This window comes from Amycolatopsis vastitatis, assembly GCF_002234595.1.
GTDB classification, from domain to species: domain Bacteria; phylum Actinomycetota; class Actinomycetes; order Mycobacteriales; family Pseudonocardiaceae; genus Amycolatopsis; species Amycolatopsis vastitatis.
Window position 1 is genome coordinate 1 of sequence record NZ_NMUL01000021.1, and the last position, 57,671, is coordinate 57,671.

The following is a 57,671-nucleotide window of genomic DNA, read 5'->3' on the forward strand; positions in this document are numbered from 1 at the left end:
CGTCCGCGGCCTGCTGTTCGAGCCACTCTCCCGCGACGACGTCAAGACCCTCGCCGGCCTGCTGGCGCCGGTGCGAGACCACATGCGCTCGACGCCACCCCGCTCGGCGGCGCCCCGCCGCGGCGCGAAGGGACGATGAGGACCGCATAGGCCTGAAACCCACCGAGAGGACATCCCTTGACCACCATCGCCATCGTCGGAGCGGGACGCGGCCTCGGCGCGTCGGTCGCGCGCCGCTTCGGCACCGCCGGGTTCGCGATCGCCCTGATCTCCCGGAGCCAGGAACGCGTCGGCCGGCTCGCCGCCGAACTCACCGCGGACGGTTTCGCCGCACGCGGCTACGCCGCCGACGTCCGTGACGGTGCAGCCCTGGCCGCCGCACTCGACCGCGCCGGCCAGGAGCTGGGCACGATCGAGGTGCTCGAGTACAGCCCGCTACCGCAGAAGGAGTTCCTGCGGCCGTTGCTGGAGACGACAGCCGCGGACCTCGCCGGCGCGCTGGAGTTCTCCGTGTACGGGCCGGTGACGGCGGTCCACCAGGTGCTGCCGGGCATGCGTGCCCTGGGCCGGGGCACGGTGCTCTTCGTCAACGGCGGCAGCGGCGCGCGCCCCAACCCCAAGGTGGCGGGCACCTCGATCGCCTTCGCCGGGGAGGGAGCGTTTGCGGCGATGTTGCACGAGGCGCTCGCGTCCGAGAACATCCACGTCGGCCAGCTCATCGTCCCCGGCGCGATCACGCGTGGCCACGCCGGGAAGGACCCCGACGTCCTGGCCTCGCGGCTCTGGGAGATGCACACGGAACGCGGCGGTTTCCGGGTCTTCGCCGAAGAGATGGGCTGAGCCCATGGCACGAATCCTGGTCACCGGCGCCACCCAGGGCCTGGGACGCATCACCGCCGAAGAGCTTCTCGCGGGCGGCCACCACGTCGTCGCCCACGGGCGGGGCACCGGGCGGCTGGACGACCTGGCCGCCCGCGGCGCCGACGTGGTCATCGGTGATCTCGCCGACCTCGAGCAGACACGGGACATCGCCGAGCAGGTCAACGACCTCGGCCTACTGGACGCCGTGATCCACAACGCCGGTGTCATGACCGGCCCGACGATCCTCGCCGTCAACGTGGTCGCGCCCTACCTGCTCACCGCCCTCATCGACCCGCCCGCACGCCTGGTCTACCTCAGCAGCGGCATGCACCGCGGGGGCCGGGCCGAGCTGACCGGCCTCGACTGGTCAGGGACCCGCCCCACAGCGTCCTATTCGGACAGCAAGCTGATGGTGACCGCGCTCGCCGCCGCCGTCGCCCGCCGGTGGCCGCGGGTGCGCAGCAACGCCGTCGACCCCGGCTGGGTCCCGACCCGGATGGGTGGCGCGGGCGCCCCCGACGATCTGCGCGAAGGGGCGCTGACGCAGGTGTGGCTCGCCACCAGCGACGATCCGGAAGCGCTCAGAAGCGGCGGCTACTGGCACCACCGGCGGCACGACGACCGGCATCCGGCGGCCGCCGACGAGGACTTCCAGGACCGGCTCCTCGACGCCCTCGCCGAGCACACCGGCGTCCGGCTCACCTGAACGTCGCACCGTCGTCCGGCTCCCGACAGGCGGACCTCTTCGTTCTCGGCCACGGCCGGGTCGTCGGCAGTGCCCGCGCTCCCGGCCCGCACGGTCGCGAGGTGTCCTTCGAACTCTTGGCACAGCCGCTCGGCTACCTGCGGATCGGTGCAGGGTTCGGTGGCGAGCTGTGGCATCGCCGCTATGGCCTCTTCCGTGGCGGTGGTTTCGGCGAGGTTCTGCTCCTCGTCGACCGAGGCCTCCGGGGCAGCTTCGCCCAGCGGACCGCGGCCGGCTGTTATCGGGCGAGGAATTCGAGGGCCTTGGCGACGAACCGGTCGTGGAACTGGAAGATGCCGCCGTGGCCGGCGTCGGGGTAGATCACCAGTTCGCTGTCCGGCAGCCGCCGGGCCAGGTCGTGCGTGTTCTTCGTCGGCACCATCCGGTCGTGGTCCCCGTTGGCGACCAGCACGGGCTGGTGGATGACGGAGAGGTCGGACGGCTTTTCCAGGCCCCAGCGGTGGATGGCCTTGAGCTGGGCGACGTAGGCCCTCGGCGCGATCGACTTGTCGCGGTTGTTCTTGCGTTCCTTCAACCGGGCCAGGAACTCCTTGCCCGCCCGCTTCCCGTTCGCCGTCCGGGTGAAGAACAGGAACTGTTTCGGGTCCTGCAGCGTCAGCAGCGCCCGGACGGTGTCGAGGTTCGAAATCCTGGTGACGTTCTTGATGCCCTCTCCCCCGGCGGGGCCGGTGCCGGCGATGATCAGCTTGCGGACCAGGTCCGGTTCGGTCTGGGCGATCACCTGGGCGATCATGCCGCCCATCGAGAAGCCGAGGAGGTCGACCTTCGTCAGGCCGAGGGCACGGATGAAGGTGACGGCGTCGGCCGCCATCGCCTGGATCGACTTCGGGGTGGTGCCGGTGGACGCGCCGACGCCGCGGTTGTCGAAGGCGATGACCCGGTGGTGCGCGGCGATGCCGTCGACGACGCGCGGGTCCCAGTTGTCCAGGACCGCGGCCAGGTGGGTCAGGAAGACGACCGGGACCCCGGTCTTGGGGCCGAGCTCGCGGTAGGCGAAGTCGACGCCGCCGGCGGAGACGGTGCGGGTCGGCGCGTCCTGATAGGACGATGTGACGTCTTGCTTGCTGTTCATGGTTTTGTCCTTGGTGTTCAGTGGCCGAGGAAGAGGTTCACCTGGGCGGCGAACTCGTCGATGTGCTGGAACAGGAAGGCGTGCCCGGCGTCGCTGTAGAGGACCAGGGTGGAGTCGGGGACCTGCTCGACCGCCTTGTAGGAACCGATGGCCGGGATCATCACGTCGTGGATCCCGTTGGCGTACAGGACGGGCCGGCCGATCGCCTGCAGCTGGGCCTTGAGCTGGTCCCATTCCACGGCCAGCAACCGCGCCACGGCGGCGAGCTGTCCCTGGGCGGCTTCCTCGGTGACCGCGGGACCGCCTGCCTCCAGGCGCTTGGCGACCTTCCCGAGGTGGTCGAGGCCGGCGGCGCGGGCCGGGCCGGTTTCCGGGTAGAAGAGGTAGAGCAGGTCTTCGGCGTCCGCGTTCGGCTTGGCCATGATGGACAGCACGCGCTCCCCCATCTCCGGGGTACCGGGCGCGACACCCGGCCCGCTGCTGCCCGCGACGACGATCTTGCGCACCAGACCGGGCCGGCGGAGCGCGACCAGCTGCGCCACGATGCCGCCGAGCGACCAGCCGAGCAGGTCGACCTGCCCCAGCCCGAGGGCCTCGACGAACTCGATCGCGCCGTCGGCGAACCCTTCCGCGGTGTCGCGCGGCTCGCCGCCGGTGTACCCGATGCCGACGTTGTCGAACAGGATCACGTCGCGGTCCGCGGCGAGCCGGTCGACGAACTCCGGGTCCCACCAGTCGATGGTGCCGCGGAACCGCATCAGCAGGACCAGCGGCACGCCACCCCGCGGACCGGTGCGGCGATAGGTGAAGACCGCGGAAGGACCCGCGGCGGTGTGGTTCTCGAGGGTGTCAGCCGGGTACGTCGTCATGCTTCATATTATGACCATAATTCTATGAGCGGTGCAAGCACCCCTCCCCGAGCGGGCGATGCGGCCGACCCGGCGGTCAGCCCTCGGACGCGGCGTTCAGCACGGTCAGCGCGTTGCGGACACCCTGCTCCAGGATGTCGTCCGACAGCTGCCGGTCGGCCAGGGCGCGAGCGAGCTGCAGGGTCCCGACCATCAGGGCGTAGATACCGAGAGTCTTGGTGCGCGCCGACGGCGGGTCATGCGGCGCCAGACGGGCGGCGATGTCGTCGATCACAGCCAGCACACTGCCGGTGTAGGTCTCCTTCGTCGGATCCGCGCAGCGGCTGATCTCGTCCAGGAGCGCCGCGGACGGGCAGCCCTCTTCGGGGTTGTCGCGGTGTTCGGGCGAGAGGTACGTCCGCACCATCCGCTCGACGCCGTCGCGGCCGGCCGGGAACGAGGCGAGCCACTCGCGCTGGCCGCGCAGCTGCTCGGAGACCACGGTGGCGACCAGGTCCTCTTTGGACTCGAAGTGGGCGTAGAACGCACCGTTCGTCAGGCCCGCGTCCTTCATGAGCGTGGCGACCCCGGAACCGTCGATCCCGTCGCGCTTGAGCCGGCGCCCGGCCGTCTCGATGATCCGCTGCCGCGTCGCCTGCTTGTGCTCTTTCGCGTACCGGACCACACGCGCCTCCACTCGATGCCCTCATGTTAGTACGATCATAATCCAAGTTCGGCCACACCCTTGCATCCGAGCCCGCCCAGACATATTGTAGTATGATCATAATCTAAAGGTGGGTGGCTGAGATGAAGGCGTTCGTCGTCGATCGCTACGGCAAGAACGGCAACACACTGCGGGCCGGCGACGTGCCGGAGCCCGCCGTCGGCGAGCACGACGTGCTGGTCCAGGTGCACGCCGCCGGGGTCAACGCCCTGGACTCGAAGATCAGGGACGGGGAGTTCAAGCTCTTCCTCCCCTACCGTCCGCCGTTCGTCCTGGGCGACGACGTCGCCGGGGTCGTGGTCCGCGCCGGCGCCCGCGTGCGCGAGTTCAAGCCCGGCGACGAGGTCTACGCGCGCCCGGACAAGGACCGGATCGGCACCTTCGCCGAGTTCATCGCCGTCCACGAAGACGACCTGGCCCTGAAGCCGAAGCGCCTCACGATGGAAGAAGCCGCTTCCCTGCCGCTGGTCGGCTTGACCGCCTGGCAGGCACTGATCGAACTCGCCCACCTGCGAAAGGGACAGAAGGTCTTCATCCAGGCCGGTTCCGGTGGCGTGGGGACGTTCGCGATCCAGCTGGCGAAGCACCTCGGCGCGACCGTCGCCACGACCACGAGCACCGCCAACGTCGACCTGGTCGAGCGCCTCGGCGCGGACATCGTGATCGACTACCGCAAGGACGACTTCGAAGCCATCCTGCACGACTACGACGTGGTCCTGCACAGCCTCGACAGCGAGGCGCTCAAGAAGTCCCTGCGGATCCTGAAGCCCGGCGGCAAGCTCATCTCCCTCTCCGGCCCGCCCGACCCGGACTTCGCCAGGGAGATGGGAAAGCCGTGGATCCTGCGCCCGGCAACGCGCGTGCTGAGCCACGGAATCCGGACGGCGGCCAAACGCCGTCACGTGGACTACTCGTTCCTCTTCATGCGAGCCGGCGGGGCCCAGCTCCGCGAGATCACCTCCCTCGTCGACGCCGGGGTCATCGAGCCGGTCGTCGACCGCGTCTTCCCCTTCGACGCCACCAACGAGGCCATGGCCTACGTCGACAAAGGACGCGCCAAAGGCAAGGTCGTCGTCACGGTGCGCCGGAGCTAAGGGCCGTGCTCTCCGGCGATTGCCCGGTACACGGGCCGGAGCAGCTCGGCGACGTCTTCGCCGCCGACCGTGATCGCGAACGGCGGGGCCTGGTCCAGGAGCGCGTCGAACGACGTTCGCGGCGCGGGCAACGGTGCCGCGCCGCCCAGGCCCGGGGCCTGACCGCAGTCGAAGAAGGTGTCCATGACGTCGGTCAGGGCCGGAGACCTGTCGTCGGGATCGAGCGGCTCGGCGGAGATGAGCCGGTTCTTCAGCTCCTCGAGCAGAGTTTCACGGTTCCGGCCGCGCAGAGCGAGGACGGTGAACGGATCGTCGGCGACCCGCGCCACGAGCGCGGAGAACACGGCGTTCAGGTGGCCGCACGGCACCTCGGCGGCCGGGCAGGTGCAGTCCAGTGACACCTCCCGCGCCGACGACGGGAACAAGGGCAGCCGGACCGCCTTGAAGATCTCTTCGACGTCCCGGGGCAGCTCGCCGCCGAGCAGCAGGACCGTGGACGACGCTTTCGCGGCGAGGGCATGGGTGATCGCCGCCCAGTCCGTTTTCCCGAACGCCGTCAGCCCGATCCTCACCTGGTGAGGGCGGCCGTCCTGCACCGTCGCGTCGACGCGCCCGGCGCCGACCGCCAAGGACACGACACTCCCCTGGCCCTTCGCGGGCAGGAGGACGCCGATCGCCGTCAACGCCCGGACGAACCGGGCCGGCCACCAAGGGAGTGGCTCAGTCATCGATCGCTTCCTCTCCCAGGGTGAGCACCCCGCGCAGGGCGTCCGTGGACAGTTCGGTGAGCCAGCCGTCGCCCTCGCCGACGACCATGCCCGCGAGCGCGCGTTTCTTGGCGATCAGGCTGTCGATGCGTTCCTCGATGGTGCCCGGGCAGACGAACTTCCGGACCTGGACGGTGCGTCCCTGCCCGATCCGGAAGGCCCGGTCGGTGGCCTGGTTTTCCACGGCCGGGTTCCACCAGCGGTCCAGGTGCAGGACCTGGCTGGCGGCGGTCAGCGTGAGCCCGGAGCCGCCGGCCTTGAGCGAGAGCAGGAGGATCCGCGGCCCGTCGTCGGCCTGGAAGCGTTCCACGATCGCGTCTCGCGACCCTTTGGCCAGGCCACCGTGCAAAAACGCCACTTCGGCGCCGAGCCGCTCCGACAGATGGGGCACGAGCATGTGGCCGAATTCGGTGTACTGCGTGAAGCACAGGACGCGATCGCCCGACGCCAGGATTTCCGTCAGCACTTCTTCGAGGCGGACGACCTTGCCGGAGCGGCGCCCGATCGGGGAGCCGTCGTGCAGCAGGTGCGCGGGGTGGTTGCAGACCTGCTTGAGTTTCGTGATCGCGGCGAGGATGTTGCCGCGGCGCTTGATGCCCTGGCTGTTCTCGATCTTCTTCATCATTTCGTCGACGATCGCGCAGTACAGCGTGCCCTGTTCGCGGGTGAGCCGGTATTCCTGCCGGATTTCGATCTTTTCCGGGAGCTCGGGGACGATCGAGGGGTCCGTCTTCACCCGGCGCAGCAGGTACGGCTGGGTGAGCCGGCGCAGCGCGGCGGCCGTGGCGGTGTCGCCGCCGCGCTCGATCGGGGCCGCGAACCGTTGCCGGAACTCGAACCTGCTGCCGAGCAGCCCGGGGTTGAGCAGGTCCAGCACCGACCACAGGTCCGCCAGCCGGTTTTCCACCGGGGTGCCGGTCAGCGCGAGCCGGTGCCCGGCCGTGAACCGCCGCACCGCCTTGGCCGTCGCGGTGTCGGCGTTCTTGATGGCGTGCGCTTCGTCGAGCACCAGGCGCCGCCAGGTGAACGCCTCGAGCTCGTCGGCGTCACGGGCGGCGGTGGCGTAGGTCGTGACGACGAGGTCGGCCGCCGCGACCTGCCCGGCGAGCACGTCCCCGTGCGCGCGGGCGCTGCCGTGGTGGGCGTGGACACGCAGGCCCGGGGCGAAGTTCGCCGCCTCCCGCTGCCACATGCCGACCAGCGACATCGGGCACAGCACCAGCGTCGGACGGCGATCACCGTCCGCCCGCTCGACGGCCTCGAGCGCCAGCGTCTGGACGGTCTTGCCGAGGCCCATGTCGTCGGCCAGGCACGCACCGAGCCCCAGCGCCGCCATGAACGCCAGCCAGGCGACCCCCCGCTGCTGGTAGGGGCGCAGCGTGGCCCGGAACGACGGCGGCAGCTCGACCGTCCGCAGGGCCCGGTCGACCCGCCCGGCCAGGACGTCCCCGACCCAGCCGTCGGCGCTGACGTCGGTGACCGGGAGCGGCGTCTCCCGCGCGAGGTGGACGAGCTCCAGCAGTTCGGCCGCGGTGGGGCGGTCGCCGGACCGGTGCGGGTCGCGGCGCAGGAACTCGAGACCGGCGCGGAGCCGGTCGGCGTCGACGCTGATCCACCTCCCCCGCAGCCGCACCAGCGGCGTTTTCGCCGCGACGAGCATGGCCAGTTCCTCCGCGCCGATCTCGTCGTCGCCGACCGCGATCGACCAGCGGAACCCGCCCAGCTCGTCGCGGCCCACCCGGCTGCGGGCGACGACCTGCTCGGCGGGCGTACTGCGGACGGACAGGCGTAGCCCGAGCCGGCGCCTGCCGTCCCAGGTGGCCGGAAGCTGCACTTCGAACCCGGCCTCGACCAGCCGGGTCGCGCCCGAGGTGAGGAACCGTTCGGCTTCCTCGACGGTCAGGTCGTACTCGGACGGCTGGGTCCTGCGCAACGCCGGTGCCAGCATCGGTTCCACCAGCGCGGCCCGGCCCAGCTCGGCGACGAACAGCCCCTTCGGGTCCCGGACCAGCCCGTTCGCCCGGCCCGACCAGATCTGCCCCGCCGACAGCAGCAAGCTCGGATCGGCCGTCGCCCGCAGAAGGAACTGCAGCTGCCACTTGGTGCCGTTGCCGGTCAGGTCGTCGGGATCGTCCTCGGCCGGCTGACGCAGCGTGCCGACCTCGGCCAGCCGGAAACACGCCCGGCCGTCGACGATGTCGGTATCGGCGACCTCGTCCCACTTCGCGACGGCGTCGGCCAGGACACCGAGCTCACCCAGCGGCAGCTCGACGCGGGGAATGCCGCCCTGCAAAGCGGACAGCCACACCCCGGCCGCGGCCCGGCCCCCGCCCAGGTCGACGGGCGGGTCCGCCCGCGCCAGCCGGTCCCGGACCGCCGCGTCGACCAAGGCATGAAGGGCGTCGGTGACGAGCGCGCGCGGCGAGGCCCCGGTGAGCGGCGCGATCTGCTCGGCCCGCCCGACCGGCGGCATGGCCGCGACCAGCGCGTCGAACGCGACGAAATCCACGCCCTGGAGCACCGGTCGCCACCGCGCCTCCGCCGCATCGCCCTGGCGGACCAGCGTCGGCAGCACCCGTCCACGCCGCACCAGCTCCGCGGCCAGGCGGGCCACCGCCCGCAGGTAGGTCACCGAAGAGCCGTAGGTGGCCGAGTCGTCGAGGTCGTCCAGCTCGGTCGCGTCCACGACCAGCGCGGGCACCGACCACGGCCGCAGCGACGGCGCCGGGCCACGCCGCTTGCCGCCCGCCGCCGCCTCGGAGGAGGCGAGCGGCCGGTTCGCCCGCGACGGCAGCAGCAACGTCGCCGAGGTGGGCTTTCCGGGATGCAGCGCGGTCAGGTCCGCGCTGGAGACCGCGAACGGATGCGGAAGCGCGATGTGCGCCGAACGGCTCGACGTACCGGCCGGGCCTCGATCGTGCTCCGCCCAGAGCAGCAGACCCCGGCCGGGAGACCACAGAGCGTGCACCAAGGGCAAGGTCTGGGGCTCCTTCGTCCGGTCCGGGGGTTCCCCCCAGATCGTCGCACGGCAGGCGTCGGGGTCGCCGCCCGAGACCCGGCGAGCGCCCCCCGCGGCTCTTTACACAGCGGATGCGGCTGCTTACCCTTTCGCTCTGGAAGCGCTCCCAGACGCGAGGAGGCGGCGTGCGCACTTCGACGACGAAGGCGGCGGCCCGGGCGGTCGTGGCGCTGCTCGTGCTCGGCCTGACGCTGGCGGTTCCGGGGCTGTCCGCGGGCGCCGCACCCGCCGGAAAGTTCAACTACGCCGAGGCGCTGCAGAAAGCCGTCTGGTTCTACGACGCCCAGCGCTCCGGCGTGCTGCCCGCCGACAACCGTGTCTCCTGGCGGGGCCCGTCCGCCCTCGACGACGGCAAGGACGCCGGCCTGGATCTCACCGGTGGCTTCTACGACGCCGGTGACCACGTCAAGTTCGGGCTGCCGTTCGAGTTCAGCATGACCATGCTCGCCTGGGGCGCCCTTGAGAACCGCACCGCTTACCAGAATTCCGGCCAGTGGCAGTACCTGCTGTCGAACCTGCGCTGGGGTGACGACTGGCTGGTCAAGGCGCACCCGCAGCCCGACGTGCTCTACGGCCAGGTCGGCAAGGGCGACGACGACCACAAGTGGTGGGGCCCGGCCGAGACGATGGCCATGGCGCGGCCCGCCTACCGCATCGACGACTCCTGCCCCGGTTCGGACCTCGCCGGTGAAGCCGCCGCGCAGCTGGCCGCGAGTTCGATGGTGTTCCAGACCGGCGACCCCGCCTACTCGGCCACTCTGCTCACCCACGCCAAGCAGCTGTACTCGTTCGCCGACAAGCACCGGGGCGTCTACTCCGACTGCATCACCGACGCCCAGAGCTTCTACAAGTCCTGGAGCGGCTACCAGGACGAGCTGGTGTGGGGCGCGATCTGGCTCTACAAGGCCACCGGTGACACGAGCTACCTGACCAAGGCCCGCGCCGAGTACGAAAAGCTGTCCACCGAACCGCAGACCACCACCCGCTCCTACCGCTGGACGCTGGCCTGGGACGACAAGTCCTACGGCGCCTACGTCCTGCTCGCCCAGCTCACCCACGACCCCGAGTACGTCGCCGACGCCAACCGCTGGCTGGACTGGTGGACCACCGGCGTCAACGGCCAGCACGTGCCCTACTCCCCCGGCGGCCAGGCCGTGCTCGACCAGTGGGGCTCACTGCGCTACGCGGCGAACACCGCGTTCGTGGCGCTCACCTACGCGGACTGGTTGCGCGCCGACGATCCCGTCCGCGCCACCACCTACCACGACTTCGGTGTGCGCCAGATCAACTACGCGCTCGGCGACAACCCGCGCGGCGCGAGCTTCGAGGCCGGGTTCGGCGTCAACCCGCCCCGCAACCCGCACCACCGCACCGCGCACGGCTCCTGGGCCGACAACATCAACGAACCGGCGCAGAGCCGGCACGTCCTGTACGGCGCGCTCGTCGGCGGTCCCACTTCGGCCAACGACGCGTACACCGACGACCGCACCAACTACACGATGAACGAGGTGGCACTCGACTACAACGCCGGCTTCACCAGCGCGCTGGCCCGCCTCTACGGCGAGTACGGCGGCACCCCGCTCGCCGCCTTCCCCCCGAAGGAAACCCCGGACGGCCCGGAGATCCTCGCGCAGGGCGCGCTCAACCAGCCAGACGGCGGCACGTTCACCGAGGTGAAGGCGTATGTGATCAACAAGTCGGCGTGGCCGGCGCGCACGTTCACCGGCTCGCTGCGCTACTACTTCACGCTCGACGGCGGCACCACGCCCGGCCAGATCTCGGTCAGCTCGGCGTACAACCAGTGCGACGCGCCGGCCGTGCACCAGTTCTCCGGCCCGACCTACTACGTCGAGGTCCGGTGTTCCGGCGGCGTCGCCCCTGGCGGCCAGTCCCGCTACCGCAAGGAGGTGCAGCTCCGGATCACCAGCACCGGAACCTGGGACCCCGGCAACGACTGGTCGCACACCGGCCTCGCGCCGAGCGGGACCGCGCCCGTGGACGCCCCGCGGCTGGTGCTCGCGCAGGGCTCCGCGGTGGTGTGGGGCAGCCAGCCAGTACCGTCCACAGGGGACACCACCCCGCCGACGGCACCCACCGGGGTCACCGCCACCGCCGGCAGCACCACCGTCGGTCTCACCTGGACCGCCGCCACCGACGACGTCGGCGTCGCCGGGTACGACGTGCTGAACGCGGCCGGCGCGACCATCGGCAGCACCACGGGCACCAGCTACCAGGTCACCGGCCTCACCCCCGGCACCGCGTACACGTTCTCGGTGCGCGCCCGGGACGCCGCCGGCAACCAGTCCCCGGCCGGCAGCCCGGTGTCGGTCACCACCACTACCGGCGGCGGCAACCCGGGCACACTCGCCGTGCAGCAGCGCCTCGGCAGCGGCGCCACCGAAACCCAGATCCGCACCAGCCTCCAGATCGTCAACCGGGGCAGCACGCCGGTCGCGCTGAACAGCGTCACCGCGCGCTACTGGTTCACCGGTGACGCCACGAACCCGGGCTACCAGATCTGGTGCGACTACGCGGTTCTCGGCTGCGGCAACGTCACCCTGCGCGTGGTGAAGCTCAGTACGCCTCGCCCGGGGGCCGACGCCTACGTCGAGGTCGCCTTCGGCGGCGGCACCCTCGCCGCGGGCGCGAACACCGGCGAAGTCCAGATCCGGGTGGCCAAGGCCGACTGGTCCCCGTTCAACCAGGCCGACGACTACAGCTACCGCACGGCGGCGTCGTTCACCGATCTCGCCACCGCCACCGCCTACCGGTCCGGAGCCCTCGCCTGGGGTACCGAACCTTGATCAGCGCCGGCGGAGATGAAAGTTTCATGGCCCGGCCCACCGTTTGTGTTAGCGTTCACATCTCTGTCACCGTCCGGCTCGCCGTCAATGCTGATGGGGGTTCCGTTGTCGCACGCACCTTCTTCCGCCGTCACACCGCCACGCCGCCTCAGTCCTCTGTGGACGGTCTGCGTGCTGGTCGCCGCCCTCTTCTCCCTCGCGACGCCGTCGAGCGCCGCCCCGGCGGCGGCGGCGCCGATCACCAAGCCGCCGATGGGGTGGAACTCCTGGAACTCCTTCGCCGGGGCGATCGACCACACCGCCATCGAGCAGCAGGCGGACGCGATCGTGTCCTCCGGCATGAAGGACGCGGGCTACGAGTACGTCAACATCGACGACGGCTGGTGGACGGGCGCCCGGGACGCGGGCGGCAACATCACCGTCGACACCGCCAAGTGGCCCGGCGGGATGTCCGCCATCACCGCCTACATCCACAGCAAGGGCCTGAAAGCGGGCATCTACACCGACGCCGGCCGCAACGGCTGCGGGTACTACTACCCGACCGGGCACCCCGCCTACCCCGGCACCGGCGCCGAAGGCCACTACGACCAGGACTTCCTCCAGTTCTCCCGCTGGGGCTTCGACTACGTGAAGGTCGACTGGTGCGGCGGCCAGGCCGAGAAGCTCGACGCGCGTGCCTCCTACACCGCGATCAGCGACGCCATCACGCGCGCCACCGCCCAGACCGGGCGCCCGATGGTGTTCTCCGTCTGCGAATGGGGCAGCAACCAGCCGTGGAACTGGGCGCCGGGGATCGCCAACCTCTGGCGGACCAGCGGCGACATCATCTACTGGGGCGAGAAGCCCTCGATGTCACGCATGCTGGCCAACTTCGACGCCGCCCAGCACGCGAACGCCCAGAGCCCCGGCCACTACAACGACCCCGACATGCTCATCGCCGGGCTGTCCGGCTTCTCCGACGCGCAGAACCGCACCCACCTGAGCCTGTGGGCGATCTCGGGTGCCCCGCTGATCGCGGGCAACAAGCCCAGCTCCATGACCGCCGCCACCCGCGCCGCGCTGACCAACCGCGAGATGATCGCCATCGACCAGGACCCGCTCGGGCGGCAAGGGACGAAGGTCGCCGAGGACGCTTCGGGACTCCAGGTGCACCAGAAGGTGTTGTCCGGCACCGGCCGCCGGGCCGTCGTGCTGCTCAACCGCACCGGCTCGGCCGCGACCATCACCGCCCGGTGGTCGTCGCTCGGCCTGACCGGCTCCGCCGCCGTGCGCGACGTGTGGGCCGGCGCCGACCGCGGGACCTTCGCCTCGAGCTACGCCACGTCGGTCCCGGCCGGGGAGGCGGTCCTGCTCACGGTCACCGGAGGCGACGGCACGCCGCCGTCCGGCGGGGCGATCACCGGCAAGCAGTCCGGCCGCTGCCTCGACGTGCCGAACGGGACCTCGGCGAACGGCACCCAGCTGCAGCTGCAGGACTGCCAGGGCACGCCCGGCCAGACCTGGACCCGCACGGCGAGCCGCCAGCTGACGGTCTACGGCACCAAGTGCCTCGACGCGTCCAACCAGGGCACGGCGAACGGGACACCGGTGGTCATCTGGGACTGCAACGGCCAGGCCAACCAGCAGTGGACGGTCAACGCGAACGGCTCGATCTCGGGTCTCCAGTCGAACCTCTGCCTGGACGCGAGCGGCCAGGGAACCGCGAACGGCACCAAGGTGATCCTCTGGTCGTGCAACGGCCAGGCGAACCAGCAGTGGACGGTGCCCGCGGCGTGAGGCGCGGGTGCCCGGGCGGTCAGTGCTGGGCGAACTGCCGGTTCGTCGGCTGGACGACGTCGGCCTCGACCGGCAGCGGGTCGAGGACCAGCCGTTCGCCGTAGATGTCGGTGACCGCGACGGCCCCGCCGCACCCGGCGCCGTTCTCGGACAGGAAGTAGTTGTAGTCGGTGCGCTGCAGCTGCTTCCAGGCGCCGCCCGCGCGGACTTCCAGCCGGACCACCGGGTTGCGGTGGTCGATCACCTGGATGCCGCACCAGTACTGGGACGATCCGGTCTTGTAGCGGAGGGAGATCCGCTTCGCCGTGGGCGGGTTCACCAGCTTCCAGGTGACCGGGATCTCCCCGAGGTTGCGCGCCCCGAGGCGGTCGAACGCCTTCGGGTTCAGGTCCAGCTGCCCGACCCGGCACGGCGCCGGGCACAGGTTGGTGATCCGCACCGTCACGCTCGCGCCGCCGGCCGCCTGGACCTGGACGTAGGCCCCGCACGCCCGGGAGCCCTCGAAGTCGGCGACGTTCATCGCCGCGTTCAGCGGGTCCGGGCTCGCGTCGTACCCGCACGCGCCGGTGCCGTCCGTGTCGTAGAAGGTGGCCACCCCGGAGCGGGTGACCCCCGGCTTGATCTTCCCGGCGAGCGGCGCGTTGCCCGAGGAGGCCACCGGAGCGGCCGCGGACGTCGAAGGCGCGACGCCGGAAGAGGCGGTGGTCGTCGTCGCGGGGGCGGGCGAACTCGACGGCGTGCTCACGGGCGGGGCGGTGACGGCCGCCCCGGTCGCGGAGGCGCCGGCCGGCGCGTTCGCCGCTTCGGCGGCGTCCGTCCCGTTCGCCCGGGTGACGACCAAGGCGACGACCGCCGCGGTCACCACGGACAACGCCACCACCGACACGATGACCCGGCGTCTGGGCACCGCACCTCCCGAACCGCGACCTGGTTGAATGGTCCACAGTAGACAGGCTGTCGGAGGCGCGTCAACGACGGCCCGGCGGAGTTGTGTGAGCGTTAACATACCCACCGTGACATGCCAGTTCCGGAACGAGCCGACCGACCGGGCAGCACTGCCGTCCGCACTGTCCACAATGGACCTCTGCGGCACTGGACCAGACCACTGAAAGCACTGGTCCGGGCAACGAAAGGGCAGTATCGAGGGCCGTCCATACCCACCCGGGCCGCCGGATATTGACCCCACCGGAACGCGTACCTACGGTCCGGTCACCGTTTCCGGCGGAAGCGGGCGGATCCGCCCCGAAATCCGCCCGTTCCGAGGAGGTGCCATGCTGTCGAGGCGTACCTTCGTCACCGCGGGCCTGGTGGCCGCGGCGAGCACGCCGTTGTGGTCCGCCGCCACCGCGCCGCGCGCGCGAGCGGCCGCGGCCCTGCCGTTGACGCTGAAGAACAATTCGGGCAGCGGCACCGTCTACGCCTACATCAGCGGTTCGGACACCTCGGGCCGGCCCGGGTTCGTCACCGCCGACGGCCGGTTCCAGGCGCTGCCCAACCCGTCTTCGCCGGTGACGCCGATCCCCGACTACGCCATCCCGCTCGGCGGCTCGGGCTCCCAGCGGACCGTGACGCTGACCGACTACCTCATCGGCGGCCGGGTGTGGTTCTCGGTGGACAAGAAGATCCAGTTCTTCGTCAACCCCGGGCCGGGGCTCGTGCAGCCCGGCTTCACCAGCTCGGACCCGAACTGGCAGACGAACTGGACGTTCTGCGAGTTCACCTACAACAGCGCGAACCTCTACGCGAACATCAGCTACGTCGACATGGTGGCGCTGCCGGTGTCGATGGCCACCACGGGCGCGGCGGGCTCGCAGTCGGTCAGCCCGCTGCCGGACGGCGCCCTCGGGAACATCGCGGACGGGCTGCGCGCGCAGCACAACGCCGACGGTGCGCCGTGGGACCGGCTGGTCGTCACCGACTCGTCCGGCAAGGTGGTGCGGGTGCTCGCGCCGGGCCACTCCCCCGTCGACTTCGGCGGCTACTGGACGAACTACCTCAACGCCGTCTGGGACCACTACCGCTCGACGCCGCTGACGATCAACGGGCAGGGCGCGATCGGCTCCTACACCGGCACGGTCAGCGGGGACGCGATCGTGTTCGCCGGCCTGAACACCAACGGCGTGCCGTTCACCAAGCCGAGCGCGGTGGACATCTTCGGCTGCGCGAGCGGACCGCTGTACAACTCCGGCGGCGACGCGCGCGGCGCGATCGCCGCCCGGCTGGCCGCCGCGCTGAACCGCAGCAGCCTGCTGGTGGCGGGCGGGAACAACCAGCCCGACGGCGTCGCCCCCGCCCAGTACTACAAGGACGCCACCACCAACCACTACGCCCGCCTGGTCCACCAGTACGCGTCGATCGGCTACGCCTTCCCGTACGACGACGTGGGCCCGACCGGTGCCCAGCCCGTCGACGGCCACCTCCAGGACCCGGCCCCGACGTCCTGGACGGTCTCGCTGGGCCCGGGCGCGGGCGGTGGCACGCCGCCACCCGGTTCCGGCGGCACGAGCGCGTTCTCGACGATCCAGGCGGAGGCCTACAACGACCAGAGCGGCACCCAGAACGAGTCGTGCGGCGACACGGGCGGCGGGGTGGACGTCGGCTGGATCGCGAACGGCGACTGGCTGAAGTACGCCCGCGTCGACTTCGGGACGGGCTCACCGAACCAGTTCGTCGCCCGCCTCGCCTCCGGCGCGCCCGCCGGGGTCAGCGGCGCGATCAAGGCGCGCCTGGACAGCGTGTCGGGCCCGGTCGTCGCCGAGATCGACTTCGCGAACAACGGTGGCTGGCAGCAGTGGCAGACGGTGCCGGCCAACATCGTCGCCCCGGCCACCGGCGTGCACGACCTCTACCTGACGTTCTCCGGAAGCTCGTCGGACTTCGTGAACATCAACTGGTTCACCTTCACCCGCTAGCCGGGCGGTCCGCGGGCCTCGCCGGCCGGGCGCGGCATGATGGCGGCCATGCCGCACCGCGTCCTGCTCGCCGACGACGACCGCGCGATCCGTGAGTCGCTGGTCAGAGCCCTCGACCTCGAGGGCTACCACGTCACCGAGGTGGCCGACGGCGTCGGCGCGCTGGCCACGGCCCGGCGCGACCAGTTCGACGTGCTGATCCTCGACGTCATGATGCCCGGCGTCGACGGCCTCGGCGTGTGCCGGGTGCTGCGCGCCGAAGGCGACCCCACGCCGATCCTCATGCTCACCGCCCGGGTCGAGACCCCCGACCGGGTGGCCGGGCTGGACGCCGGGGCCGACGACTACCTGCCCAAGCCGTTCGAACTCGACGAGCTCCTCGCTCGGCTGCGGGCCCTGCTGCGCCGCACCTCACCCGACCCCGAGGCGCGGCGCACGGTCCGCCTCGGGGAGCTCGCGGTCGACCCGGCGGCGCGGCGGGTGTGGTGGCAGGGCACCGAGATCACGCTGTCGAAGACCGAGTTCGACCTGCTGGAACTGCTCGTGCGCAACGCCGGGATCGTGCTCGACCGGGCCACGATCCACCAGCGGATCTGGGGCTACGAGTTCGCCGCGGACTCCAAGAACCTCGCCGTCTACATCGGCTACCTGCGCCGCAAGCTGGAGCAGGCCGGAGCGACCGGTCTGATCCACACCGTACGCGGCGTGGGCTACTCCGTGCGGCCCTCTGTGCGGCAGGCGCGGCCGTCGTGAACCTGCGCAGCAAGCTCGCGATCGCCTTCGCCGCCGTCGGTGCGGCGGTGGCGATCCTCGTCGGCGTCTTCAGCTACCAGGCCGCTTCCCAGCGCATCGACGCCGAACTCGACCGGTCGCTGCTCACGACCTCGGCGGAAGTCGCGGCCGGGGCGACGCAGGTGCTCGCGCCGAGCCCGGTCACCCGTGGCCCCGATGACGACGACCACGACGAGGCCCAGCCCATGGTGGCCCAGGCGATCGCCCCGGACGGCAGCACCCGGCCGCTCGGCGGCCGCCCGGTGCGCCTCCCCGTCGACGGCGCCGACCGGGCGCTGGCCGCGACCGGCGCGCTCGCCGACCACCGCTACACGAACTTCACCGCCGGGCGCGACGACTACCGGGTCATCACCGTGGCTCTCGGGCCCGGGCGCGGCGCCGTCCAGCTCGGCATCGACGTCGACGAATCCCGGCACGTCCTGAAGGGACTGGCCGCCCGCATCACCGGCGTCAGCGCGCTCGTGCTGGCCGTCGCGGCCCTGGCCGGCTGGCTGCTGGCCCGGCAGATCACCCGGCGGCTGGTCCGGCTCACCGAAGTGACCGAGCAGGTCAGCGACGGCCGCCTCGACGACGTCACCGTGCCCACCGGCGGCCGCGACGAGGCCGGGCGGCTCGCGACGTCGTTCGACCGGATGCTGGGCAGGCTCGCCGACGCCCGCGCGGACCAGGAGCGGCTCGTCCAGGACGCCGCCCACGAGCTGCGGACACCCCTGACCAGCCTCCGCACCAACGCCAGCGTCCTGCGCCGGTTCGCCGAGCTCAGCCCGGAGTCCCGGGCCCGCCTGCTCGACGACGTCGACGGGGAGACCCGCGAGCTGACCCACCTGGTCGACGAGCTCGTCGAACTGGCCACCCGCCGCTACGAGGCCGAGGAGCCGGCGCCGCTGGAGCTGGGCGAGATCGTCGAACGCGCCGCCGAGCGCGTCCGGCGGCGGTCGGGGCGCGCCATCACCGTCGAGACCGGCGCGTCCGCGCTGACCGGCCAGGCGAAGGCGCTCGAGCGCGCGGTGACGAACCTGCTCGAAAACGCCGTCAAGTTCGCGCCCGACGGCCCGATCGAAGCCGTCGTGCGCGACGGCCGCGTGGAGGTCCTCGACCGCGGCCCCGGCCTCGGCGCCGACGCGCCCCGGGTGTTCGACCGCTTCCACCGCGCCGACGGCGCCCGCGGCCTGCCGGGTTCCGGGCTCGGGCTGGCCATCGTGCGGGAAATCGCGCTCGCCCACGGCGGATCCGTGTTCGCCGGGCCGCGCCCGGGCGGCGGCGCCGTGATCGGGTTCACCGTCGGTGCCGATCTTCTCTTACCGAACTCTCACCCTGGTCACGTCGACGGCTAACCGGGTTCCGGAAGGGTGGATTCCACAGCGATCACCCCGAGGAGCCCGATGTCCGCCCCCGTCGCCACCCGCCGCGTCGCCGCGCCCGCGGTCCGCGCTTGGTGGTGCGACGCCGCCGGGCTGACGGCCTGGCTGAGCGTGCTGTTCGTCGTCGCGCTCTGGGTGTCCGGCCGCGGCCTGCAGGACCTCGGCTCCGACTTCTTCACCTCGGCCGGGCGGCTCACCGGGCTGCTGTCGGCCGACCTCCTGCTGCTGCAGGTGCTGCTCATGGCGCGGATCCCCTGGGTCGAACGCAGTTACGGCCAGGACGAGCTGGCCCGGCGGCACCGGATCACCGGCTTCACGTCGATCGCGCTGCTGGCCGCGCACCTGGTGCTCATCACCCTCGGCTACGCGGCGGCCGACCGCTCCGGCGTCCTGGCCGAGGCCTGGGCACTGGTGACGACCTACCCGGGCATGCTCCTGGCGGCCGCCGGGACGGCCGCGCTGGGCATGGTCGCCGTGACGTCGGTCCGCGCGGCCCGGCGGCGGCTGCGCTACGAGTCCTGGCACCTGCTGCACCTCTACGCCTACCTCGGCGCCGGTCTCGCCCTGCCGCACCAGCTGTGGACGGGCGCCGACTTCACGGCCTCACCGGTCGCGACCGCGTTCTGGTGGACCGCCTACGCCGCCGCGGCCGGCGCCGTGCTCGTGTTCCGCGTCGGACGGCCGGTGTGGCTCAACGCGCGGCACCGGCTCGTCGTCGAGCAGGTCGTGCCCGAAACCCCGGGGGTGGTTTCGGTGTACCTGCGCGGCCGGGACCTCGACCGGCTTCCGGTGGCGGCGGGCCAGTTCTTCGTGTGGCGGTTCGCCGCCGGGCCCGGCTGGACGCGCGGCAAGCCGTTCTCGGTCTCGGCCGCCCCGGACGGGCACCGGCTGCGGATCACGGCCAAGGACCTCGGACCGGGCAGCCGGCGCCTCGCCACCCTGCGGCCCGGCACCCCCGCGTTCTTCGAAGGCCCGTACGGCCGGTTGACCGCGACTGTCCGCAAAGGACAGAAGGTCGCGATGTTCGCGTCGGGGATCGGGATCACGCCGCTGCGCGCGCTGCTCGACGAACTCCCCTACCGTCCCGGTGAGGCGGTGCTGTTCCACCGCGCCGGCCGATCGGCCGACCTGGTGTTCCGCCACGAACTCGAAGAGCTCGCCGCCCGCCGCGGCGTCCGGATCCACTACCTGCTCGGCCGCCGCTCGCGCGATCGCACGTCCTGGCTGCCCGCCGGGTACGCCCCGGTGCCCGACGAGCAGGTGCTGCGCCACCTGGTGCCCGACATCGCCGGCCACGACGTCTACGTCTGCGGCCCGGACGCCTGGACCGCGGCCGTGCTCGACAGCGCGCACCGCGCCGGCGTCCCCGCCGACCGCGTCCACTTCGAACGGTTCGCCTGGTAGGAAAGGACTTCCGATGCGCAGGATCGCCATCGCCGCCGCGGCAACCGTCTCCGTCGTCGTGCTGCTGTTCAGCTACCGCACCAGCACGGACTCCACCCCCGTGGCCACGAGCGGCCCGGCCGAGCCGTCCGGCACCGCGTCCGGGACTTCCGCCGGCGGCGACGGGACGTTCACCGGCGACGCCGCCGACACCCGCTACGGGCCGGTCCAGGTCCGGATCACCGTCGCGGGCGGCCGGATCACCGACGCCCAGGCCGTCGAATACCCCCGGGAAAGCGGCCGCGACGTCCGGATCAACTCCACCGCGGTGCCGGAGCTGAACCAGGAGACGCTGCAGGCCCAGAGCGCTCAGATCGACACGATCAGCGGCGCCACCTACACCTCCGAGGGCTACCAGCAGTCGCTGCAGTCGGCGATCGACCAGGCCCACCGGTGACCACCGCCCACCCTCTGCAAAGGACACCATGACGACCGTCAACGGCCTGCCCGCCCACATCCTGCTCGTGCACGCGATCGTCGTGCTGCTGCCTCTTTCGGCTCTGCTCCTGGTGCTCACCGCCCTGTGGCCGGCCGCGCGGGCCAGGCTCGCCGGGCCGAACGCGATCCTGGCGGTCCTGGTCGTGGTCCTCGTCCCGATCACCACCGACGCCGGTGAATGGCTCGAACGGCAGGTTGCGCGGACACCGCTGGTGCGCACCCACACCGAACTCGGCGACACCGCGATCTGGGTGGCGATCCCGGTGGCCGTGCTGGCCCTGCTGGTGTGGTGGCGGCAGCGGGAGACCGGCGCGGAATCCCGCCGCACGTACCTCGGACCGGCGTCGAAGGCGGTCACGGTGGCGCTCGCGGTGCTGTCCATCGCAGCCGCGGGGGCGGCGGTCTTCGACATCTACCGCATCGGCGACTCCGGCGCCGAGGCCACCTGGCAGGGGCAGTTCGGCACCGCGCCGACCGCGGGCCGCTGAGCTACCGTGGTTTTGAGCCCGGTCGCCCTGGGAGGTGCCATGACCGCCGATCCGCGATGGGAGCCCGTCGAGACGTTCGAACCCGCCGGACGGACGCCCGGTCCGGTCGACCTCGCCGACGCGGCCGCGCGCGCGGCCGGGATCGGGGCCCGGCGGCTGCGGTCGCGGTCCGGGGAACGCGCGATCCTGGTGCCCGCCGAATCCTTGGCCACGGCCGGGGTGTCCCCGGCGGTGCGGCACGTGCTGTTCATCGACCCGGTTGGGAGCGAAGTGGTCGCCGGGTTGCTCGACGCCGTCGGCGAACCGGCGGCGGCCGTGCGGGTCGCGGTGCCCGAGGGCGCGGCCCCGGCCGGCCTCACCGCCGACACGGGCCGGGTCGAGGTCGGGGTTTCCTTTCCGCTCCACCGGATCGACGGCACCGCCCGGCCGCGGATCGCGCCGGGCCCTCGGGTCGGCGAGAGCCCGGACGTGACCGCGGCGCGGGCGAAGTGGTTCGGCACCCGGCACTGACCTCAGTCGACCGGCAGCCGCCAGATGCTGCGTCCGTAGGTGGCGGCGGTGAGCGTGCGGTCGTGTTCGTGGTAGACGAGGTCGACGACCGTGACGTTCGGCAGGTCGCCGGTCAGGTTCGTCCAGGTCGCGCCCTCGTCGTCGGACCGGAAGACGCCGGCGTCGCCGCAGACGTAGATCCGGTCCGGGTGCGCCGACGGCAGGGCCATGGACAGCACCGGCGCGTCCGGCAGGCCGCCACCGTCGACGTCGGCCCAGGTCAGCCCGCCGTCGGCGGAGCGGAAGACGTGCCGGTTGCCGAAGTTGGCGACCGTCGCGTAGACGACGTCCGCGTTGTCGGCGCGGCTGCCGACCCGGGTGACGGTCAGGCCGGGGAGCACCGTGCTCGCCAGGTTCCCGCTCCACGTGGCGCCGCCGTCGGTGCTGCGGAACACGCCGCCGTTCTCCGTGCCGACGTAGATCCGCCTGCTGTCCGCCCTGGCGATGTCGATCGTGCTGATGTCGCTGCCGTCGAGCACCGCGGACACCGGGTCCCAGGTGTCGCCGTCGTCGGTGGTCCGCCACACCCGGTTCGACCCGGTGAACAGGGTCGTGGGGGTGGCGGGATCCATCGCCACGAACACCATCCACGGCTTGGCCGCGTCGTCCTCCGGCGGTGACACCCGCTTCCAGCCGTCGCTCGAGCGGTGCCGGAACACGAGCATGTGCTGCGCCGTGGTGAACAGGTGGCCGGGGTCGGCGTGGTCGATCACCACCCAGCCGCCGTCGCCGCCGCTGAGCTCGAAGTACGTGCCCGCCGTGCCGTCGAGCGTGGCGAGGGTGCCGTTGTCCTGGGCGCCGCCGGCGATGAAGTCGCCGGTTTCCGCGGCCACCTCCACGTCGTAGAACATGTTGGTGGCCAGGCCGTCGCTGCGGTTCTCCCAGGTGGTCCCGCCGTCCGTGCTGGCGTCCATGCCGCCGTCGTTGAGGTCGTAGACCAGACCGGGGCGGCCGGCCGGCATGGCCAGCGCGTGGTGGTCGGCGTGCGCGTACCGCGGGGTCCCCCGGTCGTCGTCCCAGTGGGTCACCTGCTCCCAGTGCCCGCCGGCATCGGTCGTCCGGTGCAGGTCGACGCCACCGCACAGCACCCAGTCGGCGTTCTCGGGGTGGACGACGATGGTGTTGCCGTAGGACATCTGCCGCTCGTCCGCGAAGTGCGGGCCGCCGACGGCCTTCCAGCCGTCGCCGGCGTCGTCGCTGCGGTACACGTCGAGCACCTTGCCGCTGCTTTCGACCAGGGCGTAGACGACGTCGGGGGCGGACGGTGCGAGGGCGAGCGACGTGCGCCCGATGAGGTCCGGGTCGGGCAGGCCGCCGGCGAGGTGCTCCCAGCTGCTTCCGCCGTCGCGTGACCGCCAGATCCCGGTGGGTGAGCCGTTCGCCGCGATCGTCACGAAGATCCACCCGGGATGCTCCGGGTGGAAGCGCACCGCGTGGCACCAGTACCGCGCGGGCCCGACCAGCGGCTGACGCGTCCAGGTCAGGCCGCTGTCGGTCGAGACGAACAGTCCGCCGGCCTCGCCCGGCACGTGGCTGACGCCGCCGGCGAGCAGGTGCGTGGAGTCGAACGGGTCGACGGCCAGCGCGCCGATCCGCCTCGGCAGGCCGGTGGTTTCCGAGGGCGCGAACAGCTCCCAGGTGTCCCCGGCGTCGAGCGACCGCAGCACCCCGACACCGGCGTGCGAGTCGGCCGAGAGGTTCGCCTCGCCGGTGCCGCAGTAGAGGACGTCGGGGTTTCCCGGGTCGATCGCGAGCGAGCCGACGTTCAGCGACGGCTCGCTGTGCCACAGGGACTCCCAGCTCCCGCCGCCGTCGGCACTGCGCCAGACACCGCCGCCGGCCGCGCCCGCCCACACCCGGTCCGGGTCGCTCGGGTGGCACACGACGCAGGTCATCCGGCCCCCGATGTTGGACGGCCCGACCGGCGCCCACCGCTCTCCCCCGGGCGCCGGAGCGGCGGCGTCCGCCCGGGCCCGCACCAGCAGCTCGACGGGTGCCTCCCGGCGCGGCCAGGCTTCGCGCGCCTGGAACCAGGCACTCCGGGCTTTGTGTGTCGTCACCGAATCCGGGCCGGTCGACGGAAAATCACGTTTGCGCGGCCGATCCGGATCCGACGCGGAAATCCTCACCTTTTCACTGACCATGACCGGACCCGCCGTTCCCGAATCGCAGCGGATCGGGACGGCGCAACCGCCACCACAGCCGGACCGCGTCCACAGAAGACACCACGGCCACGGCCGCCGACCCCACCACCAGGAACGCCTCGGCCGAACCGTCGCCGACGTCCGGCGACACGCCGAAAATCTCCTCGATCCAGTCGGGCCAGGACAAGGTCAGCACCAGCAACACGGCGGAAACCACCGCGAGAACTCCGGAAAACCACCTGCGCAACGTCATCACGGCCCCTTTCCTGGGTGGCGGTCAAGCTGTAAGTCGCCCAGAGAACGGATGCCGTAACAACGCCGCTGATACGAATCAGGCGCGTCTCGTCTTGTTTCTTTTCGATCGCGTCCACCGGTCTCCCGGCCGCGCTACCCCGGCGTCGACCCGGGTAGCGCGGCCGGACCCCCATTCGAGCCGGTCAGCGGAAGACGTTCGACGCACCCGGGCACACGCTCAGCCAGTGGCCGGTGTCAATGAAGAGGTCGTTGTCGCCCGTGTGGTGAGCGAGCTGGTGAAGGTTGCTGACGTCCTGGAACATCACGTGACCCGTGATCGGGCCGACCCGGCCGTCGACGCCGACCCCCTTCCGCCCCTGGTAGGTCTTCACGGCGCGCTCAGTGTTGCCGCCGAAGTCCGAATCCTCCCCGTTCGGGCCGACGCTGATCCCGTTGTAGGTGTGCACGACGTGCTGGACACACCACACCGCTTGTCCGTGGTCCCCCCGCACGACGTCCGCGAACGCGGCCGTGGCGGAGACCGCCAGCATCCCGGCCGCGAGGACCCCGATCGTCGCTCCCCGTCCGACCTGCCTCAACTGCATGAAGCTCCCCTTTCTCGCAGTGGCACCGGAAGATTGCCGGCGTCCAGCTTCCGCCGGGGTGCCGGACGCCGGGGCGAATCCGACCGAACCCGAACGCCGGGCCACGCGTCTGCGTCCGCGAAGGACGCGGGGAGGACGGCCGGGTGACGAGCCGGGGTGTCCTTCCCGCAACGACGACGTGGGGACGGGCAACATGGTCGAGCCGGCGAGAAACGGGCATCCCGTGGTCACGTTCACCGCACCACCCGCCCCGGGAGCGGCCACCACCCTCGACGACCTCGTCGACCGGTTGCGGTTGCTGAAGTCCTGGGCCGGTTCCCCGTCCTACGAGACCATCAAAGAGCGCGTCAACCGGGAGTGGACCGCGATGGGCCGGCCGGCGAGCGAGCTGGCCGGCAAGACCACCGTCGTGGACCTCTTCCGGCCCGGCCGTCGCCGGGTGAACGCCGACCTGGTCGTGGCGGTGGTCCGGGCGCTGCATCCGGACGAGGACTACGTGGCTCAATGGCACCGGACGCTCCGGGTCATCGGCGGGGAAAGCACGGCGGCCGCCCAGGTCCGGGTCCAGGACGCCCTGCCGCAGGACATGGCCGGGTTCACCGGCCGCGCCGCCGAGCTCGAGGAGCTCGGCCGGCTCCTGGACGACCGGGACGGTCGCGCGGTGGTGATCTCCGCGATCGAGGGCATGGCCGGCGTCGGCAAGACCCTGCTCGCCGTCCACGCCGGCCATCTGCTCCACGAACGACAACCGTTCGACCGGGTGCTGTTCGCCAACCTGCGCGGCTTCCACCCCGACCCCGCCCAGCCACCCGCCTCCCCGGCCGCCGTCCTCGACGGCTTCCTGCGCCTGCTCGGCGTACCCGGGCAGCAGGTCCCGCCGGACCTCGACGGCCGCCGTACGCTGTACCGCCGCCGGCTCACCGGCATCCGTGCCCTGGTCGTGCTGGACAACGCCGCGGACGCCGGGCAGGTCCGGCCGCTGATCCCCGGCTCCCCCGGCTGCGTCACGCTGGTCACCAGCCGGCGCAGCCTCGCCGAGCTGCACCCGGCGGTCCACCTCGAAGTGGACGTGTTCGCCCCCGCCGAGGCCATCCGGTTCCTGCGCCGGGCCGCACCCCACGTCCCGGCCGGCGGCGACGCCCACGCCGCCACCCGGATCGCCGAGCGCTGCGGCCACCTGCCGCTGGCCCTCGGGCTCGTCGCCGGGCACATGCGCGCCAAACCCGGCTGGACGCTGACCGACCACGCCGACTGGCTCGACGAACGTCACCGGGACCGGCGCCTGGACACCGGCGTCGAACTCGCCCTGCACCTGTCCTACCGGCACCTGCCGCCCGACCGGCAGCGCCTGCTGCGGCTGCTGGCCCTGCACCCGGCCCAGGACGTCGAGGCCTACGCGGCCGCGGCCCTGGCCGGCCTCGACCTCGGCACCGCCCGCGCCCACCTGCGCCACCTGCGCGACGAGCACCTGCTGCAGGAGGTCACACCCGGCCGGTACACCTTCCACGACCTGGTGCGCGCCCACGCCACCACCCGTGCCCACGACGAAGACCGCCCAGCCGACCGCCGCGCCGCGCTCACCCGCCTCTTCGACCACTACCTCGCCGCCACCACCGCGGCCATGAACACCCTGCACCCCGCGCAGGCACACCAGCGCCCGCGGGTGTCCCCGGCCGCCACCCCGGTCCCGCCGCTGAGCGACCCGGACGACGCCCGCGCCTGGCTGGACGCCGAACGCCCTGCCCTGGTCGCCGTCTCCGCCCACACCGCCGCCCACGGCTGGCCGGCGCACACCATCCGGCTCTCCCGCGTGCTGCACCGCTACCTGCAGGGCGGGCACCACGCCGACGCCGTGGCCGTGCACGGCCACGCCCACGAGGCCGCCCGCCAGACCGGCGACCCGGCCGAGCGGGCGCACGCGCTGACCGACCTCGGCGTCGCCCACTGGCGGCTGGGCAGGCACGAGCAGGCGACCGAGTACCTCCGGCAGGCCATGGACCTGTTCCGCCGGACCACCGACGCGGCAGGCCAGGCCCGCACGCTCAACAGCCTCGGCATCATCGCGGACCTCTCCGGGCACTGCCAGGCCGCCGTCGAGCACTACACGAAGGCGTTGACCCTGCTCCGCCGGACCGGCGACCGGGACAGCGAAGCCCGCACGCTGACCAACCTCAGCATCGTCGAGGGGCGGCTCGGCCGCCATCGGGAGGCGACGAGCCACTGCACCCAGGCCCTCGTCCTGGCTCGGCGGATCGGCGACCGGGACAGCGAGGCCCACGCGCTGAACAACCTCGGCGACGCCGAACTCCGGTCGGGCCGGTCCCTGCCGGCGGGCCGCCACCTGCGGCAGGCGCTGGCCCTCTTCCGGCAGCTCGGCAACCGCAGCGGCGAAGCCTGGACGCTGGACCTGCTCGGCACGTTCCACCTGCGCCGCGGCAAGCTCGCCGAAGCCGCCGATTGCCACCGGCGGGCCCTGGCGATCTTCCGCGACACCGGCGACCGGGACGGCGAGGCGTCGGCGCTCAACAGCCGTGGCGAAGCCGCGAACACCACCGGCCACCCCGCCGACGCGCTCACCCACCACACGGCCGCCCTCGCGATCGCCACCGAGATCGACGCGAATGAACAGCAGTCCCGCGCCCACACCGGCCTCGGCCGCGCCCACCACGCCCTCGGCCGGCCGGACCAGGCCCGCGAGCACTACCGGCGGGCACTCGACCTCTACACCGCCCTCGGGACGCCCGAGGGCGAAGAGATCCGTGCCCTTCTCGGCACCCTGGCCTCCGGCGGGTGACATCGCCGCACCGGGGGCCGGACCGCGATTGTCCTTTGTGGACGAATACCGTTACGCCGTCCGGTCCGGAGCCCAGGCCGCCACGGGCCGCGGTTCGGCGGGCGCTCCCAGCTTGGTGCCCTTGCGGTAGCCACCGAAGATCAGGGCGAGCACCAGGATGGCGAGGAGGATCACCAGGACCCACAGCCACAGGGACTTGCGCACGACGTCTCCTGTCGTCGACCGGCCACGCGGACCAGAGCACGGTACATCCGCCGACCGGTTGATCCGGCGGCGGTGTGGGTATTCCTGCCGGTATGGGTGCTTGGGGCAAGCGGCTCGTCGCCATGGCCGTGGCAGTGGTGGTTCTGGCCGCCGCGGTACTCGTCGCATCGGCCGTTCATCTGTTACCCCAACTGCGCAACCCGTTCGCCGAACGGACCGAGGAGCACTCCGGTCCGGTGCTGCTGCAGTCGATCGTCGAGCTCTCGCGCTACGAGGCCGCCAGCGGTTCGTTCCAGGTGGTCGTCGACATCACGACGAGTTCGGTCCTGCCCAGCTTCCTCGTGGGCAGCGACACGCTGTTCATCGGAGTCGGCACGGACAACGCGTTCGTGGACTTCTCCCGGCTGAAGGGCGACGCTGTCAAGATCTCCGACGACCGTCTGTCCGCCACGATCACCTTGGGGCACGCCCAGCTCGAGCCGGCGACGCTGGACGTGCACGAGTCCCATGTGTACGCGCAGCAGCAGGGCTTGTTCACCCGGATCAACGACTTCCTCAGCGGGAACCCGAACTCCCAGCAGGCGCTGTACGAGCTCGCCCAGAAGCAGATCGAGGCGGCGGCCGCGAAGAGCTCGCTGGTGACCGACGCCGAGCGGAACACCAGGACGATGCTGATCGGCCTGCTGCGGTCACTCGGCTTCAAGAACGTCACCGTGAACTACGCCGACAACGCCACCGGCTGAACGCCGATAGGATGAGCCGGAAGCCCGAGCGACAATTCACGGCGAACGGAGTGCGCACAGTGCTGCCTGGCCTGATCCAGCGAATCGTTTACGGGATCTACACGCAGCGGTTGCGAAAGCAGCTCGTGGGCGCCGAGTTGCCGGAACACGTCGGGATCATCATGGACGGCAACCGCCGGTGGGCGCGCCAGATGGGCATGGCGGACCCGAGCATCGGCCACAAGTACGGTGCCGAACACGTCGAAACCGTGCTCTCGTGGTGTGAGCGGGCGGGCGTGAAGCACGTGACGGTCTACCTGTGCTCGACCGAGAACCTCGCCCGCCGCGACGACGCCGAAGTGTCGTACCTGATGCAGCTGATCGAGCAGGTGATCACCGACAAGCTCGCCCAGCCGGACGCCGGCTGGCGGGTCCACGTCGCCGGCACGCTCGACGCCTTGCCGGACACGACCGCGCACGCCCTCAAAAACGCCGTCGAAGTCACCCGCGACTGCGACACCGGCCACCACATCACGCTGGCGATCGGCTACGGCGGCCGACAGGAGGTGGTCGACGCGCTGCGCGCCCTGCTGACCGAACACGCCGCCGCCGGCACGCTGGACGAACTGGCCGACACCATCACCATGGAAGACGTCTCGCGGCACCTGTACACCGCCGGGCAGCCCGACCCCGACCTGGTCATCCGCACCAGCGGCGAACAGCGGCTGTCCAACTTCCTGGTCTGGCAGAGCGCCTACTCCGAGCTGTACTTCTGCGACACGTTCTGGCCGGCCTTCCGCGAAGTCGACTTCCTCCGCGCCCTCCGCAGCTACGCGCGGCGAAACCGCCGATACGGCGGCTGATCGCGGGCCGGGCCACCGCTTCCTGGCGGGCGCTTCAGCCGGCCGGGGCACGCGACCCGTCGTCGGCTCGGTCGCAGGCCACCTCCGCCCACACCGTCTTGCCGCCGGTTTCCCCGTGCTCGCGGACGCCCCAGGCGGCGGTGAGCTTGTCCACGATCAGCATGCCCCGGCCACCCGGCGCGGTCAGCGACGGGCTCGCCACCACGGGGTGAGCCGGGCAGCCGTCGTCGACCTCGACCCGGACCCGGCACGGCCGCGGGATTTGGCTCATCCGGATTTCCGACGGCCCGCCGCCGTGGTCGTAGGCGTTGGTGACCAGCTCGGTGACGACGATCAGCACGTCCCCCAGCTGAGCGTCGTCGACCTGGTCCAGGGTGCGGGCCGTCCACCGCCGGACCTGGACCAGCACCGGCGCCGAGGAGCCCCGGAGGTCCAGCGACCACATGGGCGACGCGCTGCTGCCGTTCGTCTCGTCGGGCACGACGACATCACCCTCCCGGGCTCCCGTCCTCGCTGCTGAAGACGTCCGCCCCTGAGGCCTACCCGGGCGGGCCCGACGCCAAACCGCGCCCCGCCGGGTCGGCAAGTTCGAGGATCCACGCGCTCCACGCCGTGTCGGCGCGCCGGCCGGGCAGCTCGAGCGCCACCGAGATCGTCTGGACGAGTCCCGTGGCGAAGAACGTGCGCACCTGCAACGCGTCCGCGCCCGTCAGCCGGGCGACCGCGTCCATGAGACCGAGGTGACGTCGCCGCACCGCCTCCCGGACGGTCTCTTCAGCCGCCGCCGCGTAGCCCTGCAGCACGACCAGCCCCACGGTCCGGTCACGCCGCAGGAGCCGTACGTAGGCGTCGCCGAGGGCGATCAGTGTCGGCTCGGCGCCGTCGAACGCGGCTTCGATCCGGTCGAAGGCCGCGTGGACGACTTCGAGGAACAGCTTCTGCTTGGTGCCGAACATCTGCACGATGCGCGGGTGCGAGATGCCGGCCCGGCCGGCGATGGCCTCCAGGCGCGTGCCCGCCAGCCCGTTCGCCGCGAACTCCGCGTCGGCCGCCTCGATGATCCCCGCCCGGCGGGCCGCGGCGGGGAGACGAGCGCGGCCGGCGCCGGTCATCCCTGGTGCCCTTCGCGGCCCAGCTGGCTCAGCACGAACTTGTTGTCGTACAGGCAGCGGTAGGCGTGGATCAGGCCGTCCTCCCGCAGTTCCAGCCGGTCGTCGCCGTGGAACTCGACGCGGGCGCCGGTCTTGGCGAACGTGCCGGTGAAGTGCCAGGCGACCAGCACGGCACGCCGCGTCACCTCGGCGTACAGCCCCACGCGCGTGAACGAATAGTCCGGATAGCCGTGGGCCATGCGCGTCACGAACTCGCGGATCGAATCCGGCCCGTGGGCCGTCCGCCCCAAGGCGGGCTCGTCGTAGACGAGGTCTTCCGCGCACATCGCGGCGACCGCGTCGCCGTCATGGGCGTTCCACGCCTTTTCCCACCGGTCGCACAATGCCTCGACCGCGGCCAGGTCGGCCGCGGCCACGTCGGTCTCGAACGTCGTCGTCATGGAGCTAACTTACAAGTAAGTAAGCTATCGGGCAACCGGCTCAGCCGTCCGCCGGCCGGTTCACCACCCGCAGGACGAGCCACTGGTCGAACCACGCGCCGACGGTCGTCACGACCAGCATCACCAGGCCGATGATCAGGTGCGTGTAACTGTGCAGCGGCGCGGCCGCGTCGGTCAGCTTCGCGAGCCCGAACTGCAGCAGGAGCCGCAGCGTGAAGAGCGCGGCGACGAGCGCGAGCGCCTGCTTGCTGCGCCACACCGCGCGCAGGAACCGCCGCCGCCGGGACAGCAGGGTGAACCACAGCGTCAGGTGCACGCCCACGAGCACCAGCGGCAGCAGCGCGACCCAGCCGTAGCGGTCGCTGAACTGCAAGCTGAGGTCGTTGCTCGCCACCAGCAGCCCGACGAGCACGAAGTACCAGCCCGGCAGGCCCTCGATCTTGCCTTCGGCGGGCCGCGTGCCCGCCGTGAAGTCGGTCTCCCCCATCGGTTTCCTCTCCGCTGTGGCCATCCCCGAATGTTCCCGGAACCACGGCCCGGTGCGATCGGACGGCGGGAGGAGATTTCCGCCGCGGTCTCGTACCGGGGTAGGAGATCGCGACACAACCGGCGCGCGGTGCGGCACCATCGGCAGATGACCTTCGACGGCCCCTCGCGGATCCCGTGGACCGGCCGCCGTGGCCCGCTCGTGGCCGAGGCGGTCGTCCTCGGCGCGCTCGTGGTGCTCGACGCGGTGCTCGCGGCCCGCGCCGGCCCGGGCCAAGGCGAGCTCGCCTCCGTCGCCATCGAATTCGCGCCGGGTGTCGGCCCGGTCGTGGCGGTGCTGGCCGTGCTGCGCCGCCGGTTCCCCGGCCACATCGCCGGGCTGGCCACCGCCGTCTCCGGGTTGTCGCTGCTGGGAACGGCGGTCGCGGCGGCCCTCGCCACGACGGGCGCGCGGCTGCCGCCGCAGCCGGGTGCGGCCGAAGCACTCGCGCTCGCGCTGATGGTCGGCGCGAGCTGCCACCGGCTCGCCCCGAAAGCGGCCGCCGTGCAGGCGGTCCTCGGCGGGTGCGCCGCCACGCTCGCCCCGATCCTGCGCTACGGCACCGGCTCCCCCGCCGCGCTCTACGCCGCCGGGGCCGCGGTGGCCTGGGGCGGCGCGCTGGCCGGTGGCCTGGTCCTGCGCGACGCCGAAGTCCGCCACCGCGTGGAGGTCCTCGAGCTCCGCAACTCCGAGCGGCTGCGGCTGGCCCGGGAGCTGCACGACCTCGTCGCCCACCAGATCACCGGGATCGTCGTGCGCGTCCAGGCCGCGCACCGCGTCGCCGAGCGCACCGGCGGCGACACCACGACGTTCGCCGAGCTCGAAACGGCGGGCGCGGCCGCCCTTTCCGCGATGCGCCGGCTGGTCGGCGCGCTGCGGACCGGCGAGGAAGACCTCTTCGTCCCGCCCGCCGACCTCGCCGCCGCCGTGGACCGGGCGGTGCCGGACGACGACCGCGTCCAGCTCGACGTCAGCCCGGGCCTCGCCGGCCTCCCGGTCGCCCCGGAGGTCGTCACCACCGCGCACCGGCTGCTCACCGAGTCCCTCACCAACGTCCGCCGTCACGCACCCGACGCCACCGAAGTGCGGGTCGTCGTCCACCACGAACCGCCCGGCGAGCTGCGGGTCGAAGTGGTCAACGACGGCGCCGCGCGGCCCGCCCGCCGGGGTGGCTACGGCCTGCTGGGGATGGCGGAGCGGGTGGCGGCGGTGGGCGGTACGGTGCAGGCGGGTCCGGCGGAAGGCCGTCGCTGGCGCGTCGTCGCGCGGCTGCCGCTCGAACCCGGGTGAGGCGAGGGGAGACCGGGTTGCCGACGCGCGTGCTGATCGCCGACGACCAGGCGATGGTCCGCGCCGGGTTCCGGCTGATCCTCGAAGGCGAGCCGGACATCGAGGTCGTCGGCGAGGCCGCCGACGGGGACCAGGCGGTGCGGCTGGCCCGGGAGCTGCGCCCGGACGTCACGCTGATGGACATCCGGATGCCCGGCGTCGACGGGCTGCGGGCGACGGAACTCCTCGCCGGGCCGGACGTTCCGGAACCACTGCACGTCGTGATGGTGACGACGTTCGGGCTCGACGAGAACGTGCACGCGGCGCTGCGGGCCGGCGCGTGCGGTTTCCTGCTCAAGGACGCCGGGCCGAACCTGCTCGTCGAAGCCGTGCACGCGGCCGCCCACGGCGAGGCGCTGGTCTCCCCCGCGATCACGACACGGCTGCTGGCGCACTTCGCGCGTCGCGATCCCCGCCGCGCCACCGCACCGGAAAACCCGCTCACCCCGCGCGAGCTCGACGTCGTGAAGGCCGTGGCGCGCGGGGAGACCAACGACGAGATCTGCCGCTCACTCGTGGTGTCGATGCCCACGGTCAAGACCCACATCGGCGCGGCCAAGCGCAAGCTGGGGGCCCGCAACCGCACCGAGATCGCCATCTGGGCCTGGGAAAGCGGCCTGGTGCGCTGAGCCACCGAGGCCGACAAGGCTGTTGCGGCGTTGCGGGACGCGCACGACGACCGTGCGCGCCACGATGTCACCGAAGCGCTGCCGACGTGGATTCACCACCATCACCGTGATCCCCGCCAGGCCCCACGCGAAGCCGTCGACCACCATCAGCAGTTCGCGGACGAGGAACGCGCCCAGCGACGGGTGCGTGCCGTCCAGGGTGACGACCCGCAGGCGCAGCCAGCGCATCGCCGGTGTCTGCCCGCCGTGCCGGTACGGCCACCAGGCGTTGACGAACCACTGGCCCGCGAAGTCCAGCGCCAGCATGGCGTAGAAGACGATCTTGAGGAACGTCAGGAGCCCGGCGCCGTCCGGGTGGAACAGCCAGACCACCGCGATCGCGAGCAGCAGCATCGGCACGAAGACGAGCATTTCGTCCAGCAGGAACTGCGCGAGGCGGCGCCCGACGACGCCCAGCCCCGGCCGGGAACCGGTCATGGACCCATGATCGCGGGCCCGGCGGCCCGGCGCACGCTGAGGGTTCTCATACCGGGGGCCGAGGCGGACGCGGGGAGATCGTCCCGCGGGCTGATCACCGGCGCGCCCCGCCGGGCCAGGCTCGGGCGTACCCGCCCACCGACGGAAGGAACCCCGGTGCGTCTCTCCCGGACAGGACTGGTGGCCGCGACGGCCGCCCTCTTCGCGGCGGCGGTGCCCGCCGCGGCCGCCGATCCGCTCACGCCGTACACGACACAGCAGCTGAACTGGGGCGACTGCCCGTTCAAGCCGGCGGCGGAGGAGAAACCCGCGCAGTGCGCGCGGATCACGGTCCCGCGGGACTGGGCCGACCCGGCCGCGGGGCCGGAGCTGGAGGTGTCGATCAGCCGGGTCGCGGCGACCGGCGAGCGGCGCGGCGCGATCCTGCTGAACCCGGGCGGCCCCGGTGGCCAGGGCACCCCGCTCGCGGGCGCGCTCGCCGCGTTGCAGCCGACGGTGAACCAGCTCTACGACTTCGTCGGGATGGACCCGCGCGGCACCGGGCACGCGGGCACCGACGACCTTGGCTTCCAATGCCAGGTGCCGGTCGGGCGGCTGCCGCAGGGCCCCCTCGACGCCCGGGACCGCTCGAAAGCGAGCATCGCCGCGCATCAGCAGACACCCCGGGCCGTCGCCGAGGCGTGCCAGAGCGACGCCCTCGCGCCGTTCGCCACGACCTGGCAGACCGCCCACGACATGGACCTGATCCGCATCCTGCTCGGCGACGAAAAGCTCAACTACCTCGGCTACTCCTACGGCACCTGGCTCGGTGCCAAGTACGCGTCGCTGTTCCCCGGGCACACCGGCAAGACCGTGCTCGACTCCAGCGTCGACTTCGAAGGCAGGCTGCAGGCCGACTTCGAGGCGTTCCCCGTCATCGACCAGCGGCAGTTCGACGACGTCTACCTGCCGTGGCTGGCGCGGAACTTCCCGGCCCAGCTGGGCGGGACGGCCGCCGAGGTCAAGGCGAAGTGGGAGCGGGTCCGCGCCTACTACGGCACGCACGGCCTCGCGCCGGACACCTACGACGGCGTGTTCGTCGGCAACGGCAGCCCGTTCCGCTGGGCACTCGGCGCGCTGATCTTCCTCCTCGGCGCCCAAGCGCTCGACGGCACGGCGGCCCCCGGCCCGGCGGCGCTGGAAGGCGACCTCGACGCGGTGTCCCGGACGACGTTCGGCGTCTCGGCGGCGCAGCTGACCACGGACCGGGTGGCCGCGTCGAACCTCGCCCCCGACTACAAACAGGTGTCCGGCACGCGCTACGCCGTCGCGTGCGGCGACCAGCCCACCCGCCCGGCGGCCTGGTACAAGCGGCTCAGCGACCGGCAGGGCCCGCGCTACCCGCTGTTCGGCTGGGCCTACGGCCTCGGTGAGCCGTGCGGGTTCTGGTCGGACAAGCCGCGGCACGAACTCCCGGACGTGCCGGCGGAAGCGGCCGCGAACATCCTCGTGGTGCAGGGCGAGTTCGACCCGCAGACCGGGTACGAGCAGGCGACGTCGGGGGCGCGGTCGGCCGGCGTGCCGCTGGTGTCGGTGGACGATTCGCCGTTCCACGGCCAGTACGCCCTGGCGGGCAACCCGTGCGTCGACGGTCTCGTGAACGTGTTCCTCGTCAAGAACTCCCGGCCGAAGGACACGACCTGCCCGGGTGTTCCGCTGCCGGGCGAAGACCAGGTGTACCCGGTCGCCGGGCCGGTGCGGGGCACGGGTGCGTCCGTCCAAACGCGACTCTCCGGCGACGTGACGGCGTTGCGCGCACGGGTCCAGGACGAGATCAGCGCGGTGAACCGGCACCGCTGAGCTGGACCCACTCGGCGTCGGACGGACGGCGCCTGGTGTCCACGATGCTGAGCATCCACCAGCCCGGCGGGGCGAGGTTCGGTTCGTCCGGCACCGTGACCGTCAGCTCGTCCAGTGCGGTCACGGTGAAGGGCAGGTCCAGCAGGCGCTGCTGGCTGTCGGTCGAGTGCGTGGTCGCCATCGGCCGGATCAGCTGCACCCACCGGATGTCCCGGGCGTTCGGGGTGCGCAGCGTGAACTGGCCGCCGTAGCTCGCCGTGCCGGGGGCCTCCTCGATGAACGGGCGCCGGCCGCGGAAGAGGTACGGCGGGTGGTAGATCTCGATCCGCAGCTCGTCGTCGCCGCGGTCGGGGTTGGAGCCCGCCGTCGCGACGCGGCCGTCGGGCAGCAGCAGCGCCACCGAGTGGTAGAGCCGCGGGACGGTCGCCGTGGCCGTGACCGTCCACGTGCCGGACTGCGGGTCGTAGATCTCCGACTCCAGCACCGGCCGCGCCTCGCCCTCGCTGCCACCACCGCTGACGAACACCGTGCGGTCGGGCAGGATCACGGCGTTGAGCCGGGTCCGGCCGTGGTTCATCGGCGCGGTCGGCGTGTAGGCGGGGTTCGCCGCGGCGAGGTCGGCGATGTCCGCGTTCGCCACCACCCCGCCGGCGCCGAGGCCGCCCGTCACCAGCACCTTCTGGTCCTGCACCGGCGGCAGCAGCACGCTGGCGGCCTGGTCCCTGCTGCCGGCCGCGGTCAGGCCCGGCACCGGCGTGTGCGTGCCGGTGCCCAGGTCCAGCAGCTCACCGCCGATGCCGGTGTTCCCCAGCGACGCGCCGGTGAAGAACAACCGGCCGTCCCGCAGCAGGAACAGGTGCGGGTAGAGCGGGTAGCCGGGCACCCGCAGCGCACGCGTGGCGTGCCACGTCCGCGTGCCGGGGTCGAACACTTCGGGCACCTCGTTGAGGCCGGTGCCCGCCGCATTGGTGCCGGAGAAGGCGATCGCCGTCCCGTCGGCGAGCGACACCAGGGTCGGGTACCAGCGGCCGTCGGCCATCGCGGCGACGTTCACCCACTGCTCGGCGCGCACGTCGAACACGGCCGCGTCCGGCAGCCCTTCCCACGGGTTGTCGTAGTTCTTCGTGCCGCCGGCGGCGATCAGGTCGCCGTCCGGCAGGGTCGCCTGGCCGCAGCAGAACGTGTCGTACGAGATCGGCACCGGGGTGAACCGGCCGCTGCGGTAGTCCCACAGCACCGAACCGTAGGTGTGCGAGTCGTGCCTCGGCGGGTAGTTGCCGGAGCCGGAGAAGATCAGGATCTTCCCGGTGTGCAGCAACGCGAAGTGCACGGCCAGGGTGACCGAGTCGCAGGCGAGCAGCTCCCACGCGCCCTGGACCGCGGCGGTGGCGATCACCTCGTCGACGCCGGGCGCGTCGCCCATCCCCGGCATGTCCCCCATGCCGGCCATGGTCCCCATGCCGGGCATCGTTTCGTGCCACTGCGGCGACGCGCCCGGTCCGCAGTCGAGCGTGCCGCCCACGTCCGCGCAGCAGTCGCCGTCGTCGTAGGGCAGCTCGAACGGCAGGCGGTCCAGCGAGTCGGCGGTCACCCAGATCCGCTGCCGGGCGCGGACCAGCCCGGCGAGACCGAGCATCATGTGCTCTTCGAGGTGGCAGTGGAACAGGAAGTCGCCGCGGACCGGCACCTGGCGGGCCCCGGCCGTCGCCGGCTCGGCGGCGGCGAAGTCCGGCAGCCGCACCGGTTCCGGAACCACCGTGTCGACGGTGAACCCTTCGACCGGGCTCAGCGGGTGGACGTCGGTCGCGCCGCCCGGCGGCGAGGGCAGCTTCCAGCGCGCGGCGTGCGGGTGGAAGTTGTGCCAGGTGTCGCCGACGTCGAGGTTCAGCAGGTACCACCGCAGCCGTTGCCCCGGCTCCGCTTCGATGGTCGGGGTGTTGCCGACGTAGCTGCGGCCGTTGAGGCAGAACGACGACGCTCCCCCGCCGCCGGCGAACACGATGTGCTCGTGGTGGCCGCTGTTGAACCAGGTCACCGTGCCACCGGGCGCGACGGCCACCGAAGCCGGCTCGAAGAAGTTGTCCCCGATCACCACGTTGACCGCGGCCGGCGCGCCGCCGGAGACCACGACCGTGCCGGACATCGTGACGCCGTGGATCTTGCAGTGGTACGGGTAGCTTTGCGCGGCGGTGCCGAACGGGTGCGAATAGCGCGCGCCACCGTCGAGCACCGGGCTCTCGAACCCGTCCTGCGCGACGTCGCCCGCCAGCTGGTGGACGAACAGCGGGATCTCGTGGTCCGCCGGCGGCGCGGCCGGGTCCCGCACGATCAGCGCACCGAACAGCCCGCGGTTGATCCAGCGCTGCACCTGCTGGTGGTGGTCGTGGAAGGCCCAGACACCGACCGTGTCCCGGCCCGCGGTGAAGTGGTAGGTCCAGCTGCCGCCGGGATGGATGTCGTCGCTGCGGGTGCCGTCCTTGCCCTGGACGCCGAGCGGCCAGGCCCCGTCGGAGTCGGCCCCGTAGTGCAGGCCGTGCAGGTGCAGGCTGTGGCAGTCGGCAGGATCGGCGTTGACCACGTGCACCGCCAGCCGGTCGCCGACGTCCGCCCAGAGCACGGTGCCCGGGACGCGGCGGTCCCACGGTGGCTCGTTGGCGTCCGCGGGCACCAGCGGATCGGTGACCGGCTGCGTGTAGGCCGCGTCGTGGTACTGCCGGTACACCAGCGCGTCGAGGGTGCTCGCGAAGATCTCTTCCGGTTTCACCCGCCCGATTTCGTGGCCGGGACCGCGCAGGCAGTCCTTGCCGTAGTCGCGCGAGCAGCAGTCCTCGGCCGGCGCGAGCGGGCTGTAGCCCATGACCGGCTCGATGCGCAGGTAGACGTCACGGTTCGCCATCGAAGCCCCCCTCGAGTGCCCGGCGCCGTCCGGCTAACCGGCCTCGATCGTCGTCGACACGGGCGTGGCCGTCGACGGCTCGCCCGTCTCGATGCCGTCGGCCGTGATCGTCGCCCGGTGGAACGTGACCGGGCCGGCGTGCGCGTCCGTGGTGGGCACCGCGTCCACTCCGGCCTCGCGGGTCCCCGCCACACCGGTCCCGCCGGAAGCTCCGCTGACCGTGCGCGGCCCGATCCACAGTACCTGCTCGGGCGCGTTCGCGAGCAGCGCGACGTCGGTGCAGATGTTCAGCGGGCTGTTCCAGGCGACGTTGACGACGAACGTGACGCCCCGGTTGGGGTCGAACGGCGGGCCGTGCGGGGTGACGTTCTCGACGGTCACGTCCGCGGCGCCGATGAACCGCTGCTCCGTGCTGTCCGGCAGCTGCTGCGTCCCCGCGGCGTACTCGCTCGCCTGCACCGAGACGACGGAGTCCGCGCTGAGGGCGGGCCAGTTCAGGTTGACCACGTTGCGCCCGGGGTTCATTTTCCAGAAGATGCGGATCGCCACCGTGGGTTCCTCCGGGGTCCAGTCGAGCGGGTAGGGGTTGTCCGGGTTCGGGCCCGGGACGACGGAAACGACCGGGTGCCCGGCCGCGTCGGTACGGGGAAACGCGCGGTCCAGCTGAGCTTTGAACGCGGGAAACGGGTCGGCGCTGTCGCCGGTGAGGTTCCGGTACACCCCGGCGAGCGTCGGCGCCGCCGCGGCGATCACCCGCTTGATGTCGTAGCCGCGCTGGTAGGAAAGGTAGTTGATGAACAGGGTCGCGCAGCCCGACTTGGCGTCGGGAGCGTGGTCGTGTTCGTCGACGCCGTTGACGTAGTCGGCGCGGTCGCTGTTCAGCCACAGACCGGCGGTGTCGAAGCCGGCCAGGTTCGCCCCGAGTCCCCGCTGGTGCAGGAACTCCGCCGACAGGACCCGGGACAGCCCCTCCCCCGCGGAGCCTTCGTTGCTGCCGTCCGCGGCGAACCAGCCCCGGTTCTGCGCCAGCATCAGCATCTCGACCACCTCGGCCACCAGCAGGTAGCGCACGACGTCGAGGCCGGATCCGTTGCCGGGCCGGAGGCTGATCGGCGGACCCCAGCCCGCCGAGGCGTAGCCACCGGGGTCGATGTGCACCTCGATGGGCAGCGCGTACGGCAGGCCGATGCCGCCGAACCAGTCGGACATGATCGCGTAGTCCTGTTCGCACACCGCCAGCAACGCGGTCGCCCGCTGAGCGCCGTCGGCGGCACTCAGCGAATTGTCGTAGCTGACCCGGTAATGGGTCGTGGAACCAGCGAGAACGAGAGTCACGAAACGAGACGGTACGGATCGCGATGCCGCTGCGGAAACGTCGGGAAAGGCGTCCTTTGGGGCAGTTTTCGGGGCCCGGATGGTCGCCGCGTGCCGAAAAGACCGGCTGTTCCGCTCACCTCGCCGCCGGGGCCTGCCGGAGCCGTCCGCGAGCGGAGGGGGGTGGCCCCGCCGGGCCGGTTCGGGGCAGGATGGTTCTTGACCGATTCACCTGGCATGAGGAGCGAGATGACCGCGATTGTGCGCGTCGTGGGACGGCAGGTCCTGGACAGCCGCGGCAACCCGACCGTCGAGGTCGACGTCGAGCTGGCGGACGGCTCGACCGGCCGGGCCGCCGTGCCCTCGGGCGCGTCGACCGGCACCAACGAGGCGGTCGAGCTGCGCGACGGCGACGAGACCCGCTACCACGGCAAAGGCGTGCGCAAGGCCGTCGCCGCCGTGAACGGCGAGATCGCCGACGCGGTCCGGGGCATGGCCGCGGAGGAGCAGGACGTCATCGACCGGACGATGATCGAGCTGGACGGCACGCCCAACAAGGCGAGGCTCGGGGCCAACGCCACCCTCGGCGTCTCGCTCGCGGTGGCCAAGGCGGCGGCCGCGGCGCACCGCCAGCCGCTGTACCGGTACGTCGGCGGCGTGTTCGCGCACGTGCTGCCGATGCCGATGATGAACATCATCAACGGCGGCGCGCACGCCGACAACGCCATCGACTTCCAGGAGTTCATGATCGCGCCGGTGGGGGCGGAGAGCTTCGAGGAGGCCGTGCGGGTGGGCTCGGAGGTGTTCCACACCCTGCGCAAGAGCCTGCACGAGGCGGGCCACAACACCAACGTCGGCGACGAGGGCGGGTTCGCGCCGAACCTGAACTCCGCGGACGAGGCGCTGGAGTTCGTGGTCGGCGCGATCGAGAAGTCCGGCTACACCCCCGGCGAGGACGTCGCGCTGCTGCTGGACCCCGCGGCTTCGGAGTTCTACGCCGACGGCGTGTACGACTACCGGGGCGAAGGCCGCAAGCGGTCGATCGAGGAGCACGTGGAGTACCTGAGCGAGCTGGTCGGCAAGTTCCCGATCGTCTCGATCGAAGACGCGATGGCGCAGGACGACTTCGACGGCTGGAAGCAGATCACCGACGCGATCGGCGACCGCTGCCAGCTGGTCGGCGACGACGTGTTCTGCACCAACGTCGAACTGCTGCGCAAGGGTATCGACCTCGGCATCACCAACTCGATCCTGGTCAAGGTGAACCAGATCGGCACGCTCAGCGAGACGCTGCTGACGGTGAACACGGCGTTGCGCGCGGGGTACTCGGTGGTCATGTCGCACCGCTCCGGCGAGACCGAGGACGCCACCATCGCCGACCTCGCGGTGGCGCTGAACTGCGGGCAGATCAAGACCGGTTCGCTGTCCCGCTCGGACCGCACCGCCAAGTACAACCAGCTGATCCGCATCGAGCAGGAACTGGGGGCGCAGGCCGAGTACGCCGGCGGCAGCGCGCTCAGCGGCCGTCGCTGACGGCCGATCGGGGGATCCGCCGTCGCCCGGCGGATCCCCGCACCCGGTTCAGAAGGCGGTGTACCCGCCGTCGACGGGGAGGACCGCTCCGGTGATGTAGGACGACTCCGGCGAGGCGAGGAAGAGCACGGCGTCGGCGATCTCTTCCGGGACGGCGAGGCGTTGCAACGGGATCTGGCTCTCGCGCAGGCGGCGGTAGGCCTCGGGGTCCGGCCTGCGCCGGAACGACGCTTCGATGACGGGGGTGGCGGTCAGGCCGGGAGCCACGACGTTGACGCGGATGTTGCGCGCCGCCCATTCGACCGCCGCGCCCTTGGCGAGCATGATCAGGCCGCCCTTGGCCGCGGAGTACAGGACTTCTTCGGACTTGCCGACGATGCCGAGCCGTGAGCCGACGCAGACGAACGAGCCGCCCTCGGGCGGCATCAGCGGCGCGAAGTGCTTCATCACCAGGAACGCGCTGAGCAGGTTGCTGTGGAGGACGTTCTTCGCGTCGTCGTAGGCCATTTCGGTGAGCGGGCCGCCGACCTGCAGGCCGTGGTTGAGCACGACGACGTCCACGGTGCCGGCGGACTCGGCGGCCCGGCGCGCCAGCTCCGCGACGAACGCCTCGTCGTTGAGGTCTCCGGGGACGTACACGTCACCGGGCTGGGCGGTGTCGAGCCGCTCCCGGCGGCCGGTGAGCAGCAGTCGCGCGCCCTCACGGCGGAACCGCGCGCTCACCGCTTCGCCGATGCCGCTGCCGGCGCCGGTCACCAGGGCGGCGACCTTCTCGAGTCTCATGTCGGACACTCCTTCGCAGGTTGGGTCAGCCGAGGAAGCCCCGGGCGTCGACCGGCCACCGCCGCGGCGCCGTGCCCGCGCTGTCGGTGACGATCAGCTCCTCGAAGTTGATCACGACCGGGCAGACGTGGTTGGGCACCACGGGAACCACGGCGCCGACGCGGGGGCGGGCGGCGCCGTCGGGCAGCGCGAGAAAACCGTGGTACTCGTTGAGCTTCGAGAGAACGGCCCCCGTGCCGAGGACGGCACCGTAGCCGCGCTCGGGGCTGCCTTCGCGGCCGAGGGCCTTGGTGCCCGCGTCGAGGATGACCTGACCGGGAACCCAGTCGCTGACCACGGTGGCGGCGACGAACAGGGCGATCCGGTCGTCGGTGCAGGCGCCGAGCCTGCTGTTGTCCAGATCGCCGAAGACGTACTCGCCGGGCCGGATTTCGGTGATCAGGTCGCCGGTGGAGAACTCGACCGTGGGCGTGGAGCCCGCGCTGACCACCTCGGCGGTGATGCCCGCCTGGCCGAGCCCGCGGACCGCGGTGGCGAGTGCGGCCTCCTGGTCCCGCGCGGCGCGCTCCCGGGCGTCCCGGCCGGAGCTGCCGTGCCCCGGATACGTGAAGACACCCACCGGGACGAGGCCGCGCTTGCGGGCGGCGAGCGCGAGGTCGCCGGCGAACTCGGGTGGCGCACCGGAACGGCGGGCGCCGCAGTCGACTTCGACCACGACTTCCAGCCGGCCGGGTTCGCCGCCCATCGCGTCGGCGAGGGCGTCGATCGCCGCGACGTTGTCGACGCCGACCCGCAGCCGGGTGGTCTCGGCGAGCCGGCGGATCCGGAGCCCCTTCGTCCCGGCGGGCCAGACCGGGTAGGCGAGGAAGATGTCGCCGAACCCGGCCGCGGCGAAGACCTCGGCCTCGCCGACGGTGCCGGCGGTGATCCCGGCCGCCCCCGCTTCGACCTGGCGCCTGCCGATTTCCACGCACTTGTGCGTTTTGACGTGCGGCCTGACGTCGAGGTGGTGCGCGGCCGCGAAGCCCTGCATGCGGTCGATGTTGTCCTGCATGACGTCGGCCAGCACGATCGGCGCGGGCGTGTCGATCCGCTCGCGAAGACCGTCGAGTGCTCGGTGGAGCCGGTTCACGCTGCGCTCCTCGTGATTCTCATCCTGCGGTGCAGATCAGCTGGATCTCGACCGGGCTGTTGCGCGGCAACCCGGCGACCCCGATCGCGGTGCGCGCGTGCCGCCCGTTCTCGCCCAGCACCTGGACGAGGAGCTCGCCGGCCGCGTCGGCGACCCGCGACTGCTCTCCGAGCTCGGGCGTACTGGCCACGAAGACCAGCATCTGCACGATCCGGACGCGGTCCAGGTCCCCCACCGCTTCTGCGGCGACGGCGAGCGCGTTGAGCGCGGCGTGGCGGGCGAGTTCCCGCGCCGCCGGCACGTCGAGGTCCCGGCCGACGACACCCTGGCCCAGGAGTACGCCGTCCCGGTACGGGAGCTGGCCCGATACGTGGATGGCGGAGCCGGCAGCGCGGTGGTTGACGTAGCTCGGGTTGCGCTCGAGGCCGGGGAGGGTCAGGTCGAGGTCGCGGAGCCGGTCCGAGGCGGAAGCGGAACCGGTCACGGGCGCGGCAGCCCGAACAACACGGGCAGGTCGGCGATGTCGGTGATCCGCTCGTAGCCGAGCCAGTGCTCGTCCTGCTCGAAGCCGCGGTCGACGTACACCTTGTGCTCGATGCCCATGACCGCCGCGGGGCGGTGGTCGTACTTCGGGCTCGCCGAGACGTGCACGATTTCGTCCGGGGTCACGCCGAGTTTGTCGAAGGTGTACTCGAACGCGCGCAAGCGGGGCTTGTAGACGCCCATCTGCTCGGCGGTGATGACGACCTCGAACGGGGCCTGGAGGTTTTCCACGAGCCGGGCCGCGTGCGCGTTGTCGGTGTTCGTCACGATCACCAGTGGAACCGCCTCCGCCAAGCGGTTCAGTGCCGCGCTGACACCCGGGTAGGGGCCCCAGGTCGGGATCTCCTCGTACACGGCTTGCGCGTCGCTGTCCCGGTACTCCAGGCCGAACCGGCGCATGGTCCGCTCCAGTGAGTGGGCGACGACCCGGTGGAAGGGCTGCCATTCGCCCAGGCACTCGTCGATCCGGTAGGCGTTGCCCGCGCGGAGGAACTCGTCGGCGATCTCCGGCGGGAGGCGGTCGCCCAGGGTCCGCCGGATGGCGTCGTTGATGCGGAAGTGGATCAGCGTCCCGTTCATGTCGAACGTGACGAACTTCGGCTTGCTGTCGAATGCCACGGAGTCCTCCGAGGGGTGATCCGAAGAGTGGGGTGGCAGTGAGTATTGGCGAGCGATCGTCAACTGTCAACAGTTGACGGGCTAACGGCATCTGCTTACCGGTCGTTCCGGGCTCGCTATGGTCATGAGGTGACGAGCAACCCGACATCGCGCGACTACAACAAGGCTTCGGTGCTCGAGGTGGTCCTCTCCCGGGCGCCGTTGACCCGCAACGAGGTCATCGAACTCACCGGCTTGAGCAAGGCCACGGTGTCGCGGGCGGTGGAAGAACTCCGTGCGGACGGGTTCGTCGCCGACGGTGGGGTCGACGCGGTCACCGGCCGGGGCAGGCGGTCGACCTACCTGGACGTGCCCGGCACGACCGGGCACGTGGCCGGGGTCAGTTTCGGCGTGGTCACCACCGGTGTCCTGGTCGCCGATCTGCGCGGCCGCGAGGTGCACCACGTGGTCGTCCCGACCCCGAACCACGACGAGGCCGGCGCCGCCGCCGAGTGGCTGGCCGGCCTGATCGGCGAGACCGCCGCAGCGGCACGGGGCCCCCTGCGCCAGATCGTCGTCGCGGTGCCCGGCCTGGTCCGCGACGGCACGGAGATCTTCGGCCCGGCGCGGTCGATGAAGATCTTCACGGGCTCCGGCCTCCATCGCGCCGTCGCGGATCTGGTCGACGCTCCGGTGCTCCTCGACAGTGACGCCAACGCGTCCCTGCTGGGCATCCTGGCCGAGGACGCCGGCATCCGGAATGCCGCGCTCTTCAACGTCAGCAGCGTGCTGAACTTCGCCGGCTGCACCGACCACGAACTCGCCCGGGGGCGGACGCCCGCTTTCGGCGGGATCGGTGTCCTCTGCGCCGGCGTCGGCCAGGAGACCCTCGACGGCCTGATGAGCGCGCGCGGGCTCCTCAAGTTCGCGCGTGGCCGGGGACTCGAACTGACGCGCGTCGAGGAACTCTGGCGAGGGCGGCGGGACGACGCGGCACGCGCCGGGGTGCTGGACGCGTTCACCACGGCGATCGTGACCGCCACCAGCGCCGTCGCCGTGACGCTGGACCCCGAAACGGTCTACTTCGCGGGCCGGTTGTGCCCGCTCGTCGAGGAGGTTCTCCCCGAGGTGCGCAGCCGCCTCGACCGGATCCTCCCGGCGGCGCCCGAGATCAAGACCGTGACGCAGGAAGTCGGCCTGTCCACGGCACGCGGAGCGGTGTTCGCCTGCCTGGCACTGGCCCAGGACCGGTTGCGGGACGCCGTACTCGGGGCGCGCAGCCAGCGCGCGGAACACTCCGCGCCGGCCTTCTGAGGGACGGCTTCATCCACAAAGGACCGGCCCGGCGAAGGTCGGCACCTAAAACTTTCAGGTTGGAACTGGAACGAATCGTGGTACGGTCGGTCCGGCAGCGAGCACCACCGACCGAACGAGACTGAAGGTGACCGCCGATGACTTCGACGTTGAGCCGGGCAATCGCCGGCTACCCCAACCGGTTCGACCCCGGGGCGGCGAGCGAGCTCCCGGAAACCCTCCGGGAGACCATCCGCCGCCGCGACGAAGTGCTCGGTCCCGGCTACACGCTCATCTACCGCGAGCCGGTGGAGTTCGTCTCCGGGCACGGGGCGCACCTGATCGACCGCGACGGCCACGACTACCTGGACGCGTACAACAACGTTCCCTGCGTCGGCCACGCTCACCCGCACGTGGCCGAAGCGGTCTCCCGCCAGGTGGCGACGGTCAACACCAACACGCGCTACGTCGAGGAGTCCCTGGTCGCCTACGCCGAGCGGCTGCTCGCGACCTTCCCCGACGGACTGGGCAGGCTGAGTCTCGCCTGCAGCGGTTCGGAAGCGAACGATCTCGCGGTGCGGGTGGCGAAGTTCCACACCGGCGGTACCGGAATCATCGTGACCCGGTGGGCCTACCACGGCATCACCAGCGAGGTCGCGAGCTTCTCCCCCACACTGGGTGCCGGTTCGTCCCTCGGGCCGAACGTCCGCGTCATCGATCCGCCCGACCCGCGGCTCGCCCCGCCCGGGGTCGCTCTCGCCGAGCACATGCGTCGGCAGGTCCGTGGCGCGATCGACGACCTCGAGCGCCACGGGTTCCGGCTCGCGGCCCTGATCACCGACGGCGCGTACTCCAGTGACGGGATCTTCACCGACCCGGTCGGCTACCTGAAGGACATGCTCGAAGAGGTCCACGCGGCCGGCGGTGTCTACATCGCGGACGAGGTGCAGGCGGGATTCGCCCGGCTCGGGGAGACGATGTGGGGCTTCAGCCGCCACGGCGCGCTGCCGGACATCGTCACGATGGGCAAGCCGATGGGCAACGGGATGCCGATCTCCGGTGTCGTGTTCCGCCCCGAGGTGTCCGACGAATTCGGGCGGAACGTCCGCTACTTCAACACCTTCGGCGGCAGCTCGATCCCGGTGGCCGCCGGGGCCGCGGTCCTGGACGTCTTCGAGGAGGAGAACGTCCGGCAGCGCGTCCTCGAGAACGGCACGGCGCTCCGGAAGGGGCTCGAAGAGATCACGAAGGACTCCGCGCACGTCGCCGAGGTCCGCGGTAGCGGCCTGTACGTCGGGGTGGAGATCGTCGAGGACCGGCAGGCGGGCGAGCCCGATCGCGCGCGCGCCGAGGACGTCGTCAACGACCTGCGCGATCGCCGGGTCCTCATCAGCGGCACGGGCCCGGCGGCGAACGTCCTGAAGATCCGCCCGCCCCTGGCCTTCACCGCCGCGGACGTGACCCGGTTCCTGGAGACCTTCGCCGAGGTGGCGAAGGCCCGGCTGTAGCGGCTCGCCCGAAGGAAGCGATCGTGACCACCGCACCGGATGCGAGCTTCGCCCGGCGGCTCTTCGAGGAGAGTGGCCTGGCCTCGTCGCACGAGCCCGTGGACGCGGCACTCGTGCGCACCCTCGTCGCGAAGCATTACCACGTCAGCGGAAACCTCGAGAGGCTGGCGACGGAGAAGGACGACACCTTCCGGCTCAGGACCGGCTCGGGGGACTACCTCGTGAAGGTCTCCCCGCCGGACGAGCCGGAGTCCGTCGTCGCCCTCCAGACCGCGGTGATGCGCTTTCTCGAGGACACCGCCCGGGAGCTGCCGGTCCAACGCGTGAAGCTGACGGTGGACGGGGACGACAACGTGGTTCTCGCGACGCGCGACGGCAGGACCCGCGTTCTCCGGGTTCTCGGCTTCGTCGACGGCGAGGTCCTGGCGCGGACGAACGCGGAACCGGATCAGTTCGCCCGCGCGGGTGAGATGCTGGGCCGGGTCGACCTCGCGCTCGCGGCGTTCACCCACCCCGCGGACCGGCGCGCGCTGGTGTGGGACATCCGCCATTTCCCCCGGCTGGCCGGACTCGCCGAGCACACACCGGACCCCGGGCACGCCCGGTTGGCCGGAGAGGTCTTCCGCCTCTTCGACGCCGCTGTCGTCCCGCACCTGGATCACCTCGAAACGCAGGTGATCCACGGGGACTTCAGTCCCCACAACGTCGTCGTCGACCCGGACCGCGAGGACTTCGTGGTCGGCGTGATCGACTTCGGCGACACGGTGCGCAGTGCCGTGGTCTTCGACCCCGCGGTGCCGATGGCGAACCTGCTCGGCCGGACGCCGCACGATCCCTGGCTGGAGGCGCGCGCTTTCGCCGCCGGCTATACCCGCGTACGCCCGCTCGGGGACCGGGAACTCCCGGTGCTCCCGGTGGCCGCGCTCGCCCGGCTCACGCTGCGCGCGCTGATCACCGACTGGCGCGCGCAGCGCGCACCAGACCGGCGCGCCTACGCGCTCAGCCACGCCAAGGACGACTGGACCAACTTGGAGCGCGCCCTCGCGGCTCGCCCAGAGTGAATCGGCGACGACTCGCTGTAAACTGTTGACAGTTGACGATAATCGCCGACAATCAACACAGCTCCTTCTCCCCTGCCCCGCTCTGACCGTCATTTCGAACGGAGATCGCCCATGAACGTCGTCGACCACGTTCCCAAGCAGCTCTTCATCGCCGGTGCCTGGCAGGACGCGGAGGCGGGACGCACGTTGTCCGTCGACGACCCGGCGACCGGCAAGGAGCTCGCGCAGGTCGCCGACGCCTCGCCCGCCGATGCCCGGCGGGCCGCCGACGCCGCGGCCGCGGCCCAGCCCGGCTGGGCCGCGACCCCGCCCCGCGTGCGCGGGGAAATCCTGCGGCGCGCCTACGAGATCGTCGTCTCCCGCACCGAAGAACTCGCTTTGCTCATGACACTGGAAATGGGCAAGCCCCTCGACCAGGCCCGCGGGGAGGTCGCCTACGCGGCCGAGTTCTTCCGCTGGTTCTCCGAGGAGGCGGTGCGGATCGACGGCGGGCTGTCGACCGCCCCGGACGGCGGGAACCGCATCATGGTCCTGCGCCAGCCGGTGGGGCCCTGCCTGCTGATCACGCCGTGGAACTTCCCGCTGGCGATGGGCACCCGCAAGATCGGCCCGGCAGTGGCGGCGGGGTGCACGATGGTGCTCAAACCGGCTCCGCAGACTCCACTGTCCACTTTGGCCCTCGCCGCGATCCTGACCGAGGCCGGGCTGCCCGACGGTGTCCTCAACGTCGTCCCGACCTCGGACGCGGCCGGGTCGTCGAGCCGCTGCTGCGCGGCGGGCAGATCCGCAAGCTGTCCTTCACCGGCTCGACCCAGGTCGGCCGGATCCTGCTCGCCCAGTGCGCCGGCACGGTCGTCCGCACGTCGATGGAACTGGGCGGCAACGCCGCGGTCCTGGTCTTCGACGACGCCGACCTCGACGTCGCGGTGGACGGCACGATGCTCGCGAAGATGCGCAACATGGGCGAGGCGTGCACCGCCGCCAACCGCATCTTCGTCCACCGTTCGGTCGCCGGGGAGTTCGCGTCCCGGGTGGCGGCCCGGATGGCCGCGCTCACCGTCGGCCCGGGCACCGAGTCCGGTGTGGACGTCGGGCCGCTCATCGACGACGCGGGCCGCCGCAAGGTCGACAGCCTCGTGCGCGACGCGATCGAGCACGGCGCCGAAGTGCTCACCGGTGGCGAGCTGCCGGCCGGGCCCGGCTGCTTCTACCCGCCGACCGTGCTGACGGGCGTGTCCGCCGACGCCGCTCTCATGCGGACGGAGATCTTCGGGCCGGTGGCCGCGATCACGGTGTTCGACACCGAAGAGGAAGCCCTCGCCGCGGCCAACGACACCGAGTGGGGCCTGGTCGGCTACGTGTTCACCCGGTCGCTGGACCGGGCGTTGCGGGTCGCCGAGCGGCTGGAGACCGGCATGGTCGGTCTCAACACCGGCCTCGTGTCCAACCCGGCGGCGCCCTTCGGCGGCGTCAAGCAGTCCGGCCTCGGCCGGGAAGGCGGCCGCGTCGGGATGGACGGGTTCCTCGAGTACAAGTACGTCGCCATCCCCTTCTGACACCCCAGGTCCCGGCGTCCGGCCGGGCCACGAAAGGAAGATCGCCATGATCGAGTTCGAGCCGAAGTACATCACGTTCGACATGCACGGGACGCTCATCCGGTGGCACATCGTGGACATGACCCGCAAGCTGCTGGCCGACGTCGTCCCGGCGGAGCGGATGGACGAGTTCGTCGACAGCTTCCGGGGCCAGCGCCTCGATGAGGTCCTGGGGCCCTGGAAGCCCTTCCCCGACGTCATCCACGACTCGCTGCGCAAGACGCTGGAGCGCTTCAAGCTGCCGTACCGGAAGGCCGACAGCCAGGCGATCGTGGACGCGCTCCCGACGTGGGGGCCGTACCCCGACGTGCCCGAGGCGCTGCGGACGCTCGCGTCCCGCTACCCGCTGGTCATCCTGAGCAACGCGGCCGACAACCAGGTGATGAGCAACGTCGAGAAGCTCGGCGCCCCGTTCCACGCGGTCTACACCGCCGAGCAGGCCCAGGCCTACAAGCCCCGGTACCAGGCCTTCGAATACATGCTGGACCAGCTCGGCTGCGGGCCGAAGGAGATCCTGCACGTCTCCGCCAGCCCGCGCTACGACCTGATGGCCGCGAACGACCTGGGCATCACGCACAAGGTCCACGTCAACCGCGGGTTCGAGCCCAGCACCCCGGGTTACGGCTACTACGAAGTCAACCTGCTCTCCCAGGTGCCCCCGTTGCTCGGCCTCTGACCGGGCCGATCGACCACGTGTCCTGTGTGGACTTGCGGCGAAGGGGCCGGCCGGCGGCGGCTATGGCCGGTCGTGCCCCGCGTTTTCGGTGAGCGTCTGCAGGTAGTGGAGGTCGAGGGCGCGGGTGAAGGCGGCCGCGTCCCGGCTCGCGAGCGCGTCGACGATCGCCTGGTGCTCCTGGAGGAGGGAGTCTTCGGAGGGGTACCAGCGTTCGAGCCGGTTGATCGACAACGACGACTCGGCGATCAGCGTGGAGTAGGCGCGCTGGATCCGCGAGTTGCCGGAGGCGGCCACCAGGGAGCTGTGGAAGTGCAGGTCGAGCTCGACGACTTCGCGCCACCGGCCCGAGCGCTCCGCCGGGCCGATCTCGTCGACGATCGCCTGCAGCTCCCGCACGGTCCGGTCGAGGACGTCGTCGGCCGCGGCCAGCACCTTCTCGCCGCAGCGGGCTTCCAGTGTCTGCCGGGCCTCGTAGATCTCGGCGATGTCCTCGGGCGTGATGTCGGTGACGAAGACGCCCCGGTTGGGGATGCGGACCAGCAGGCCTTCCTGCACCAGCCGCTGCAGCGCCTCGCGCACCGGACCTCGTGACACGCCCAGCTGCTTGGCGATCTCGGACTCCGACAGCGGCTGGGCGGGCTGCAGGGTGCCGTCGAGGATGTTGTTCCTGATCTGGGCGGCGATCGTGCCGGACACCGACTGGTAGTCGATGGCCTGCAGGTTCAGGTTCTTCATCCCGCTCCCCCTGTGGTGAGACCCGCTCTGGTCTTTCGTTCACTGACGACTGTTGACGTTACACGAAAACGCCTCGAAGCGTTCACAGCAAACTGTTGACAGTTTACAGTGAGCCGGCTTACAGTCGCCTCCTGCCGGACACTTCGCTTCACCTGGAAAGGGCCACCGTGATCGACTCAGCCTTCCGGCCGAAGTACGTCTCGTTCGACTGCTACGGCACGCTCATCGACTTCCAGATCACCCCGGTCACCCGCGAACTCGTCGGCGACCGCCTGACGCCCGCGCAGTTCGACCGGTTCGTGATCGATTTCCGGGCGCTCCGGTACGACCAGGTCTGCGGCGAGTTCTACGCGTACCAGCAGGTCCTGCACGACGCCTACGCCCGCACCTGCAAGAAGTGGGGCCTGGCGGTCGCCGAAGACGCGGGACGGCGCTTCTCCGACGCGGTGCTGTCCTGGGGGCCGCACGCGGACATCCCGGACCCGCTGAAGAAACTGGGCGAGCACTACCCGCTGGTGATCCTGTCCAACGCCGACACCAGCTACCTCGACGTGAGCGTGCCCAAGCTCGGGGCGGAGTTCCACGCCGTGTACACCGCCGAGCAGTCCGGCTTCTACAAGCCCCGCTACGCCGCGTTCGAGTACCTGCTCGACCAGCTGAACACTCCGCCGGAGCAGTTCCTCCACGTCTCCTCGCACACCCGGTACGACCTGATGCCCTGCCACGACCTGGGCTTCACGAACACCGTGCTGCTCGACCGCGGCTACGACCCGCCGGCGCCGGTGTACGGCTACACCAAGGTCGACTCGCTCGACGAGCTCAACGGCCTGCTGGGGATCTGATCAGGATGAAACTGACCTCGTACTGGCAGGACACCGCCGTGCCCGGCGGCGACCACCGGCGCACGCCGATCCCGGAGCGGGTCGACGTCGCGGTCATCGGCGGCGGGCTCACCGGGACGTCGGCGGCCGTCGAGCTGCGCAAGCTCGGCGCGTCCGTGGCGGTCCTCGAACAGAACACGATCGGCTGGGGAGCGTCCGGCCGCAACGGCGGCATGGCGACCACCGGGCTGGCGATCGGCTTCGGCACCGCGGTGAAACGCTACGGCGCCGACCGCGCGGTCGCGATGTTCCGGACGTACAACGACGCGATCGACAGCATCGAGAAACTGGTCGCCGAGCACGGGATCGACTGCGACTTCGAGCGCTCGGGCAAGCTCACCCTCGCCTACCGCCCGGCGCACTTCGAAGCGATGGTCAAGACCCGCAAGGCCCTGGAAGAACTCGCCGGCCACGAGGTCGTCACCGTCCCCAAGGCGGAGATCCACCGCGAAATCGGCTCCGACTTCTACCACGGTGCCACCGTCGACCCCCTGGCCGCGGGCCTGCACGTCGGCAAGTTCGTGCACGGGCTCGCGACGGCCGCCGACAAGCTCGGCGCGACGATCTGCGAGAACGCCGAAGTGACCGCGCTGGACCGCAACCCGCGCGGCGGGCACGTCCTCCAGACCACCCGCGGCCGCCTCCACGCCGACCAGGTACTGGTCGCCACCAGCGGGTACACCGGGAAGCTGACGCCGTGGCTGCGGCGGCGGGTGATCCCGGTCGGCAGCTTCATCATCGTCACCGAGCCGCTCCCCCGGGACGTCGTCGACCGCATCCTGCCGCACCGGCGGCAGGCGTCGGACAGCAAGAACCTCATCTACTACTTCCGGATCACCCCCGACGACCGGCTGCTCTTCGGCGGCCGGGCCCGGTTCGCGATGTCCAGCCCCGACTCCGACGTCCGGAGCGGGCAGATCCTCGTCAAGGCCATGACCGAGGTGTTCCCCTACCTCGCCGGCACCCGCGTCGACTACACGTGGGGCGGCCTGGTCGACCTGTCCATGGACCAGCTCGTGCACGCGGGCGAACGCGACGGCGTGCACTACTCGGTCGGCTACAGCGGGCACGGCGTGCAGATGGCCACGTACATGGGCCAGAAGATGGCCCGGTTCATGTCCGGCGACGCCGAGGCCAACATCTGGGGAGACGTCAAGTTCCCGCCCGTGCCGGGGCACTTCGGCCGTCCGTGGTTCCTGCCGCTGATCGGTGGCGGGGCCCGCGTGCTGGACGCGATCTCATGACCGCGGTGGCCGCGGTGACGGCGTCGGCGGAGGTGTCGTTCGGCCTGCCGGGCGGGGCGCTGGTCGCCGGCGAGTGGCAGACCGGCGGGCTCACGGCCGAGGTGACCGACCCGCACGACGGCGCGCCGGTCGGGTGGGTCGCGGGCAACGACGCGGCCGACGTCGACGCGGCCGTCCGCGCCGCGGCCCGTGCGCTCACCGAACCGTGGCCACTGTGGCAGCGGCGGGAGGCCCTGGAAGAGGCCGCCCGGCTCGTGCGGGACGAGGCGGCCTGGCTGGCCGGGATCATCCACACCGAAGGCAGCAAGACCGTCGTCGAGGCCGAGCAGGAAGTCCGGCGCTGCGCCGAGACACTGCGCCTGTCGGCGGCGGCGAGCACCGTCCTGCGCGGCGAGGTGCTCGAGTTCGACGACAGCGACCGGGGCGCGGGCAAGCGCGGCTGGTTCGTCCGCGAACCGCTCGGCGTCGTCGCCGCGATCACCCCGTTCAACGACCCGCTCAACCTGGTCGCCCACAAGGTCGGCCCGGCGCTGCTCGCCGGCAACGCGGTCGTGGTGAAACCCGCGGAAGCCACCCCGCACTCGGCGCTGGCCCTGGCGGCCGTCCTCCTGCGGGCCGGGGTGCCGGCGGCCCGGATCGCGGTCGTGTGCGGTGGCGGGGAAACCGGGCACGCGCTCGTCACCCATCCGGGGGTCGCCGCGGTTTCGTTCACCGGCGGGCCGGCCACCGCGGCGCGGATCGCCGCCGAGGCCGGGCCGAAGAAGCTTCTGATGGAACTCGGCGGCAACAACCCGGTGATCGTGTGCGGTGACGCCGATCTCGACGCCGCCGCCGACGCGATCGTGCGGGGCGCCTTCGGGTGCGCGGGGCAGAACTGCCTGTCCGTCCAGCGGGTCTACGCCGACGCATCGATCCACGAAGGACTGCTGACGCGGATCACGGCCGGCGCACGCGCGCTGAAGGTCGGCCCCAAGACCGACCGGGCGACCGACGTCGGCCCGATGATCAGCGAGGCCGAAGCCGCCCGCGTCGAAGCGTGGGTCGGCGCGGCACTCGCCGGGGGCGCGCGGGCGCACACCGGCGCCCGGCGCGACGGCGCGTACTACCACCCGACCGTGTTGACCGACGTGCCGCCGGACGCCGACGTGCTGGTGCGCGAGGTGTTCGGCCCGGTGGTGACCGTCGTGCCGGTCGCGTCCACGGCGGCCGCGGTCGCGGCGGCGAACAGCGCCCCGGCGATGCAAACCGGTGTCTTCACCGGTGTGCTCGACGACGCACTGTCCATAGCGGACCGGCTGCACGCCGGCGCCGTGGTCGTCAACGGCACGAGCGACGTACGGATCGATTCGATGCCGTTCGGGGGGTTCAAAGGTTCGGGGATCGGGCGCGAAGGCGTCAGATTCGCGGTCGAGGCGATGAGCGAGCCCAAGAGCACGATCATCATCGCGGCCTCGCAGCACCAGTCCACAGTGAAGCGCACACAGTAGACAACAGGAACCCGGGCATGTTCTGCTCGTCCGGCGGCGCGACCGCCACACGGGCAGCCCCCGTCGAAGGAGAATCGGATGCGGGTCAAGGCGGTTATGAGCGTGGTGGTCCTCACTGCGACGATGAGTCTCACAGCGTGCAGCACCAACGCGGGCACGGTACCGGCGGGCGGCGGCGGGGCCGCCACCACCGAGCACACCGACGACATCTCGGCCGGCGTGCAGCCGGACCCCGCGGCGGTCGCCCTGCTGCCCGCCGAGGTGAAGGCCAAGGGCACCCTGGTGACCGCGGAGGACCTGACCAGCCCGCCGACCACCTTCATGGCTTCGGACAACAAGACCCCGATCGGGTTCAACCCGGACATCGCCCGGCTCATCGCGGCCAAGCTCGGCCTGAAGCTGGACATCAAGAACGTCAAGTTCGACGTCATCATCCCCGGCCTCCAGGGCAACCGCTACGACCTCACGGTGTCGACGATGGGGACCTCGGCCGAGCGGCTGAAGGTGCTCGACATGATCAACTACTTCACGAACGGCTCGACGGTCGCCACGGCCGCCGGCAATCCCAAGCACCTGGCGATGGACTCGCTCTGCGGCGCCACCCTCGGCGTGCAGTCCGGCAGCACCCAGGAGCTCAAGTGGCTGCCCAAGCTCAACCAGCAGAACTGCGTGAGCAAGGGGAAGGACCCGATCAAGGCCGTCGCGCTGCCGAGTGTCAGCGACGCGCTGACGCAGGTCGCCTCCCGGCGCATCGACGGCGTCTTCTACGACGCGACCTCGCTCACCTGGGCGAAAGCCAAGCAGCCCAACGCTTTTGACGTCCTGCAGCCGGTGCTGAACCCGCTGCCGGTGGCCGTCGCGCTGAACCTGAACTCGCCGCTGACCCCCGCGGTGCAGGCCGCGCTGCAGTCGATCATCGACAGCCCGAAGTACCAGGAAGCCTTGTCGCGCTGGGGCTTCACCGGTCTGGGCGTCACCAAGGCCGAGCGCTCCAAGCCCCAGCCCAAGTGAGGGAACCGGTGACCGGACTGCAACCCGAGGAAAAGAAGCGGATCAGGCCTCCGCGCACACGGGACTACGCCGCCTGGGTGGTGGCGGTCGCGGTCGTCGCCGGCCTGCTCTACGCGCTGGTGAGCAACAGAAACTTCCAGTGGGACGTGGTGTTCCGGTACTTCACCGCCGCCTCCATCCTCGACGGCGTCGGCATCACCCTCATGCTCACCGCGGTGAGCATGGTCCTCGGAACCGTGCTCGGTCTCGTCCTCGCCGTCATGCGGATGTCGCCGCAGGCGCCGATCTCGGGGCTGGCCCGGCTGTACATCACGTTCTTCCGGGGCACCCCGGTCCTGGTCCAGCTGGTGTTCTGGTTCAACGTGGCCGCGCTGTACCCGAACCTGGCGATCGGCGGCCACGCCGTGGACATGAACGCGCTGATCACCCCGCTCACCGCGGCGATCGTCGGGCTTTCGCTCAACCAGGCGGCGTACATGGCGGAGATCATCCGGGGCGGCTTCGCCTCGGTGCCGCGCGGCCAGTTCGAGGCCGCGGAGTCGCTCGGCATGGGTGGGTTCACCAAGCTGCGCCGGGTGATCATCCCGCAGACCATGCCGGCGATCATCCCGGCGACGGGCAACCAGGTGATCGGGATGCTGAAGGAGACGTCACTGGTCAGCGTGCTCGGCGTCGCGGATCTCCTGCAGAGCGCGCAGGCGATCTACGCGCGGACGTACGAGACGATCCCGCTGCTCATCGTGGCCAGCCTGTGGTACCTGATCATGACGCTCTCCCTCAGCGTGCCGCAGTCGATGATCGAACGCCGGTTCTCGCGTTCCTCGCGGCCGGTCGTCAAGGTGAAGGAGTCGCTGCTGTGAGCGCCGACGGGACGATCGTGGCCCGCAAGCTGTGCAAGAGCTTCGGGCACCACCGAGTGCTGAAGGAAATCGACCTGACCGTCGCGGCCGGGGAGATCTCCTGCATCATCGGGCCCAGCGGATCGGGAAAGTCGACGCTGCTCCGCTGCATCAACGGGCTGGAGCAGATCGACCGGGGCGTGCTGCGGGTCAACGGCGAGGACTTCGGCTACGTCGAACACGCGAGCGCGTACCACGCGGTCACCCCGCAGCGCCTCGCCGAACAGCGGACCCGGATCGGCATGGTGTTCCAGCAGTTCAACCTCTTCCCGAACATGACAGCCGAAAACAACGTCATGTCCGGGCCGGTCCTCGTCAAGAAGGTCCCGCGGAAGGCCGCCAGGGCGCAGGCGGCCGAACTGCTGGCGAGAGTGGGACTGGCGGACTGCGGGCAGAAGTACCCGGCCCAGCTCTCCGGTGGTCAGCAGCAGCGAGTCGCCATCGCCCGCGCGCTGGCGATGGACCCCACCATCATGCTGTTCGACGAGCCGACGAGCGCGCTCGACCCCGAACGCGTCGGCGAGGTGCTCGCCGTCATGCGCGACCTCGCCGACCTCGGGATGACGATGCTCGTCGTCACCCACGAGATGGGGTTCGCGCGCGAAGTGGCCAAGGACATCCTGTTCATGGACGACGGCGTCGCCGTCGAGCGTGGTGACGCACGCGAGGTGCTGGCCAACCCGGCCGAGCGGCGGACTCGGGAATTCCTCGAAAGGGTGCTGTGATGGATGGCAAGCTGGCGGTCGTCGGCCTCGGCAGCGTGGGCAGCATGGCCCTCTGGCAGGCCACGCGCCGGTCCGGCAGCCGGGCCGGCGAGGTCGTCGGGTTCGAGGCGCGGACCCCGGGCCACA

Annotated in this window: 52 protein-coding genes and 1 pseudogene (1 of these 53 running past the window's edge); 31 read left to right on the forward strand and 22 right to left on the reverse strand. The window is 71.5% G+C overall.

Going from position 1 to position 57,671, the window contains the following annotated elements; all coding sequences use genetic code 11:
* Window positions 1-177: 177 nt before the first annotated feature.
* Together CF165_RS20565 and CF165_RS20570 are read left to right on the forward strand one after the other, a co-directional pair.
* Complete coding sequence (locus CF165_RS20565; RefSeq protein ID WP_093949159.1) at window positions 178-840, forward strand: SDR family NAD(P)-dependent oxidoreductase; 663 nt, start codon at window positions 178-180, stop codon at window positions 838-840.
* A 4-nt stretch (window positions 841-844) separates the two neighbouring features.
* Window positions 845-1,567 (forward strand): SDR family NAD(P)-dependent oxidoreductase, encoded by a 723-nt coding sequence (locus CF165_RS20570; protein WP_093949160.1) that lies wholly within the window; start codon window positions 845-847, stop codon window positions 1,565-1,567.
* 277 nt (window positions 1,568-1,844) lie between these two features.
* Here CF165_RS20570 and CF165_RS20575 read toward each other — a convergent pair whose 3' ends face one another.
* From CF165_RS20575 to CF165_RS20585, 3 genes are all read right to left on the reverse strand, one after another.
* Window positions 1,845-2,699, reverse strand: a complete 855-nt coding sequence (locus CF165_RS20575) for an alpha/beta fold hydrolase (RefSeq protein WP_093949161.1) — start codon at window positions 2,697-2,699, stop codon at window positions 1,845-1,847.
* A gap of 17 nt (window positions 2,700-2,716) precedes the next feature.
* Window positions 2,717-3,568 carry an alpha/beta fold hydrolase gene (locus tag CF165_RS20580; protein WP_093949162.1) on the reverse strand — a complete coding sequence of 284 codons (852 nt, stop codon included), beginning with the start codon at window positions 3,566-3,568 and terminating at the stop codon, window positions 2,717-2,719.
* A 76-nt stretch (window positions 3,569-3,644) separates the two neighbouring features.
* The gene (locus CF165_RS20585; RefSeq protein ID WP_240521686.1) at window positions 3,645-4,244 is read right to left on the reverse strand and encodes a TetR/AcrR family transcriptional regulator; all 600 of its coding nucleotides are present in this window, start codon (window positions 4,242-4,244) and stop codon (window positions 3,645-3,647) included.
* A gap of 110 nt (window positions 4,245-4,354) precedes the next feature.
* Here CF165_RS20585 and CF165_RS20590 point away from each other — a divergent pair, with 110 nt between their 5' ends.
* Window positions 4,355-5,365, forward strand: coding sequence for an NADP-dependent oxidoreductase (locus CF165_RS20590; RefSeq protein WP_093949164.1), 1,011 nt, complete (start codon window positions 4,355-4,357; stop codon window positions 5,363-5,365).
* Here CF165_RS20590 and CF165_RS20595 read toward each other — a convergent pair.
* Together CF165_RS20595 and CF165_RS20600 are read right to left on the reverse strand one after the other, a co-directional pair.
* Entirely contained in the window at window positions 5,362-6,093 is a 732-nt protein-coding gene (locus tag CF165_RS20595) for an SWIM zinc finger family protein (protein WP_093949165.1), read from the reverse strand. The two genes, CF165_RS20590 and CF165_RS20595, sit on opposite strands and share 4 nt — an antisense overlap.
* Window positions 6,086-9,109 carry a DEAD/DEAH box helicase gene (locus CF165_RS20600; RefSeq protein ID WP_093949166.1) on the reverse strand — a complete coding sequence of 1,008 codons (3,024 nt, stop codon included), beginning with the start codon at window positions 9,107-9,109 and terminating at the stop codon, window positions 6,086-6,088. The genes CF165_RS20595 and CF165_RS20600 overlap by 8 nt, the downstream gene beginning before the upstream one ends.
* A 167-nt stretch (window positions 9,110-9,276) precedes the next feature.
* Between CF165_RS20600 and CF165_RS20605 the strand changes: the two genes are divergently transcribed.
* Window positions 9,277-11,955 (forward strand): glycoside hydrolase family 9 protein, encoded by a 2,679-nt coding sequence (locus tag CF165_RS20605; RefSeq protein WP_093949167.1) that lies wholly within the window; start codon window positions 9,277-9,279, stop codon window positions 11,953-11,955.
* Between the two features lie 171 nt (window positions 11,956-12,126).
* The gene (locus CF165_RS20610) at window positions 12,127-13,731 is read left to right on the forward strand and encodes a glycoside hydrolase family 27 protein (protein ID WP_205660919.1); all 1,605 of its coding nucleotides are present in this window, start codon (window positions 12,127-12,129) and stop codon (window positions 13,729-13,731) included.
* Between the two features lie 19 nt (window positions 13,732-13,750).
* Here the strand turns inward: CF165_RS20610 and CF165_RS20615 are convergent, their stop codons facing one another.
* On the reverse strand, window positions 13,751-14,638 hold the full coding sequence (locus CF165_RS20615; protein WP_093949168.1) for an expansin EXLX1 family cellulose-binding protein: 888 nt from the start codon (window positions 14,636-14,638) through the stop codon (window positions 13,751-13,753).
* 364 nt (window positions 14,639-15,002) lie between these two features.
* On the opposite strand from CF165_RS20615, the gene CF165_RS20620 reads away from it, so the two are divergent.
* Genes CF165_RS20620 through CF165_RS20650 form a run of 7 tightly spaced genes read left to right on the forward strand, consistent with a single transcriptional unit; the run spans window position 15,003 to window position 21,675 of the window.
* Entirely contained in the window at window positions 15,003-16,643 is a 1,641-nt protein-coding gene (locus tag CF165_RS20620) for a beta-1,3-glucanase family protein (RefSeq protein WP_093949169.1), read from the forward strand.
* 39 nt (window positions 16,644-16,682) lie between these two features.
* Complete coding sequence (locus CF165_RS20625; RefSeq protein WP_093949425.1) at window positions 16,683-17,396, forward strand: response regulator transcription factor; 714 nt, start codon at window positions 16,683-16,685, stop codon at window positions 17,394-17,396.
* Window positions 17,393-18,769 carry a HAMP domain-containing sensor histidine kinase gene (locus tag CF165_RS20630; protein ID WP_093949170.1) on the forward strand — a complete coding sequence of 459 codons (1,377 nt, stop codon included), beginning with the start codon at window positions 17,393-17,395 and terminating at the stop codon, window positions 18,767-18,769. The genes CF165_RS20625 and CF165_RS20630 overlap by 4 nt, the downstream gene beginning before the upstream one ends.
* A 48-nt stretch (window positions 18,770-18,817) precedes the next feature.
* The gene (locus CF165_RS20635; protein ID WP_093949171.1) at window positions 18,818-20,200 is read left to right on the forward strand and encodes a ferredoxin reductase family protein; all 1,383 of its coding nucleotides are present in this window, start codon (window positions 18,818-18,820) and stop codon (window positions 20,198-20,200) included.
* Window positions 20,201-20,213: 13 nt separating this feature from the next.
* Window positions 20,214-20,636 (forward strand): FMN-binding protein, encoded by a 423-nt coding sequence (locus CF165_RS20640; protein WP_093949172.1) that lies wholly within the window; start codon window positions 20,214-20,216, stop codon window positions 20,634-20,636.
* Window positions 20,637-20,664: 28 nt separating this feature from the next.
* Window positions 20,665-21,165, forward strand: coding sequence for a DUF2231 domain-containing protein (locus tag CF165_RS20645; protein ID WP_093949173.1), 501 nt, complete (start codon window positions 20,665-20,667; stop codon window positions 21,163-21,165).
* A 39-nt stretch (window positions 21,166-21,204) separates the two neighbouring features.
* Complete coding sequence (locus tag CF165_RS20650) at window positions 21,205-21,675, forward strand: hypothetical protein (RefSeq protein WP_093949174.1); 471 nt, start codon at window positions 21,205-21,207, stop codon at window positions 21,673-21,675.
* Window positions 21,676-21,677: 2 nt separating this feature from the next.
* Here the strand turns inward: CF165_RS20650 and CF165_RS20655 are convergent, their stop codons facing one another.
* From CF165_RS20655 to CF165_RS20665, 3 genes are all read right to left on the reverse strand, one after another.
* Entirely contained in the window at window positions 21,678-23,774 is a 2,097-nt protein-coding gene (locus CF165_RS20655; protein ID WP_093949175.1) for a WD40/YVTN/BNR-like repeat-containing protein, read from the reverse strand.
* 73 nt (window positions 23,775-23,847) lie between these two features.
* Window positions 23,848-24,111, reverse strand: coding sequence for a hypothetical protein (locus CF165_RS52075; protein ID WP_093949176.1), 264 nt, complete (start codon window positions 24,109-24,111; stop codon window positions 23,848-23,850).
* Window positions 24,112-24,295: 184 nt separating this feature from the next.
* Entirely contained in the window at window positions 24,296-24,697 is a 402-nt protein-coding gene (locus CF165_RS20665; protein WP_093949177.1) for a peptidoglycan-binding domain-containing protein, read from the reverse strand.
* Between the two features lie 193 nt (window positions 24,698-24,890).
* Here CF165_RS20665 and CF165_RS20670 point away from each other — a divergent pair, with 193 nt between their 5' ends.
* Window positions 24,891-27,491, forward strand: a complete 2,601-nt coding sequence (locus CF165_RS20670; RefSeq protein WP_093949426.1) for a tetratricopeptide repeat protein — start codon at window positions 24,891-24,893, stop codon at window positions 27,489-27,491.
* Between the two features lie 51 nt (window positions 27,492-27,542).
* Here CF165_RS20670 and CF165_RS51770 read toward each other — a convergent pair whose 3' ends face one another.
* Entirely contained in the window at window positions 27,543-27,695 is a 153-nt protein-coding gene (locus CF165_RS51770) for a hypothetical protein (RefSeq protein WP_167441525.1), read from the reverse strand.
* 92 nt (window positions 27,696-27,787) lie between these two features.
* Between CF165_RS51770 and CF165_RS20675 the strand changes: the two genes are divergently transcribed.
* Both CF165_RS20675 and uppS read left to right on the forward strand, forming a co-directional pair.
* Window positions 27,788-28,438 carry a DUF4230 domain-containing protein gene (locus CF165_RS20675; RefSeq protein WP_240521687.1) on the forward strand — a complete coding sequence of 217 codons (651 nt, stop codon included), beginning with the start codon at window positions 27,788-27,790 and terminating at the stop codon, window positions 28,436-28,438.
* Window positions 28,439-28,497: 59 nt separating this feature from the next.
* Window positions 28,498-29,280 carry a polyprenyl diphosphate synthase gene (uppS, locus tag CF165_RS20680; RefSeq protein WP_093949178.1) on the forward strand — a complete coding sequence of 261 codons (783 nt, stop codon included), beginning with the start codon at window positions 28,498-28,500 and terminating at the stop codon, window positions 29,278-29,280.
* A 34-nt stretch (window positions 29,281-29,314) separates the two neighbouring features.
* On the opposite strand, the gene CF165_RS20685 is transcribed toward uppS, so the two are convergent.
* Genes CF165_RS20685 through CF165_RS20700 form a run of 4 tightly spaced genes read right to left on the reverse strand, consistent with a single transcriptional unit; the run spans window position 29,315 to window position 31,319 of the window.
* Window positions 29,315-29,761 (reverse strand): ATP-binding protein, encoded by a 447-nt coding sequence (locus CF165_RS20685; RefSeq protein WP_093949179.1) that lies wholly within the window; start codon window positions 29,759-29,761, stop codon window positions 29,315-29,317.
* Between the two features lie 58 nt (window positions 29,762-29,819).
* Entirely contained in the window at window positions 29,820-30,392 is a 573-nt protein-coding gene (locus tag CF165_RS20690) for a TetR/AcrR family transcriptional regulator (protein ID WP_093949180.1), read from the reverse strand.
* Window positions 30,389-30,832: a nuclear transport factor 2 family protein gene (locus CF165_RS20695; RefSeq protein ID WP_093949181.1), complete on the reverse strand. Its 444-nt coding sequence runs from the start codon at window positions 30,830-30,832 to the stop codon at window positions 30,389-30,391. The genes CF165_RS20690 and CF165_RS20695 overlap by 4 nt, the downstream gene beginning before the upstream one ends.
* A 40-nt stretch (window positions 30,833-30,872) precedes the next feature.
* Window positions 30,873-31,319, reverse strand: coding sequence for a hypothetical protein (locus CF165_RS20700; protein ID WP_240521688.1), 447 nt, complete (start codon window positions 31,317-31,319; stop codon window positions 30,873-30,875).
* Between the two features lie 147 nt (window positions 31,320-31,466).
* Between CF165_RS20700 and CF165_RS20705 the strand changes: the two genes are divergently transcribed.
* Together CF165_RS20705 and CF165_RS20710 are read left to right on the forward strand one after the other, a co-directional pair.
* Window positions 31,467-32,648: a sensor histidine kinase gene (locus CF165_RS20705; RefSeq protein WP_093949183.1), complete on the forward strand. Its 1,182-nt coding sequence runs from the start codon at window positions 31,467-31,469 to the stop codon at window positions 32,646-32,648.
* A 17-nt stretch (window positions 32,649-32,665) separates the two neighbouring features.
* Entirely contained in the window at window positions 32,666-33,316 is a 651-nt protein-coding gene (locus tag CF165_RS20710; RefSeq protein WP_167441526.1) for a response regulator, read from the forward strand.
* Here CF165_RS20710 and CF165_RS20715 read toward each other — a convergent pair.
* On the reverse strand, window positions 33,197-33,793 hold the full coding sequence (locus tag CF165_RS20715; protein ID WP_093949184.1) for an RDD family protein: 597 nt from the start codon (window positions 33,791-33,793) through the stop codon (window positions 33,197-33,199). The genes CF165_RS20710 and CF165_RS20715 overlap by 120 nt on opposite strands.
* Window positions 33,794-33,949: 156 nt before the next feature.
* Here CF165_RS20715 and CF165_RS20720 point away from each other — a divergent pair, with 156 nt between their 5' ends.
* Window positions 33,950-35,632, forward strand: coding sequence for an alpha/beta fold hydrolase (locus tag CF165_RS20720; protein WP_093949185.1), 1,683 nt, complete (start codon window positions 33,950-33,952; stop codon window positions 35,630-35,632).
* Here CF165_RS20720 and CF165_RS20725 read toward each other — a convergent pair.
* Window positions 35,607-38,528, reverse strand: coding sequence for a galactose oxidase-like domain-containing protein (locus CF165_RS20725; RefSeq protein WP_093949186.1), 2,922 nt, complete (start codon window positions 38,526-38,528; stop codon window positions 35,607-35,609). The genes CF165_RS20720 and CF165_RS20725 overlap by 26 nt on opposite strands.
* 33 nt (window positions 38,529-38,561) lie before the next feature.
* On the reverse strand, window positions 38,562-39,863 hold the full coding sequence (locus tag CF165_RS52080) for a hypothetical protein (protein WP_205660920.1): 1,302 nt from the start codon (window positions 39,861-39,863) through the stop codon (window positions 38,562-38,564).
* 228 nt (window positions 39,864-40,091) lie between these two features.
* Here CF165_RS52080 and eno point away from each other — a divergent pair, with 228 nt between their 5' ends.
* Window positions 40,092-41,375, forward strand: coding sequence for a phosphopyruvate hydratase (gene eno / locus CF165_RS20735; RefSeq protein WP_093949187.1), 1,284 nt, complete (start codon window positions 40,092-40,094; stop codon window positions 41,373-41,375).
* A 48-nt stretch (window positions 41,376-41,423) separates the two neighbouring features.
* Here eno and CF165_RS20740 read toward each other — a convergent pair whose 3' ends face one another.
* The 4 genes from CF165_RS20740 to CF165_RS20755 are packed head-to-tail and all read right to left on the reverse strand — an operon-like array spanning window position 41,424 to window position 44,451.
* A complete protein-coding gene (locus CF165_RS20740; protein ID WP_093949188.1) occupies window positions 41,424-42,158 on the reverse strand; it encodes an SDR family NAD(P)-dependent oxidoreductase in 735 nt (244 codons plus the stop codon).
* A gap of 25 nt (window positions 42,159-42,183) precedes the next feature.
* Window positions 42,184-43,290, reverse strand: a complete 1,107-nt coding sequence (locus CF165_RS20745; RefSeq protein ID WP_093949189.1) for an alanine racemase — start codon at window positions 43,288-43,290, stop codon at window positions 42,184-42,186.
* A 19-nt stretch (window positions 43,291-43,309) separates the two neighbouring features.
* A complete protein-coding gene (locus CF165_RS20750) occupies window positions 43,310-43,774 on the reverse strand; it encodes a RidA family protein (protein ID WP_093949190.1) in 465 nt (154 codons plus the stop codon).
* The gene (locus CF165_RS20755; RefSeq protein ID WP_093949191.1) at window positions 43,771-44,451 is read right to left on the reverse strand and encodes a haloacid dehalogenase type II; all 681 of its coding nucleotides are present in this window, start codon (window positions 44,449-44,451) and stop codon (window positions 43,771-43,773) included. Before CF165_RS20755 ends, CF165_RS20750 begins: the two co-directional genes overlap by 4 nt.
* A gap of 129 nt (window positions 44,452-44,580) precedes the next feature.
* Here CF165_RS20755 and CF165_RS20760 point away from each other — a divergent pair, with 129 nt between their 5' ends.
* From CF165_RS20760 to CF165_RS20780, 5 genes and pseudogenes are all read left to right on the forward strand, one after another.
* Window positions 44,581-45,744 (forward strand): ROK family transcriptional regulator, encoded by a 1,164-nt coding sequence (locus CF165_RS20760; RefSeq protein WP_093949192.1) that lies wholly within the window; start codon window positions 44,581-44,583, stop codon window positions 45,742-45,744.
* 137 nt (window positions 45,745-45,881) lie between these two features.
* Complete coding sequence (locus CF165_RS20765; protein WP_093949193.1) at window positions 45,882-47,231, forward strand: aspartate aminotransferase family protein; 1,350 nt, start codon at window positions 45,882-45,884, stop codon at window positions 47,229-47,231.
* Between the two features lie 23 nt (window positions 47,232-47,254).
* The gene (locus CF165_RS20770) at window positions 47,255-48,292 is read left to right on the forward strand and encodes a phosphotransferase (RefSeq protein WP_240521689.1); all 1,038 of its coding nucleotides are present in this window, start codon (window positions 47,255-47,257) and stop codon (window positions 48,290-48,292) included.
* Window positions 48,293-48,403: 111 nt separating this feature from the next.
* A pseudogene (locus CF165_RS20775) lies at window positions 48,404-49,848 on the forward strand (NAD-dependent succinate-semialdehyde dehydrogenase).
* A gap of 46 nt (window positions 49,849-49,894) precedes the next feature.
* A complete protein-coding gene (locus CF165_RS20780) occupies window positions 49,895-50,563 on the forward strand; it encodes a haloacid dehalogenase type II (RefSeq protein WP_093949195.1) in 669 nt (222 codons plus the stop codon).
* Window positions 50,564-50,623: 60 nt separating this feature from the next.
* Here the strand turns inward: CF165_RS20780 and CF165_RS53435 are convergent, their stop codons facing one another.
* Window positions 50,624-51,298 carry a GntR family transcriptional regulator gene (locus CF165_RS53435; RefSeq protein WP_093949196.1) on the reverse strand — a complete coding sequence of 225 codons (675 nt, stop codon included), beginning with the start codon at window positions 51,296-51,298 and terminating at the stop codon, window positions 50,624-50,626.
* 167 nt (window positions 51,299-51,465) lie between these two features.
* Between CF165_RS53435 and CF165_RS20790 the strand changes: the two genes are divergently transcribed.
* The 7 genes from CF165_RS20790 to solA all read left to right on the forward strand — a co-directional run.
* Window positions 51,466-52,140 (forward strand): haloacid dehalogenase type II, encoded by a 675-nt coding sequence (locus CF165_RS20790; RefSeq protein WP_093949197.1) that lies wholly within the window; start codon window positions 51,466-51,468, stop codon window positions 52,138-52,140.
* 5 nt (window positions 52,141-52,145) lie between these two features.
* Window positions 52,146-53,423 (forward strand): NAD(P)/FAD-dependent oxidoreductase, encoded by a 1,278-nt coding sequence (locus CF165_RS20795; protein ID WP_093949198.1) that lies wholly within the window; start codon window positions 52,146-52,148, stop codon window positions 53,421-53,423.
* Complete coding sequence (locus CF165_RS20800) at window positions 53,420-54,910, forward strand: aldehyde dehydrogenase family protein (protein ID WP_093949199.1); 1,491 nt, start codon at window positions 53,420-53,422, stop codon at window positions 54,908-54,910. The genes CF165_RS20795 and CF165_RS20800 overlap by 4 nt, the downstream gene beginning before the upstream one ends.
* Window positions 54,911-55,033: 123 nt before the next feature.
* Window positions 55,034-55,921: an ABC transporter substrate-binding protein gene (locus CF165_RS20805; protein WP_240521690.1), complete on the forward strand. Its 888-nt coding sequence runs from the start codon at window positions 55,034-55,036 to the stop codon at window positions 55,919-55,921.
* 8 nt (window positions 55,922-55,929) lie between these two features.
* Window positions 55,930-56,781: an amino acid ABC transporter permease gene (locus tag CF165_RS20810; protein ID WP_093949201.1), complete on the forward strand. Its 852-nt coding sequence runs from the start codon at window positions 55,930-55,932 to the stop codon at window positions 56,779-56,781.
* Window positions 56,778-57,545 (forward strand): amino acid ABC transporter ATP-binding protein, encoded by a 768-nt coding sequence (locus CF165_RS20815; protein ID WP_093949202.1) that lies wholly within the window; start codon window positions 56,778-56,780, stop codon window positions 57,543-57,545. The genes CF165_RS20810 and CF165_RS20815 overlap by 4 nt, the downstream gene beginning before the upstream one ends.
* Window positions 57,545-57,671, forward strand: partial view of an N-methyl-L-tryptophan oxidase gene (gene solA, locus CF165_RS20820; RefSeq protein ID WP_093949203.1) — the 5' portion only. Its footprint extends 1,025 nt past the window's final position; the window shows 127 of its 1,152 coding nt (coding positions 1-127); the start codon lies at window positions 57,545-57,547; its stop codon lies beyond the right edge, outside the window. The genes CF165_RS20815 and solA overlap by 1 nt, the downstream gene beginning before the upstream one ends.

Coding starts and splice junctions, on each gene's coding strand:
- CF165_RS20570 (WP_093949160.1), top strand. CDS start 845: ATGGCACGAATCCTGGTCACCGGCGCCACCCAGGGCCTGGGACGCATC.
- CF165_RS20575 (WP_093949161.1), bottom strand. CDS start 2,699: ATGAACAGCAAGCAAGACGTCACATCGTCCTATCAGGACGCGCCGACC.
- CF165_RS20580 (WP_093949162.1), bottom strand. CDS start 3,568: ATGACGACGTACCCGGCTGACACCCTCGAGAACCACACCGCCGCGGGT.
- CF165_RS20590 (WP_093949164.1), top strand. CDS start 4,355: ATGAAGGCGTTCGTCGTCGATCGCTACGGCAAGAACGGCAACACACTG.
- CF165_RS20595 (WP_093949165.1), bottom strand. CDS start 6,093: ATGACTGAGCCACTCCCTTGGTGGCCGGCCCGGTTCGTCCGGGCGTTG.
- CF165_RS20620 (WP_093949169.1), top strand. CDS start 15,003: ATGCTGTCGAGGCGTACCTTCGTCACCGCGGGCCTGGTGGCCGCGGCG.
- CF165_RS20625 (WP_093949425.1), top strand. CDS start 16,683: ATGGCGGCCATGCCGCACCGCGTCCTGCTCGCCGACGACGACCGCGCG.
- CF165_RS20635 (WP_093949171.1), top strand. CDS start 18,818: ATGTCCGCCCCCGTCGCCACCCGCCGCGTCGCCGCGCCCGCGGTCCGC.
- CF165_RS20640 (WP_093949172.1), top strand. CDS start 20,214: ATGCGCAGGATCGCCATCGCCGCCGCGGCAACCGTCTCCGTCGTCGTG.
- CF165_RS20645 (WP_093949173.1), top strand. CDS start 20,665: ATGACGACCGTCAACGGCCTGCCCGCCCACATCCTGCTCGTGCACGCG.
- CF165_RS20650 (WP_093949174.1), top strand. CDS start 21,205: ATGACCGCCGATCCGCGATGGGAGCCCGTCGAGACGTTCGAACCCGCC.
- CF165_RS52075 (WP_093949176.1), bottom strand. CDS start 24,111: ATGACGTTGCGCAGGTGGTTTTCCGGAGTTCTCGCGGTGGTTTCCGCC.
- CF165_RS20665 (WP_093949177.1), bottom strand. CDS start 24,697: ATGCAGTTGAGGCAGGTCGGACGGGGAGCGACGATCGGGGTCCTCGCG.
- CF165_RS20670 (WP_093949426.1), top strand. CDS start 24,891: ATGGTCGAGCCGGCGAGAAACGGGCATCCCGTGGTCACGTTCACCGCA.
- CF165_RS20675 (WP_240521687.1), top strand. CDS start 27,788: ATGGGTGCTTGGGGCAAGCGGCTCGTCGCCATGGCCGTGGCAGTGGTG.
- CF165_RS20690 (WP_093949180.1), bottom strand. CDS start 30,392: ATGACCGGCGCCGGCCGCGCTCGTCTCCCCGCCGCGGCCCGCCGGGCG.
- CF165_RS20695 (WP_093949181.1), bottom strand. CDS start 30,832: ATGACGACGACGTTCGAGACCGACGTGGCCGCGGCCGACCTGGCCGCG.
- CF165_RS20700 (WP_240521688.1), bottom strand. CDS start 31,319: ATGGGGGAGACCGACTTCACGGCGGGCACGCGGCCCGCCGAAGGCAAG.
- CF165_RS20705 (WP_093949183.1), top strand. CDS start 31,467: ATGACCTTCGACGGCCCCTCGCGGATCCCGTGGACCGGCCGCCGTGGC.
- CF165_RS20715 (WP_093949184.1), bottom strand. CDS start 33,793: ATGACCGGTTCCCGGCCGGGGCTGGGCGTCGTCGGGCGCCGCCTCGCG.
- CF165_RS20725 (WP_093949186.1), bottom strand. CDS start 38,528: ATGGCGAACCGTGACGTCTACCTGCGCATCGAGCCGGTCATGGGCTAC.
- eno (WP_093949187.1), top strand. CDS start 40,092: ATGACCGCGATTGTGCGCGTCGTGGGACGGCAGGTCCTGGACAGCCGC.
- CF165_RS20740 (WP_093949188.1), bottom strand. CDS start 42,158: ATGAGACTCGAGAAGGTCGCCGCCCTGGTGACCGGCGCCGGCAGCGGC.
- CF165_RS20765 (WP_093949193.1), top strand. CDS start 45,882: ATGACTTCGACGTTGAGCCGGGCAATCGCCGGCTACCCCAACCGGTTC.
- CF165_RS20780 (WP_093949195.1), top strand. CDS start 49,895: ATGATCGAGTTCGAGCCGAAGTACATCACGTTCGACATGCACGGGACG.
- CF165_RS53435 (WP_093949196.1), bottom strand. CDS start 51,298: ATGAAGAACCTGAACCTGCAGGCCATCGACTACCAGTCGGTGTCCGGC.
- CF165_RS20795 (WP_093949198.1), top strand. CDS start 52,146: ATGAAACTGACCTCGTACTGGCAGGACACCGCCGTGCCCGGCGGCGAC.
- CF165_RS20800 (WP_093949199.1), top strand. CDS start 53,420: ATGACCGCGGTGGCCGCGGTGACGGCGTCGGCGGAGGTGTCGTTCGGC.
- CF165_RS20805 (WP_240521690.1), top strand. CDS start 55,034: ATGAGTCTCACAGCGTGCAGCACCAACGCGGGCACGGTACCGGCGGGC.